We start from the raw sequence: 56,113 nt of genomic DNA, 5'->3' as shown, positions 1-56,113 counted from the left end.
GACCGGGCAGATTGCCCGAGCTGCGGGTATAGGCTTTGCCGTTATTAGTATTGTCGCGGCTATTTACCTGTTTATTTGTTTTCGTCTTAATGCTCGCGGGATCGATGATCGGATCGACAAACTTTTATCAGAGCGAGCGCGGCCGAATATCCGCTACCATCACGATCGTTAGACCTTAAACGTTGAGCGCGGCGAGGCGTGCTCGGAACATTCGCTTTTTTGGGGTATAGCAGTCGTTTATCAAGCATTATACGCTACCCAGAATCGAAATTGCGGGGATAAGCAAATGATAGACCGTATTACTGATACTGCACTAAGGATCGCGCTTTTGCTGGCGAGCATAGGATCACTCCTTTCCCTTACCGAAATGACGATCGAGCACTTTACCCCGATCAGATATTATTGGTGGGCAGCAGTCGCGTTTTTTGGCGCTACGATCGCACTGGCGGCGGCAATCCGCATCAGAGGCGACCAATTAGCACCGCGGTCGGAGTGAAGTGAAGGCAACGCTACGCTGGCCGACGCTAACTATATAATCCCGCATAGCCGATTTCGGATCGATTACCTTCATTTTTTGAAGGTGGGAGCAAAGGGACATCAAGTAACGAGCGGTCGCTGGCTTCGTTGCCGGTCGCATTCGGATGCGTGTTAGTGATCGTCTTACCGCTAGTCGGCCTAGCGGTTGGCTGCTCATTGGGCGGCGGCGAAGGTATTGGATGGGCTGCGGTCGCTAGTCAGCTAGTCAATCGCAGAGTGCGGAGCGTTGGCGCGCCTATTAAATACAAACCTCGTTGCTGTCGATGTTTTGACTCAATCTTTATAAATGCTGGCAAGGGTTAGCCTGTAAATGGCCGGCCTGTAGGCAGGAATGGGCATGGCAAACTTCATCGAGTATTGGACCATACAGGTCGTTGCTATTACATATCTTGCGATATTGGGCTGGGGCTGTGCGGTCGTTCAACACGACATTCGTGCACGCGTGCTTTTGACCCCCATCGTGGTTGCTGGGCCGATGATGTACGGCCTCTGGTACTATCCAGTGGTCGGACTTTTCATCGGATCAGGTGTCCCACTTGTCTTTATGTCGTTGTTAGCAATTCGCAATTTGTACTTTTATCGTGATCGTCCTCTTGTGTAAGGCTCATACTCACGAATTACGTGTTCGAAACCGACTATGTCGGTCGACCTTGCTCGCGTTTGCTGCAATAATTTCGTCGTGCCAACATACCGGCATGAATAGGCCAGTCGAGCGAGAGGCGGGGGCCATCAAGGCACGCCTTCATATTGGTGAACGGCTTGAAGTGGCCATGTCGATTTTGATGCAGAATGGCTTCGCTTGTGAGGTGCTCGACAAAAAAATTGCTGACCCTCGCCAACTTTCCCTGCTCTGCCGAAAAATGTTCGTAGATAATAGATGGTGGGGATTAACGGAGTACCATGACATCCGTGTGCTTGTTGATGTTAACGCAAAAAATATCGTCACATCTGTCGATGTGAGTATTATTTGGGGCGGCTTAAGGGGCTTGTAGTCCAAGCTAATTCAAAAATTGGACGAAGTTATGTTGGCTTGAAGCTGCCATCGGCAACCGACCGATGTCTCGCCAAACGGCATCGGACGGACACCCACGCACCGCTAACGTCCAGTTGCGGCGGGGGACCATATGGCGATCGAGCGGCTGTGGCTTCCGCTCCAATCAAGCGCCTTGCGAATCGTTCTTCCTTTGTTCCATATCCAATCGGCGAGGAACGGGAGTCGAGACGATGCGCCACGATATGCAGCTACGCGCCGCCGCTAGGGCGATTTATGACGAGTGCTATCCAAGCGAGGAATGGAGTGCGCTGCCGTTCGAGGATGCCGAGCGGTTTGGCACTGTCCATTACAGGCAGGCCGTAGGAGCCGCGCAGAGGGCGAAGGCCGTGCTGTCGACGGACGAAGTGCAGTTGCTACTAGCTGCCGTCCTGTGACGCCGTATGGCAGCCGATGCCGCATACGATCATATTAACAGGAAGCTGCGCAACCTCGAACATTGCGCGCTGCATCGGCGAACCATCACGGTCACCTGCCGCTGCTGCAAACGAGTCCGACGCTTCGACGCTGTGGCCCTTTGGTGGCTTTTCCAGCTTCGCGGATGGGATGATGGGCTACCGGACGCTGCCAAACGGTTTCGCTGCTCTAGCTGCCCTGTAGCGCGCCCTAAAGGCACGATAGACTGCCAGATTACCCGCGACCGCCCTGATGACGAACAGCCGCCGTACCCCGATGACAAGACGTGGAAGAGGCTAGTGTCGCGATATCGTTCGTAATGTCCGCTTCTGGGCGAAAGCGGAATGTCCGCTTCTGGTGGAGGCTGTGTGGAAACGGCTGTGCGCATTGGTTGAGTCGATGCGCGCGGGTTGGCCGTTCAGGCCTGCATTGCTGCGATGAGCCTTGGCACGCCGAGGAGGGCGATGGCGCGCTTGATGTTGTAAGCGAGGATGTGGAGGCTGGCCTCGGTCGCGACGTTCCCGAGCCTTCGTGTCTTGAAGTGGCTTCGGCCCATCCAGTCTTTCAGAGTGCCGAAAACGTGTTCCACCGTTCGTCGTCGCACGCGCATGGCATCGGGCCAGCGGTCGAGCCGGGCCTGCATGGCCTCGACCACCTCTTCATGCTCCCATCTCTTGATACGCCGTTCGATGCCGGCGGTGCAGTTCGCCTTTACAGCGCAGCGGAAGCGACAGGCGGGCGTCGCATAGCCATGGAGCGTCAGCCCATGTTCCAGACTGGAGAAGCGCCTGGTCAGGGTTTCGCCGGCAGGGCAGCGATAGGTATCGGTATCGGGTTGGTAGACGAAATCCTGCTTGCCGAAGCGCCCCTTTCCCTTGGCGCCCGAGGTCAGTGGCTTGGGGCAGATCGCCACGACGCTGGCCTTCTCGCAGGCCAGCACCTCCGGGCCCGAGAAGTACCCGCGATCGGCCAGTACGGTGAGCGTATCGACGCCGGTCGCGTCGCGCGCCTGCTGCCCCATGCTCGCCAGCGACGTGCGGTCGTGACCAAGATTGATCACTTCGTGCGCCACGACGATGTGAGTGTCCGCGTCGACCGCTGCCTGGAGGTTGTAGCCGACAAGGCCTGTGCCACCTCCCGCCGATGCCATTGCGCGCGCGTCCGGGTCGGTCAGCGAGATCTGCCGGTCGGGCGCGGCCACGACTGCCTGCTCCATGGCTTCCAGGTCGCGCATCTGCCGGCGCAAGGCATCCAGCCGCGTCGTCAGCCGCGCGGTGCGCAACCCGGACGCCTCGCCCTCCTGCCGGTCGGCGGTGTCGAGCATGCCGAGATAACGCTGGATGCTGGCATCGACCTGTTCCATCCGGCGCCGGATCGTGACAGGCGTGAAGTTCCGGTCGCGCGCATTCACCGCCCGCAGCCGACTGCCATCCACCGCCACCGTACCGCCCGCGATGAGACCCAGGTTGCGGCAGACCAGGACAAAGCGCCGGCATGCCGCCTGTATCGCTGCACCATGATCGCGGCGGAAGTCGGCGATGGTTTTGAAGTCAGGCGCGAGCTTGCCTGTGAGCCACATGCATTCGACGTTGCGACCCGCCTCGCGCTCCAGCCGCCGGCTCGAATGCACCTGGTTGAGGTAACCGTAGACGTAGAGCTTGAGCATGGTCGCCGGATGATAACCCGGTCGCCCCGTCGCGGCTGCTGCGCCAAAGCCCAGCTCGCTCAAGTCCAACTCGTCCACGAACATGTCGACCACCCGAACCGGGCTGTCCGCGCCTACATAATCGTCAATGCAGTCCGGCAGCAGCAGCCTTTCCCGCCGGTCGCTCCCCTCGATGAAACGGCTCATCCCAGCACCTCCATCAGCGCCAGAACTCTACCACATCAGCACGTTTTCACACAGCCTCGGTGGAAAGCGGACGTTGGCAACCTACAAGCCGAGACCCGAAACATCCTTCGGCTTTGACTTGCTGTAGGTGGCTCCCTCCGTCCAGCTGCCAGCAGCATCGCGAGACAGATAGTCCTCGTTGCGCCAGTTGTTGTGAGGCCCGGATCGGGGCCGCGATGAGCCGCGCGCGGCGAAGAACGCAACCAAGGCGACGATCACCACACCGCCGAAAAGCAAGACGAGGCTCATAGGATCTATATGGCTGATCCGCTGAATGTCCGCTACTGGGCGAAAGCGGAAGGTCCGCTTTTTGGGCGGAAGCGGTCATTGGCATCGCGAACGGTAAATGGCACCCTAGCCCCATGTGCAACCTCTACAATCTGAAGGCCTCGCCCCATGACATTGCGGCTGCCTTCGTTGCCGTGGAGGCGCTAGGAGTCGCCCTAGCGAAGGATTATGTGTCGCCGGGTCGGTCGGGCCTTGTCGTCACAGGTTCGGCGGCGGACAGGCAGCTACAGGCTATGCGGTGGGGCTTTCCCCCGCCCCAAGGCGTCCGCAACCCCGTCGTCAACGTCCGCAACTACGTGAGCCCGTTTTGGCGCTCGGCACTAGCCAATCCCGATCGGCGTTGCATTGTACCCGTAACCAGCTTTCAAGAGTGGAGCGTCGATCCCGATCCAACTACGGGCAAGAAGAGGCCCTATTGGTTCTCTGTGCCATCGCGTCCGATTTTTGCATTCGCAGGAGTGTGGCGACCTACAGGGGATGCTCCCGCCTATGCCTTCCTCACCACCGGCTATGAGGACGACCCTTCAACCCACTTGGTCGGCGCAATCCATCCGAAGGCCATGCCTGTCGTCTTGCATGAAGAGGATTACGACAGGTGGCTACAGGCACCGGTTGAGGACGCTTTGACGTTGGCGACGCCTTACCCATCGCAGCTTATGGCGGTCCTATGACAAAGCCGTTTGCATTGCCCGCCGTGATCGATGCCGACTACGTTAAGCGCCTGATGCTCGCGCCGAAAGCGGAGGCCGTAAAGACGTCCAGAGCAGCCCTACAGCGACGATGACGCCTTCTTCGGCTCTGATACTAGCAAACGCGATCCTCATACTGCTGGCGAGCGTCCTAGAGCGGTCTAGCGCCTGTTCTACCCCGCAAGGAATGCGCAAGGCTGGCGAGGCGGAGATCCGTAAGCCGCGTCCCAACCTTAAACAGCAGCATGCTAGGGGTTGGCGATGTTTCGCCTATGCGAAGCTTCCGACGATTATCGGCCTTGCCTAAATCGATAGTCCATACGACACCGAGTTTATGCCACGGGAACCGCTGCGCTCTCTAACTTCGCGCCTCCCCGAGCCGCAGCAAGCGGAAGAAATGATGCTCACCCTGCATAGGGAGAGTGATAGAACAGCGGCTATCGTTGGGGCGTCTATGGTCGAGTCAGCCTTGGAGGAGCTAATAACATCATCGCTGAAAAGCGAGGCAACCGATATTGCAGAGAAGCTCTTCGAAAATCGGGGGCCGCTGTCGGATTTTAACTCTAAGATCGTCGTAGCACAGGCCTTCTCCGTAATAACTGATAGAATGGCTGACGACCTACAACGGATCAGGAAGGTTAGAAACTGCTTTGCCCACGCTAGGCTTCTTATTGACTTCGAGAACCCCCTAATAGCTCGCGAGGTATCGGAGCTAGCTGCCGTAGTCGCAGTGCGATCAACAGAGCATAACTATCCTGTGGGAAGCAAATTTCCTTACAATAGCCACAAGACGTCGTTTGGGCTAAGTTGTTATACCTTTGTCAAGCTGCTGGCTGCACCTAATCGGATGACGGATCCCCGGGGCTTAACGGATGAAGGTTTGCGCCATGCATATGCAGCATCCGGTGGGGAAGCCGGTGATCCGTTCGCCGATGCCCTTGCTGGCGAGATCGAGCGGCGCAATTTGGACATTTAATTTGCACACTTATCTTACTCTTCCGAATGTGCAGAAACTTACAGCTCCGAAGTCCTAGAAAGGCATTGTCGTCGCCGTACCGGTCCGTCCAGGATGTCGGCTCTGATTTTCCGCCATCCTCACACTTGAAAATCGCTAGCCGATGATCGCGCAACCCAACTACGGCAAGCGCGCAAATAAGGCCCGTGTGAGCGAGATGGCATGGGTTGGCTACTCCTGTAGCATCTTCACCCCTTTCGGCGCTCTAAGGGGCCTTAGCGTCCGTTTTTAAGCTATATCATACCACCGGGCTTACGCTTTGGTCCGATAATGCTTCAAGAATTGCGCCCATATCGCATCCTACTGCGTTATCCCCGCCGGTGTGACCCTGTATGGCGTTGGCGTAGCGTATGGACGACACGGACGAACTAATTGCCCTTGTTTACGGACAAGGGTTCAAAACCGGTGTCGATCCCGAAGGTACGCGCCTTGACTGTCCGTTCTGCAATGACCGGTTGGAGCTATGCCGTGCTTGGCTCGCGGGATTCAGCACCGGACGCATGACGCGGAAGGCGAATGGCTGAATCAGTGTCGGCGGGCTACATGCTGCGGTCTGGTCCTCGGTGAACGGACTGATGGTTGCTGCGCCGGTATGTGGGGTGGGGCCATTGCACTATTGACGTATGGGGGCGTCGGTAACAACCCGCGATGATGCCTATAAGCCGCGTGGAGAGGGCCTTTGCCTAATTAAGCTACCCACGTAGCCCGTACGCTCACTTCGCCATCCTGCGGCCATCCTGGGGCGATTTAGCCGATATGCGCGGTTATCGTGCGCATTCGAGGCGCTTGTTATCGCCGAAGCGCGAAATGTTTTAGGCAATCTTACCGCGTGGCAAGCTTACGTTTCTTCGCTCCTACCATTCTCTAGACGACGTTACGTTATTTCCCCCTTCACCCCTTTCCTTTACTAACCTCTACCCGTATGAGGAGAGAAGGAGGAGGGGGGAGAAGAGAGAGATAAGAAAGGAAATATAGGAAAAAAAAAGAAATAATCCTTTAATAATATTTTTTTTCTAGATAATATATTAGGCTACGATGGGCATTAAGCCCGTGTAATGCGAGAAAGACTCTCTTAAAACCTCTTTAGCTAACACGACCTGTTTGACGGGTACGCGGACCGCGTCATGAATCGGCAAGCAAGGAACGTTATACTCGAAAGCAAGGCGTTCGATCGTACGGATGACGATCTGACTTTCGATAAAAAATAGGTCCGCCCATGTGTAGATGCTCTCTACCCATTCTCCTACAATTGGGATATTGGTTAGGACCTCTTCTTTGACGCTTGCTATGGGATGTGTCTTTCTAACATTGTTGTGACCCTTTTCTTCTAACCTATCGATTGCCTCTTGCGGCCAGCGGGTATGATACTGTCCGTAGCCGATGGTGAGGTTAACCCACGCTTTTACGATGTCCCGGTGAATAGACGGGCCGGCATAAGGATCGTTCTTGCCAGAGAAGGGGCGCTTTAGGAGGTAATGAACGATGGTAAGAAAGCAGGCAGAGATATCGACCTCGATAGTTGATAGGCCATTTATCGTTATATGATCCCGATCAGCTCTTTCGAAGCTTTGATAGGCAGCGTAAACTCTACCACCTTTTGTATAGTTGTGGCCCGGCGCGTCGCCAAGATTGAATCCCCGGTATAGCGCGATATCCAGCCTATCTTGCTTGGGTCCGATCACTGTTTGGCGATGCACATACTCATTAATCCGCCTAATTTGATTTACGTGGCCAGCGACCACGGGATTCGCCGTGTCGACTTTGAGTTTCTTACCGCGACGAGGCTTGCCCCTATCCTTATCTAAAGTCGCTCGAAGCTGGACAGGCGGAATGTCGTCCATAGCAGGCTTGTATTGGAAGTGCTTTTCCCTGTCGGCAACGGTGATCCCATGCACCGATAGGTAATCGGTGAGCTTAGGGGTGACGTAGATGCGCGTGACCGATCCTAGGCGCTCCCTCCAAGCAGATTCACCTCCCCCGGTGGTAACGTACCCGTGGCGGATCATATCGTTGAGGGCGCGATTGAAGGGCCTGTAGCCGATACCTCCGCTAGGAAAATCGCTGGCGCGAAGCGGCCGATAGCATCCGAGCGGTGGGCTATGCGAGGCAGCGCGAGCAAGCTCGGCCACCATGGCTCCGAGGGCCAAGTGGTATTCGGCGCTAGCCGTCTTCCGATTCCCCCTTAAGTCAGTGATGTCGTTAGCGAGGCCTGTGATGGTGGATACCGCCACGGCGCTTTTAGTCCGCGAGCTAAGGTACATGCGGGCGGTAGGCGCATCCCGATCAAACGGACTATTGGCAGACGGCGCCACAAGCGAAAGTGAGGTGGCGGGTAGGGTAGTTGCGGTTTTCATTTTAGCTCCAAATGCGGCGGAATGCCGCAGGAGCCAGGCTAAATGACAGGAAAATCGGGGTGGGCAACAGCTAGTGATCTACAATTCACACGCTTTTATGTTGCCACATGTTAAGTAAACTTTATGGTATGTTAAGAAAGATTAGTTTAGTATCGTGTTAATATGCACGCATGACCGACGATACTTAACTTGATTAGTGGTGACGATACTAATGTCCTTTTGGTGGGGGCTTTTCATCTAATAGTTAGACCGGCTTGTTAGCTACGGATGCGGGGGATAAATACGATCCTCACAGATCATCCTTGCGATGTCTAGTGAGGGGTTCGAGCCCCCGCACTCCTTAGTATTTACGAAGCTCGTAAATCGAGTGCGCGAACCTACAGCCCTGGCAGGGTGGCTCCGGTCGCCGCAGACGGCGCTGCACCAACCTTGCGGCGCTTTCTGCGCCTTCTGCGGGCACGCGGAAACGAGGGGGCTTTCCTTATGACCGAGCCGTGCCGCAGGTAGCCCGCATGAAACAACCAGTACGGCCCTACCTCATAGATAAGCCAGCTTCGCGCTTGCGCCTCTTTGATAACGCGAGCGGGTGACGAGTTCTTTTTGATGCTGGCCAGACTCCTACGAACCGGTCCGCCGTTTTTGGCTACCACGGAGGAGTCGAAGATATCGGATACCCAAGTTCTGCTCGGCTTTCGCCTTAGTAAACTCATTTACAGTACCCCCTGACGAATAAAGGCGTCGAGGTCAGCAAGCCAGTAAAAGCAGCGACCGGCAACCTTAACGGGTCGGGGGCCAAAGCCTTTTAGCTTCCAATTGGCTAAGGTGGCAGGGCTAAGCCCCAGGTAGCGCGCAGCATCGGCGCGACTTAGACGCCCGTCGGGCGTCGCGCAAGTGTTGACTCCAGTCAAAATTGATACTCATAGTTGCGGCGCGGTCGATTCCGGCCGACGATTCGCGCTCTAAGTGAGCCAAAGTTTCGGCACAACAGCTTGTAAGCGTAGTTATTGATGCGTAGTCTTTAAGTGGGTTTCTTAAGGCGCGATAGTAGCGACTAATTTGCTGATAGATTTGTTTGGGTGTATCTTATGGCGCGTTCTTTCCCAAAATTAAGTCGTAGAAATATTAGCGCTCTGACCGCCGGCCAAAGGCTGACCGAGGGCGGAATAACGGTAGAGCGTACCGCGAGCGGCGACCTCGTCTACCGGGTGGCTGCAATGGTGGACGGGCAGCGCATACACCGCACCGTGGGAAGGGAGAGCGAGGGGGTTACCCGCGAGCAGGCGGAGCGATTGATCGAAACGCTTCGTACCCGGGCGCGCGAGGATCGCCTCGACCTACCTACGGGGCGTAAAATGGCTCCGTCCTTCGTATCCGGTGCGGCGGCCTACATCGGAAGGTTATCCGCAGAAGGCGGTAAGGGGATTGAGCGCAAATCCCGGCATATCGAAATGCGTTTGCAACCGTTCTTCGGATCGTTCCGTATCGATTCGGTAAGCGAGTCGAGCGTACGCGAGTTTGTACAGCTTCGGCGACGCGGCGGTGCCAAGGCTGGCACGATCAACCGGGAGTTGGCCACCCTATCTCACATGCTGCGCAAGCTCGCTCGGTGGGGAGTAATCGCTAAAGATAAGGTCCCTACTATCGAGCGACTTCGTGAAGGCGCTGGGCGGATCGTTGCGCTGTCTGATGGCGAATGCACCGCTTTATTGAAGGCGGCTAGGGAAGACCAGGACGGTGACGTTTGGCTTTTCGTATTGATATGCCTCCAAACGTCAATGCGGCATGGAGAAGCGCGACGCCTCCGGTGGGAGCACTACGACGCGAATCGCAGGCGCTTGTTTATTCCAGAAGCTAAAGCAGGAGAGCGCGATCAGCCAATCCCGCCTCAACTAGCTGCGGTGCTAGATGATGAACTGCGACGTAGAGGGGTTTTAGGGGGGTATATTTTCGCGGGCGGGACAGGAAGCACAACAGGCTACCGGCATACATTTCGAAAAGCATTCCAACGCTCGGTAGTGCGCGCTGGTTTGGATCCGATGAAGGTCACGCCCCACGTAATGCGTCACACAGCGATAACCAGATTAGTGAAAGCGGGTATCGACTTGCCAACCATTCAGCGGGTTAGCGGCCATAAAACGTTATCGATGGTGCTGCGATATGCCCACGTAGATGGGGTGCATATCGATAGCGCGATCAATCATCTGGGCATCGCGATGCCATCGTCAGGCTAGCCCTAACAGCCCGCGCCTAATTACACAGGAATTACAGACGGCCCGTGGGGCAGCGGCATTATGTCCGCTAAGTCATTGAAAAGGTGGTGCCCGGGGACGGATTCGAACCGCCGACACTGCGATTTTCAGTCGCATGCTCTACCAACTGAGCTACCCGGGCAGGGTGGAAAGCGAGCGTGCTCGCGTTCGGAAGCGCGGCCTTTAGTCAGGTCGATCGGTGCTGTCCAGCCCGTCTTGCTCGTCATCGCGCACCGGAACGCGATATCCTTCGCGCAGCCATTGCAACAGGTCGCGGTCGCGGCACCCGCGCGAACAGAAGGGGGCGTGTTCGGGGGTCGCCGCTCTGGCGCAGATCGGGCATCGGCTGGTGGTCATGCGCAGTCCAACTGGTGGGTAACGCCGGTACGGCGGGCGAGCTCCGCCAGCCAGTCGGGCCGGGCGGAGAGCCGGGCATGGACGGCGGGCGACAGGCGGTGGCGGAGCGGGCTGCCCGGCGGATCGCGTTCGAGGCGACGCAGCATCGCCAGCGCCGCCGCACCGGCCGGGTCGGCGCGCAGCAGTTCGGGCAGCGACGCACGGGGGCGCGGGCGGACGATCTGGAGAAACCCGAAGCCGTTGACGGCTGTGCGCTCGAACGGCGGCGGCAGGGCGGCATCGACCGCATCGGCGATCGCCTGGCGCGCGGCCTTGCCGGTCAGCGTCGGAAAGTCGACGCCGATCGATCCGCCGATGCCGTGGCGGCGGATCGCGGCGGCGACCGCGCGCGCGGCGGCGATGGCGAGGGGTTCGAGCGGCGGGGGGCCGTCGACGTCGAACAACGTCATCGCCGGGGTCGGCGACAGCCGCAGGCTCCCGAGCGCGAAGGCGATTTCGCCCCCGGTCGCTTCCTCCAGCAGCTCGGACCAGCCCGCCGCCTCGAGCGCATCGGGCTCGTGCGCGCGGATCGTGCGGACGGGATGCGGGCCCGCCGACAGCCGCGCGAGCAGGTCCGGACCGGGGCGGGGCGGGGCGTCGGTCGCTACCGCCCGCGCCGGCTTGGGCCTGCCGGGTTCGGGGATCGATTCGCGGACGACCTCGACCGTCAGCGTCGCGCCCTTGGTCGCGCCGGCGGGAATGCGCGCGATCACCGCGTCGGCGCCGCCCACGTCCAGCCGGCCCATGCCGCCCGCGGTCAGTTCGACGAGACGTGCCGGCGCGACGGTGCCGAGGCGGAGCGCGGCGGGGCGCTCGATCGCGGCTTCGACGATGACGCCATCGTCGACGAGAGCGGCACGCGCTTCGCCGATCCCGGCCTCGTACAGCCACTCAGGCAAGCGGCAGGCCGGCGGCGCGCAACAGGGCGCGGGTTTCGGTGAGGGGCAGGCCGATCACGCCCGAATGACTGCCGTGGATGAAGCGGACGAACGCCTCGGCGCGGCCCTGGATGGCATAGCCGCCTGCCTTGCCCAATCCTTCGCCGCAGGCGACATAGGCGTCGATCTCCGCCGTGGAGAGCGGGCGGAAGGCGACGATCGTGGCGGACAGGCGGGTGCGCTCGGTGCCGTCGGGCGCGATCACGCAGACCGCGGACAGCGCATGGTGGCGCCGTCCCGACAGCAGGCCGAGCAGGTGGCGCTGCACCCCCTCGGTCTCGGCCGGGGGCAGGATCCGGTTGCCCAGTGCGATCGTGGTGTCGCCCGCGATCACCACCTCGCCCGGTGCACGCGCGACCGCGCGCGCCTTTTCGATCGCGAGCCGCAGCGCATAGGCGCGGGGCCGCTCGCCCCGGTGCGGGCTTTCGTCGATCGCCGGCGCGGCGATGCGATCGGGCACGCAGCCAAGGCGCGCCAGCAGGTCGCGCCGGCGCGGCGAGGAGGAAGCGAGGACGAGCTGCAAGGGAACCAGCGGCATGGACGCCGCCCGGCTGCTTATTGCGGGCCGGGGCCGCCGCGGCCGGGCATGAAGCGATAGGTGATCCGCCCCTTGGTCAGGTCGTACGGGGTGAGTTCGACCAGCACCTCGTCGCCCACCAGCACGCGGATGCGGTTCTTGCGCATCTTGCCCGCGGTGTGCCCGAGGATCTCGTGATCGTTTTCGAGCTGGACACGGAACATCGCGTTGGGGAGCAATTCCACCACGCGGCCGCGCATCTCGAGCAGTTCTTCCTTGGCCAAAAATCAACCTCTGTTCGCGTCTGTCGGGCGCGCCCATAGCGCAGGCGGCCGAAAAAGGGAAGCAATCCGGGCGGAACGGACGGGCGACGTCCCGGCCGCGTCGCGCATGGCTGCCGTACCGATCGGATATGGGCATGTTGGCCTTGGCGCGCAATCCGGCGGTCGTGTCCGATCACGTCCGGCCGGCGGGGGACAGGGCATCGCGGGATGGCCGCGCGCGTGCGATATGCGATAGCGCGGCGCCATGATCGTCGCGCTCCTTTTCGTCGCCGCCTTCCTCGCCTTCGTCGTCAGCGCGGTCGCCGGCGGCGGTGCCGGGCTGGTCCTGGTGCCGCTGCTGCGGCTGATCCTGCCCGTCGTATCGATCCCCGGCGCGCTGTCGATCGGCACCGCGGCCAGCGCGATATCGCGCATCTGGCTGTTCCGCCGCCATATCCGCTGGGACGTCGTCCGTCGCTTCGTGCCGACCGCGCTGCCCGCCGCCGCGATCGGCGCGTGGCTGCTGACCCGATTCGAGCCGGCCTATGTCGAATTCCTGCTCGGCTGCTTCCTGTTGCTCAACCTGCCGGCGCTGTTCCGGCGCGGTCCGGATGCGACGCCGGAACCGCCGCTGCCGCTCGCGCGCCTGCCCTGGCTCGGCGCCGCGGCCGGCCTGCTGTCGGGCTTCACCGGCGCGGTCGGCGTCGTCTTCAACCGATCCTATTACCGGATGGGCCTCGGCAAGGACGAGATCGTGGCGACGCGCGCGACGAACGAGGTGCTGCTGCACCTGCTCAAGATCGCGCTCTACGCCGGCTTCGGCCTGCTGCCCCGCTCGGCGCTGGTCGCGGGCGCCCTCGTCGCCACCGCCGCTCTGCTGGCGTCGCTGGCCGCGCGACATGTCCTGTCGTGGCTGCGCGAGAGCGTCTTCCGGCGCGCCGGCCTGATCGCGATGGTCGTGTCGGGGGTCGCGATGTTCAGCCTGTCGGGCACCCGCATCATGACGATCCACCGCGCATGGGTCGCCTATGTGGCCCCCGGCGACGAACGCGAGGTCCAGCTGTATTGGGGCGGGCTGCGCCAGGCCGCGATCGAGCGCGAGGAAGACGGTCGGCTCGTCGTCGAACGTGTCGTGCCCGTCTCCGGACTGCCGCCGGCGGTCCGCGCTGCGCTCCCCGCGATCGCCGCACCCCGCGACATCGTCATGATCGAGGAGGTCCGCGGACAGGGGCGTTATTTCGAGGTCTACTGGCGGCGCGGCGGCATCGTCCGCAAGGCGGAGGTGACGCCCGACGGCCTGCCCCGCCATCGCGCCCTGCGCTGACGCCCGTCGCCCCGATCGTCGTCGGGCCGCCTTACGCCTACAGCAGCGACCCCTGTCGCCCCGTATCCTCGCGCGCGGCGCGGCGGAAGGCGGCGGTGGGGTCGGGGTAGGGCAGGTCGGGGCGTTTGCCGGCGAACAGGTCGGCGACGGTCAGGATCTGGAGCCGGGCATAGGTGCGGCCGAAGCCGTCCTCGAACCGGCCGACTGCGGTCGCTTCGCGCAGCATCGGGCGGGTCGGCGGCACGCGGGTGACGAACACGCCGATCGGCGCGCCCTCGCGCGTCATCGCGGAATGCAGGTCGCGGATCATCGTGACCCCGACATTGTCGCCGCCCTTCACCGACACGATCGCCTTGTCGGTCCGCCTGCCGTCGGGCTTGAAGTAGATGAGGCCGTCGATGCCGCCGTCGGCGCCCTTCTTGCGACCGCCATAGGGGACCGCGTCGATCATCGACACCGCCCACCATTGGAACTGGTATTTGTCGCGACGGGCGAGATCCTCGGCGGATGCAATGTCCTTGGGCGTGCCCTCGACGGTGAAGGCGGCGTCGGGGAAGGCGGCCTGCATCCGCTTCTCGATCAGCGATATGGCAAGGTGGGTGACGTCGATGCCGATCCAGTGGCGCCCGAGTTTCTGCGCGGCATGGATCGCGGTGCCGCAGCCGCAGAAGGGGTCGAGCACGACGTCGCCCTCGTTGGACGAGGCGGCGACGATCCGTTCGAGCAGGGCCACCGGTTTCTGGGTCGGATACCCGAGACGTTCATGCGACGACGCGTTGATGATCGGCAGGTCCCACCAGTCGCCGAGGCGAACGCCCTCCGACAGGTAGATCCTGTACGGTTCCTGATCCCGACGCTTCTGCCACCGGAACCATCGGCCGTCCTCATCCTGCTTGTAATGCGAATCGCGCTGGCCGGACGATTCGCCATACGGCACCCGGACGTCGTTGAACGTGCGGGTGTCCGACTTGCTGTAGAAGAGCAACGTATCGTGCAGGCGCTGATAGCGATTGCTCGCGGCGGTATAGCGTCGATAGCACCAGACGATCTCGTTCGCGAATTGGCGTTTGCCGAAAACGCCGTCCAGCAGCAGTTTCAGGTAGTGGCTCGCGGTCGGGTCGCAGTGCAGATACAGGCTGCCGCTGTCCTTGAGGACGCGGTGCAGTTCCAGCAATCGCACGGCCATCATCGTCAGATACGCCATCATGTCGTTCTCGCCGAGAAACCGGCGCATGGCGTTGAGCAGGTCGAACGTCGCGACGTGGCCGCTCCTGCCGACCTGGTCGAAGGCGTCTTCCGCACTGTCGTTCCAATGCCAGGTGTCCTGGAACGCCTCGATCTGCGCGTCCGAGCCGGTGCCGGCGGGGGATTTGAAGAGGATGTTGTAGCTCGCGTTCGAATTGAACGGCGGGTCGAGGTAGATCAGGTCGACGCTGGCATCGGCGACATGCTCGCGCAGGACGCGGAGGTTGTCGCCGTAATAGAGGTGGTTGTCGGGTCGGTTGCGCATGCGGCCATTGTGCCGGGGGGCGCGACGGCGTGGGCGAAGGGCTGCTCCGTTCCGGCGGCTTCGCGGGCACAGATGGCGCGGAAACGGATGCGCCCGCCGGCCCGCGTCAGGCCGGGTTGTGCTGTGCCAGGAACGCCCCCATCGCCTTCAGGAATTCCAGCCGGTCCTCGCTGCGGGTGAAATGATGGTCGCCGAGCGGCTGTTCGATATAGCGATAGGGCGCTCGTCTCCCCGGGGGCGACCGTCCCCACGGCCGCCGGCGGTTCAGGCTAGCAAAGCCGCAGCGCGCTGCAAGGGCCCCGATCCGGTCCCGCCGCGGGACACGGAGCGGGGCCGCGCGCCGGTCAGCCGGTGCCGCCGCTCGCGGCGAGCGCGGCGAGCAGGAGCAACGCGACGATATTGGTGATCTTTATCATCGGATTGACCGCGGGACCTGCGGTGTCCTTGTACGGATCGCCGACGGTGTCGCCGGTCACCGCAGCCTTGTGCGCTTCCGATCCCTTGCCGCCGTAATTGCCGTCCTCGATATATTTCTTGGCATTGTCCCAGGCGCCGCCGCCGCTGGTCATCGAGATCGCGACGAACAGGCCGGAGACGATGACGCCGAGCAGCATCGCGCCGAGCGAGGCGAAGCCCTGCGCCTGGCCGGCGACCGCGGTGATGATGAAGTACAGGGCGATCGGGCTGACCACCGGCAACAGGCTGGGAACGATCATCTCCTTGATCGCCGCGCGGGTGACGAGGTCGACGGTGCGGCCGTAATTGGGGCGGCTGGTGCCTTCCATGATGCCGGGATTGTCGCGGAACTGGCTGCGCACCTCCTCGACCACCGCGCCCGCCGCGCGGCCGACCGCGGTCATGCCGAACGCGCCGAACAGATAGGGCAGCAGCGCGCCGAGCAGCAGCCCGACGATGACATAGGGGTTGGACAGGCTGAAATCGACGGTGACGTCGGGGAAATAGGTCTTGAGGTCCGTCGTGTAGGCGCCGAACAGCACCAGCGCGGCGAGCCCCGCGGATCCGATCGCATAGCCCTTGGTCACCGCCTTGGTCGTGTTGCCGACCGCGTCGAGCGCGTCGGTGCGCTGGCGGACGTCGTCGGGCAGGCCCGCCATCTCGGCGATGCCGCCCGCATTGTCGGTGACCGGGCCATAGGCGTCGAGCGCCACCACCATCCCGGCGAGCGCCAGCATCGCCGTCGCGGCGAAGGCGATGCCGATGATGCCGGCGAGCTGATAGGTGGCGATCACCGCGACGACGATCACCAGCGTCGGCAGCGCGGTCGATTCGAGGCTGATCGCAAGGCCCTGGATGACGTTGGTGCCGTGGCCGGTCTGGCTGGCAGCGGCGATCGACTTCACCGGGCGATAGTTGGTGCCGGTGTAATATTCGGTGATCCAGACGATCAGCCCGGTGACGGCGAGGCCGATGACCATGCACCAGAACAGGTCCATGCCGGTGAAGCTCGCGACCGTTTCCACCGTGCCCGCGGGCGTGTCGACCCCGGTCGTCAGGTCGTCCGACACGGCATCGAGGAAGCCGGCGCTGCCGATCGTGCGATTGAGATCGCCGAGCACATATTGCGTCGCCAGATAGATCGCCGGGATCGACAGCAGCGCCGACGTCCAGAACCCCTTGTACAGCGCCCCCATGATGCTGCCCTTGCCGAGCCGCACCATGTAGGTGCCGATGATCGAGGTGATGATGCACACCCCGCCGACGAGCAGCGGCAGCGTCATCAGCCGCATCAGTTCGGCCGCGTCCGCGCGGATCAGCAGCGCGATCGAGATCATCGTGACGCCCAGCGTGACGACATAGGTTTCGAACAGGTCGGCGGCCATGCCCGCGCAATCGCCGACATTGTCGCCGACGTTGTCGGCGATCACCGCGGGGTTGCGGGGATCGTCCTCCGGAATGCCCGCCTCGACCTTGCCGACGAGGTCGGCGCCGACGTCGGCGGCCTTGGTGAAGATGCCGCCGCCGAGCCGCGCGAAGATCGAGATCAGCGACGCGCCGAACGCGAGCGCGGTCAGCGCCTCGACGATGATCCGGTCGTTGGGGGCGTGGCCGGCGGGGCCGGTCAGGTACCAGAAGAAGCTGCTGATCGCGAGCAGGCCCAGCCCGGCGACGAGCATGCCGGTGACCGCGCCCGATCGGAACGCCATCGTCAGCCCGCCCTGCAGCGAGGTGCGCGCGGCCTCCGCGGTGCGGACGTTGGCGCGGACCGAGATGTTCATGCCGACATAGCCGGCGACCCCGGAGAGCACCGCGCCGATGACGAAGCCGATCGTCGATATCGCGCCCAGCGCGAAGAACAGGATCACGGCGACGATGACGCCGACGATCGCGATGGTGGTATATTGGCGGCCCAGATAGGCCTTGGCGCCTTCCTGGATGGCGGCTGCGATGTCCTGCATCCGGGCGTCCCCGGGCGAGGCCCGCAAGACCTGTTGGCTGGTGACGAAGCCATAGACCACGGCGATGACGCCGCAGAGGATGGCGATGGCGACCGTGGTCATTCGCGCAAATCCCTTCTCCTGTTGACGCCCCGGACCGGTGTGACCCCGATCTCCTCGCGCTTGGGCGGGAGGCTATGGCGGCGATGCGGGGAGCGCAAGCGGTCGTTGGAACGAGGCTGCGCGGCATGCGGGGCGGCGCCCGCGCGGCGTCAGTGCTCGAAGCCGAGTCGGGCGGGCAGGTCGATCGCTTCGGGACCGTCGACCAGCCGCAGCCCCGTGCCGCGCAGGAAGCGGCCGATCCGCGTCGCGGCCACCGGCGGCACGGTGTTCGCCGGCATCGCGAACAGCAGTTCGTAATCGTCGCCCGCGCTCGCCGCGGCGAGCCGCGCCGCGCGGTCGTCGCCCGCATGCGCGCGACAGGCGTCGGACAGCGGGATCGCGGCGATGTCGATCTCCGCCGCCAGCCCGCTCGCCGCCGCCATCCGCGCCGCATCGATCAGCAGCCCGTCGCTGACGTCCATCATCGCATGCGCGATGCGGCTGAGCACGCGGCCTTCCGCGAGGCGCGGCATCGGCCGGCGATAGCGCGCGGCGAGCGCCGCCGGGCCGGGTTCGCCGCGCGCGATGGCAAGGCCCGCGCCCGCATCGCCGATCGTGCCCGTCACCCACAAGGCGTCGTTCTCGCCCGCGCCGCCGCGTGGCGGTGCGGGGGTGTCGCAGCCGAAGGCGGTGACGGTCAGGATGCGCGGCGCCCCCGGCGGCAGCGTTACCGTGTCGCCGCCGAGCAGCGCGGTGCCGCAGGCGGCGAGCACTTCGCCGAGGCCGGCGAGGAAGCCGCGATCCCAGTCGGCGTCGCGCAGCGGATAGTTGAGCAGGATGCCATCGGGGCGCGCGCCCTTGCCCGCGATGTCGGACAGGTTGGTCGCGACAAGCTTCCACGCGACGTCCGCCGGCGCGTCGCCGGGCAGGAAATGGACGCCCTCGACCAGCGTGTCGGTGGTGACCACCAGCGGCGCATGCGTCAGCCGCGCGGCATCGTCGCGCAGCCCGCGTGCCCCCGGATGGAGCGGCAGGGCGCGCAGTGCGACGAGGAATTCGGATTCGGTCATGGCAATCGAGGACGCACTAGCAGGTGCGGTGGCGACGCCAAGGTGCGTCGGGTCGGAAATGGACCTGGGGCGGAACGCCGTCGTCCGGTTCAGCCCGCGCGCACGTCCCGGGCGATGCCGTCGAGCAGGCCGTTGACGAAGCCCGCCTCGCGCCGTTCGTAGAAGGCATGGGCGACGTCGACATATTCGCTGATCGTCGCTCCGACCGGCACGTCGGCCCGCGCCATCAGTTCGTAGGTGCCGGCGCGCAGGATCGCCTTCATCGGCTTGTCGAGCCGGGCGAGCGTCCAGCCCTTGGCGAGCTTCTGTTCGATCGCGAGGTCGATCTCGCCGGCCCGCGCGGTGGTACCGGAAACGAGGTCGTCGAAGAACGCGACGTCGGCGTCGGCATATTCCGCGCCCTCGATCGTCGCGCCGAGCCGGTGATTGTGGAATTCGTGGAGCAGCGCCGGGAGGGCGGTGCCCTCCATCTCCTGCTGGTAGAGCGCCTGGACGGCGGCGAGGCGGGCGGCGGCGCGCGCCTGGGTGCGGTTCGGGGTTCGGGACATCGGGCGGGCATGTAGTCCTGCGCGGCGCGTTCGTCACCCCTCTGCCTGTCGCGGCGGCGGGCGGATGTCCCCTTCCCGTGGAGCGGGAAGGGGACGCCGCGAGAGGGTGGCGGACCTCGCGGATCGCCGGCGCCGACCGGATGGTGCGGCGACCGGCAATCGGGTTCAGGGCATTAGCACGGTGTCGACGACGTGGATGACGCCGTTCGACTGCATGACGTCCTTGATCGTGACGTGGCTCGTGCCGCCCTTTGCGTCGGTGAGCATGATCGTGTTGCCCATCCGCGACGCGGTCAGCGGCTCGCCCTGGACCGTGGTCAGCGTCGCCTTGCCGCCGCCGGTCTTGATCGCGTCGAGCAGCTGCTTCGACGTCATCGTGCCCGATACGACGTGATAGGTGAGGATGTTGGTCAGCGTCGCCTTGTTCTCGGGCTTCACCAGCGTGTCGACGGTGCCGGCGGGCAGCTTGGCGAAGGCGGCGTTGGTCGGCGCGAAGACGGTGAACGGACCCGGGCCCGACAGCGTGTCGACGAGGCCGGCGGCCTTCACCGCGGCGACGAGCGTGGTGTGATCCTTGGAATTGACCGCATTCTCGACGATCGTCTTGGTCGGGTACATCGCGGCACCGCCGACCATCGGGTTCTTGGCGGCGGACATCGCCGGACCGGCGGCGAGCAGGGCAACCGCGGCGATCGCGCTGCGGAAATGGATCTTGGACATGCGTGCATCCTTCTCGTGTCGCACCCGTGACAGGGTTGCTGGCGGAAGGTACGTCGCAGCCCCGGTCCGGGATGCGTCCGGGGGCCGATTGATTCACGCAAAGGTTCGACCGCGCGAAGGGGGTCGTGACGCGCCGACCGCCCGGTGTCGCCACGACGCGGATGCGACGCGCGCGCGCCGATCGACCTCACCGACCGGGGGCGAGACATCTTCGCGGCTTCGTGTCCCGGCGTGAGTCGCGGCCTACCGGTTGAGGCGCAGCCGCAGCGCGACGGAGCGCGCGTGCGCCGGCAGTCCTTCCGCATGCGCCAGCGCGACCGTTGCCGGGCCGAGCTGCGCCAGCGCCGCCTCGTCGAGGCCCAGGAAGCTGGTGCGCTTCATGAAGTCGAGTACCGACAGGCCGCTGGCGAACCGCGCACGGCGGCCGGTGGGCAGGACGTGGTTGGGGCCGGCGACATAATCGCCGATCGCCTCCGGCGTGTGGCGGCCGAGGAACACGCTGCCGGCGTGGCGCACGCGGTCGAACAGCGCCTGCGGATCGTCGACCGCGAGCTGGAGATGTTCGGGAGCGAGGCGGTCGATGAGCGGGCACGCCTCGTCGAGGTCGCGCACCACGACGATCGCGCCGTTGGCCTCCCATGCCACGCGTGCGACCGCGGCGGTGGGCAGGATCGCGAGTTCGTCCTCGACCGCCTGCGCGACGCGGTCGGCATAGGCGGCGTCGTCGGTGAACAGGATCGACTGGGTGGTGACGTCGTGTTCGGCCTGGCTGAGCAGGTCGGCGGCGGTCCATGTCGGATCGTTGCGCGCATCGGCGACGACGACGATCTCGCTGGGGCCGGCGACCATGTCGATGCCCACGACGCCATAGACCTGGCGCTTCGCCTCGGCGACCCAGGCGTTGCCGGGGCCGGTGACGACGTCGACGGGGGCGATGCGGCCGGCGCCATAGGCGAGCGCGGCGATCGCCTGGGCGCCGCCGATCCGCCACACCTCGTCGATCCCGGCGAGGTGCGCGGCGGCGAGGACGAGGGGGTTGATCTCGCCATCCGGGGTCGGCGTGACCATCACCAGCCGCTCGACCCCGGCGACGCGGGCGGGGATCGCGTTCATCAGCAGCGACGACGGATAGGCGGCGCGGCCACCGGGGACGTAGATGCCCGCCGCGTCGACGGCGCGCCAGCGCGCGCCGAGGCGGACCCCGGCGGCGTCGACGTAATCGGTGTCGGCGGGCGTCTGGCGCTCGTGATAGGCGCGGATGCGGGCGGCGGCGAGGTCGAGCGCCGCGCGCAGGGCGGGGTCGAGCGCGTCATAGGCCGCGGCGCAGGCGGCAGGTTCGATCCGCCAGCCGGTGTCGGCGAGATCGTGGCGGTCGAGCTTGCGCGTGAAGGCGGCGACCGCGGCCTCGCCATCGTCGCGGACCGCGCGGACGATGGTGGCGACGTCGCGCGCGACGTCCGCGGACGCTTCGCGCCGGCCCTCGACCAGCGCGGCGAAGGCGCCGGCGAAGCCGGCGTCGGTGGTGTCGAGGCGGATCATGCGGCTTGCTCGCTGGCGGTGGCGACGGCGCGACGGAACGCCTCGACGAGGGGGACGACGGCGGGGCGGGTCTTCATCGCGGCGCGGTTGACGATCAGCCGGCTGGTGACCTCCGCGATCACCTCGACCTCGACCAGCCCGTTTTCCTTCAGCGTCCGTCCCGACGAGACGAGGTCGACGATCCGCGGGGCGAGGCCCAGCGTCGGCGCCAGTTCCATCGCACCGTTCAGCTTGACGCATTCGGCCTGCACGCCGCGCGCGGCGAAATGCGCGGCGGTGATATGCGGGTATTTGGTGGCGACGCGGACGTGGCTCCACCCGCGCGGATCGTCGTGCGCGGCCATCGCGGCGGGCTCGGCGACCGAGATGCGGCAATGGCCGATGCCGAGATCGACGGGCGCGTAGAGTTCGGAATAATCGAATTCCGCCAGCACGTCCGACCCGACGATGCCGAGCTGCGCGGCGCCGTGCGCGACGAAGGTCGCGACGTCGAACGCGCGGACGCGGATCAGCGCGATGTCCGGCACGTCGGTCGCGAACCGCAGCGCGCGGCTGTCGGGATCGCCGAACGCGGCCTCGGGATGCACGCCGGCGCGGGCGAGCAGGGGAAGCGCCTCGGCGAGGATGCGGCCTTTCGGCACGGCGATGACTAGGGGGCTGGACACGCGCCGGGCTTTACGGGCGGGGGCGCGCAGGCGCAACATGATGCCGCAAGGAGGCAGGCATGGCGGGCGAGGCGGAAAACCGGGCGGCGTTCGGGATCCAGGCGGAATATTGCGCGGCGATGGCGGCGCCGGTCACGGCGCGTCTGTGCGCCGGCCTCGCCACCGCGCTCGACCGCGACAGCGCCACCGGGCGGCGCGCGCTCGACTGGCCGGGGGAGCCGGTGGCGGACGCGCTGGCGCTGCGGCTGGTCGGCGGGCTGCACGCGCTGCACCGCGCCGGCGTGGACCCGGCGCTGAGCCGGCTCTTCGCCGGCGACGACGCCGATATCGACGCGGTCCTGCGTGTAGCGCTCGTCCGGCACGACGCGACGCTGCTGCCGTGGCTCGACGGACCGCCGCAGACGAACGAGGCGGCGCGATCGGCGGGGCTGATGACCGGCCTGCTGCATCTGGCGCGCCGTTACGGTCCGCGGATCGAGGTGCTGGAAATCGGATCGAGCGCGGGACTGAACCTGATGATCGGGCGCTACCGGTTCGATCTGGGCGGTGTCGGGGTCGGTCCCCCGGATGCGGCGGTGCGGATCGCACCGGCGTGGCGCGGCGTCGCGCCGCCCGCCGCGAAGGTCGCGATCGTCGGCGCGCGCGGCGTCGATATCGCCCCGGTCGACGTCGCCGATCCCGCGCAGGCCGCGCGGCTCGCGGCCTATGTCTGGGTCGACGCGCAGGATCGGCTGGCGCGGCTGGCGGCGGCGATCGGCGAGGCGCGCGCGCAGGGCGTCGACCTGGCGCAGGGCGACGCCGCCGACTGGGTCGAGGCCCGGCTCGCCGAACCGCAGGCGGCGGGCGTCACGCGCGTGCTGATGCATTCGGTGGTGTGGCAGTATCTGACCGACGACGCCCGCATGCGGATCGTCGCGGCGATGGCGGCAGCGGCGGCCAGCGCGAGCACCGACCGGCCGCTCGGCTGGGTGATGATGGAGCCCAACCGCGATCTCCACCGCCATGAGGTGCGGGTCCGCGGCTGGCCGGCCGAAACGCCGATGGAGCTGGTCGCGCTGACCCATGCGCACGGTGCGTGGGTCGAGGGGCTGGCCCCGCCATATGCCACGCGCGACTATGTCATGCGGCGTGGCGCGTACGAGGCGGATTGAGGACCGACGACAGCGACACGGGGAGGGCGCGACCCCTCCCCGGCGGCATCAGTAGAAGAAGCGGTTGTACACCTGCACGGCGCGGCCCGAGCGGGTGTCGACGAGCACCACGTCGTTGCCGTAGCGGACCCAGCGCTGGTAGCCGTAGCCCGGCCGCGGCAGGCGATAGGTGTTGTAGTCGTTGATCCAATAGTTCCGCCCGTAATATTCGGGCGCGAAGCGATAGCCGACGTTGACCGGGCGATAGCGATAGCCGCGCGGGCCGGCATAGGCGCCGCGGGTGTAGACGTTGCGATGGTCGCGGCGATAGTCGCGCCAGTCCTCGCGCAGTTCGCGACGGTCCTCGCGCACCTCGCGGCGCGCCTCGCGGACGTCGCCGCGGTCGCCGTAGCGGCGTGCCTCGGCCAGTTCGCGCTCGCTCTGGCGAACCTCGCGCGCGCTCTGGCGCACTTCGCGGGCACTCTGCGCGCTCGCGGCGCCGGCCGGCAGGATGGTCGCGGCGGCGAGCGCGGCGATGATGATCTTACGCATTGGATACTCTCCCAGTTTGCGGTGCGCTTTGCGCGACAGCGAAAACGCATGAACCGCTTTTGGGTCCATGCGCCTGAACCGCCCGGGAATGCGCCGGTCAGCAACCGGACAGCTTCAGATCGACCAGCGCCGCATCGCCGCGACGACCGCCTCCGGCTTTTCCCAAGGGACGAAATGCCCCGCGTCGATCTTTTCGACGGTCAGCCGCGGCACGTACGGCCCCAGGTCGTCGACCAGCACCGGCAGCAGCGCCGCGTCGCGCATGCCCCAGATCACCAGCGTGTCCTGCGTCACCGGCGGGAACGGCCGGTCGAGGAACGCGGGCCGCGGCGGATCCTCGTCCATCGCCGGCACGATCACGGCCGAGGCGCGATACCAGTTAAGCATCGCGGTCATCGCCCCCGGCTGCGACCATTCGTCGAGATAGGCCGCCTTGTCCTCGCCCGCGATTCCGCCGGTGATATGGTGGGCGAAGGTCGATCCCAGGAACCGTTCCAACCCGGCGCCGACCAGACCCCGGTCGAGGCCGGTGTCGCGGAAGCGGGTGATGTACTGGCTCGCCTTGCGCTGCGCGGGCTCGTCGAACAGCGCGCGCTGGAAGAGGAAGGGATGCGGCGCGTTGACGATGACCAGCCGCGCGACGCGATCGGGCCGCGCGAGCGCCGCCATCCACGCGATCGCGCCGCCCCAGTCGTGGCCGACCAGCGTGAAGCGGTCGATCCCCAGCGCGTCGGCGAGCGCGATCAGGTCGGCGAGGATGCGGTCGGCGGCATAGGATTCGACGCCCGCGGGCTTGGACGAGCGGGCGAAGCCGCGCTGGTCGGGGGCGACGACATAATGGTCGCGCGCCAGATCGGGGATCACGCCCCGCCATGTCCGGTGCGATTCGGGAAAGCCGTGCAGCAGGATCACCGGCGGATGCGCGGGGTCGCCGGCGATCGCGACGTCCAGCTCGACGCCGGTGGACAGCGCGATGCGGCGCAGCGGGGGTATCGTCATGGGGCCTCTCCTGTTCGTAACCGTCGCCGTCCGGTCCGCGCCGCCCCCGCGCTTCGGCGGTGGACGGCGGGCCGCAGGGCTTACGGGTAGCTTACCGTATTGGGGACCTGCGGGATCGGGATCCATTCCTTGTCGTCGCCCGGCACGGTCGGGAATTCGCCCGCCTTCCATGCCCGCTTCGCCTCGTCGATACGCTCGCGGCGGGAGGAGACGAAATTCCACCAGACGTGACGCGGCGTCGCGAAGGCATCGCCGCCCGCGAGCATCGCGCGCCCTCCGCGCGCCGAGCGCAGCGTCGCGGCGATGCCCGGCCGCAGGACGTAGAGCTTCATCGGTTCGAGCGGCACGCCCTCCAGCGTCGCCTCGCCCATCGCGAGGTACACCGCGCGTTCCTCCGCCGCGGCGTCGATCGGGATGCTGGCGCCCGGATCGAGGACGATGTCGGCATAGACCGTGCCGGCATAGGTGGTGGTCGGCGCAGCCTGTCCCCACAGCGCGCCCATGATGATTCGCGCCCGCGCGCCGTGCGCGGCGATCGTCGGCAGCTGCGCCTTGGCGACGTGTTCGAACGCGGGCGCGATCTCTTCCTGCGCCTCGGGCAGCGCCAGCCAGGTCTGGATACCGGACAGCTGCGGGCCGTGCGCGCGCTCGTCCCCGGGCGAGCGTTCGGAATGGACGATGCCGTGGCCCGCGGTCATCAGGTTGACCGCGCCCGGCTCGATCCGTGCCGCGGTGCCCAGCGAATCGCGATGGTCGATCGCGCCGTCGAACAGATAGGTGACCGTCGCCAGGTTGATATGGGGGTGCGGGCGCACGTCGATGCCGTTGCCGACCTCCAGATGCGCCGGCCCCATCTGGTCGAAGAACAGGAAGGGGCCGACCATCGTGCGTTCGCGATTGGGGAGGGTGCGGTGCACCTTGAACCCGCCCAGATCGTGGGTGACGGGCGTGATGGTCTGGAGGACGAAATCATCGAACATGGTGCGGCTCCGTCGCGGCGAGCAGATCGGCCAGATCGGCAGGGTAGATGGTTTCGGGCCAGTCGGCCAGTTCGTGCACGGCGAACCAGCGCGATCCGGCGAGCAGGCGCCGCTCCAGCGCGGTGAGCGCGCCCGCCCGCACCGCAAGGGTGTCGACGTCGACGCGGAAATAGCGCTCGTCCGCGATCACCTCGACGCCCTCGAAGGTCAGGAATTCGGCGGTGCGTTGCGCGACCTGCGGCCCGCAATTGGTGTCGAGGCCGACCTCTTCCCACAATTCGCGGCGGGCGGCGGCCTCGTAGCTTTCGCCGGGATCGACGGCGCCGCCCGGCGTGCACCACAGCGGCGGGCGGTCGTCGGGGGTGAAGCGCATCAGCAGGACGCGCCGGGCGGCGTCGACGAGCAGGATGCGGGCGGCGGGGCGGGGAATGCGGGTCACGTCCGCCGTCTAGCCGTCCCCGCCGCCCGGGCGAAGGTGGCAATCTGGAAACGCTGCCGTGCCGAACGCGCCGGTCAGGCGGTGTCGAGTTCGGGATAGTGGCGGAAGATGCCTTCGGTGCTGAAGCCCAGCCGGCGGTCTTCCTGCAGATAGTCGCGCACCCCCGGCACGTGCGCCACCGCGTCGTGGAGCCGCGCCAGCGCGGGATAGTCGGGCGCGAGCGTCGCCATGCGCAGCGGGAACATGTAGCGCAGGCCCTCGATCAGCTGGAACAGCGACGTGTCGGCGCAGGTCCAGCGTTCGCCGAGCAGGAACGGCCCGTCGCCCGCATCGGCGGCATCCTCGAAATGGTTGAGGAACTTGGGCATGCGTTCGGCGCGGAACTGCGCCGCGGCGCGCGCCGCCTCCGGCTTCTGGTCATCGTAATAGTCCATCGTGCCGACCGGATGGTGGACGTCGTGCACCTCGGCGACGCAATCGGCGATGGTCAGCTGCAGCTGGTGGAGCCACCGGCGCTCGGCGACCGGTGCCAGATCGTGGCGCTCGGTCAGATAGTCGAGGATGTTGGCGACCTGCGCGATCGCGTCGCCGCCGTCCGCGTCGGGCAGGACCAGATAGGGCGGGGCGAAGGGGCCGCGGCCGTTCTTGGTCCGCGCCTCCAGATCCTCCATCATCGCGCCCGCACCCACCGCGCGGGCGCGATCCTCATAGGCGATGCCGGCCGCTTCCATCGCGAGGCGGACGAATTCGCCGCGGCCCTGGATCGTCGGCCAGTACCAGAGCCGATAGGTCATCGCGTCACTCCCCCGGCGCGCGGGCCCTGATGGCGAGCGCATGGATGCGTGTCGACAACAGATCGGCGAGCGCTTGGTTCACCGCGCGCTGCCGCGCGACGCGGCTGGCGCCGGCGAACGCGGGGCTCTCCACGATCACGGTGAAGTGCGATTCGCCGGTGCCGTCGTCGCCCATGTGGCCGGCGTGGTGGTGGCTGTCGTTGACGACCTCCAGATGCGTCGGTTCGAGCGCGCGGGTCAGCCGGTCGGCAATGATGTCGGCGAGCGGCGCAGCGGCCGGGAGCGGCGTGGTGGCGGTGTCGGTCATCGAACCTATATAGCCGGATTGCGCCAATTAGGGAGCGTTCGTGACGCGCGCGAGTGAGAAGAAGGAGCGGCCGCAGACGCGGTTCCACGGCCGGATGGAGTCGCAGGGCAGGGTGTGTGCCGAGCCGGGCTGCGCGGAGCCGGGCGAGTTCCGCGCGCCCCCGCTGGAGGGGGCGTCGGACGGCGGCGGGCCGGGCGCGTTCCGCTGGATGTGCCTCGATCACGTCCGCGCGTTCAACAGTCGCTACAATTATTTCGACGGCATGACCGCGGACGAGATCCATCATGCCCAGCGGCCGCTGGCCGGCTGGGAGCGCGAGACGCGCGCCTTCGCCCGCGCCGGCAGCGGCGACCAGGGGCCGCGCTGGGCCGATTTCAGCGATCCGCTCGACGCGATCGCGGCCCGCTACCGGCGCGAGGCGGCACCGGACCGGCCCGACGGCAAGCCCTTGTCGGGGCAGGACCGCGCCAGCCTGAAGGTGCTCGGCCTCGGCGCGGACGCCGACCGTTCGGCGCTGCGCAAACGGTATTCGGAACTGGTGCGCCGCTATCATCCCGACCGCAACGGCGGCGACCGTAGCCACGAGGCGATGCTGCAACAGGTGATCGCCGCCTATCAGCAATTGCGGCAGGCGCCCGCGTTCGTGTGAACGGCGCGCGGTGCGGAGCGGCGCGACGGGATCTTGCCGCTCCGCATCGCCCCCCCCCCCCGGCGAAAGTTGCCGGCCCAGTCGGGGGGGCGCGTGATAGGGTGCCGCCGCTTCGCCCTTTTCAACGTCATTGACCTTGCGGACCGCTTCCACATCGGCCGCACCCCGGCGAAGGCCGGGGCCCAGTTGGGGGACGATCATGGCAGGCGAAGCGTGCCTCGCTCCGCCTGCCCAACTGGACCCCGGCCTTCGCCGGGGAGGCGCGTCAGTGGGTACGGCGGCTTCGCCGTTTCCAACGTCTTCGGTTGTGCGAGCCGTTCCACATCGTCGGCACCCCGGCGCAGGCCGGGGCCCAGTCGGGGGGCGATCATGGCGAAGGCGAAGTGCGCCTCGCTCCGCCTGTCCGACTGGACCCCGGCCTTCGCCGGGGAGGCGCGTCAGTGGGTACTGCGGCTTCGCCATTTCCAACGTCTTCGGTTGTGCAAGCCGCTCCACATCGTCGGCACCCCGGCGCAGGCCGGGGCCCAGTTGGGGGACGATCATGGCAGGCGAAGCGTGCCTCGCTCCGCGTTGCCCAACTGGGTCCCGGCCTGCGCCGGGGAGGCGCATAAATGGGTTCCGCAGCTGCCCCGATCGCCGACCGCTCCGGTCCGCGAGGTGCAGCCCCGGTTCACCGACCCCGTCCGACCCCGTGGCCCGCGTCAGCGCCCGGCGAGGCGCAGCGCGATGGCTTCCAGCTGGTCGGTCGCGGCGTTCCAGCCGCCCTCGAACCCCATGGCGGCATGATTGTCCTTCGCCTCCGCGGTCCAGTGGCGCGCGGTCGCGGTGTAGCGGGTCTTGCCGTCCTCCTCGGCGAAGGCGTCGATGCGCACCATGAACGGTCCCGCCGGCACCCAGTCAACGGTGAAGGCGTCGGTCGAGACGATCCGCGCGCCCGGCACGACCTCCAGATACACGCCCTCCAGCCGGTTTTCCTCGCCGTTCGGTCCGCGCATCACGATCTCCGACCGGCCGCCCGCCACCAGGTCCTGCGTCACGAATTCCGCGGTCCAGGGTGCAGGGCAGAACCATGCGCCGGTATTCTCGGTCCAGGCACGCCATACCGCGTCGACCGGCGCGTCGATCAGGCGGGTGATGCTGAGTTCGTAACGGTCGCTCATGCTGCGTCTCCCCGGACGGCCGCCTCGATCGCGGCGATATCGATGTTGCCCATGCCCATCATCGCGGTGAAGGCGCGCGAGCGGGCGCCGGGATCGGGATGCGACAGCGCCGCTATCAGCGCGCGCGGCACGATCTGCCAGCTGATCCCCCAGCGATCGGTGCACCAGCTGCACTGGCTGGGCTTGCCGCCGTTGCCGACGATCGTGTTCCACAGCCGGTCGGTTTCCGCCTGCGTGTCGGTGAAGATCTGGAACGAGATCGCCATGCCGTGCGCCACCCCGCCGCCGCCGTTGAGGCCGACGAACGGCGTGCCGCAGACGGTAAAGTCGACGGTCAGCGCATCGCCCTTCCGCCCCGCGGGATAGTCGCCGGGCGCGCGGTGGACCGCATCGACGCGCGAATCGGGGAAGGTCGCGGCGTAAAAGTTCGCCGCCTCCTCCGCTGCGCCGTCGAACCACAGGCAGATCGCCATCGGCCGGGTCATGCCGCCGTTCCCGGACGCGGGCCGACCAGCCCGACCTGATGGCCGTGGCAATCGACGATATTGGCGGAATGGTCGCCGCCGGGGATCGGGTCGGGGCCCTGGATCAGCTTGCCGCCGCGTGCCGTCGCCGCGGCGATCGCGGCATCGATGTCGGCGACCAGGACATAGCTGTTCCAGTGTGCCGGCGCGCGGGTGAGCGTGCTCGACATGATCGCCCCCGGCCGCTGGTCGCCCGCGCCGATGAAGGCGTAATCGCCCATCTCGCCCATCGGCATGCCGCCTTCGCGCGTCCAGCCGAACAAGCCGCCGTAAAAGGCGAAGGCGCCGTCGGGATCGGGCGTGGCGAGTTCGATCCACACCGCATGACCGCGTGCGTCCGGCCCCTGCCGGAACGGGCGCGCGGGGTCCGGCGCATCGGGCTGCATCAGCGACAGCGGGATGCCCTGTGGATCGAGCAGGACGGCGAACCGGCCGACATGGGGAATCTGCATCGGCCCGAACACCACCCTGCCGCCGAGATCGGCCGCGCGGACCAGCGACGCGGACAGGTCGGTGGCGAGGAAATAGACCGACCAGCCGCCCGCCGCGGGCGCCCCCGGCGGCGGCGTCATCAGCCCGGCGATGGCGTCGCCGTCCGGCGCGGACGCGATCAGGTAACCGCCGTGTTCGGCGACCGGCGAGGCCCGGGTGCTCCACGCGAACACCGCCTCGTAGAATGCCGCGGCGGCATGGTGATCGGGCGTGCTCAGTTCGAACCAGATCGGATGACCATCGGCCAGGGACATGTCCGTCACTCCTGTCAGGCTTGGAAGAGTTTGGCGAAACCGCCATAGACCATGCGCTTGCCATCGAACGGCAGCGCATCGGGCGGGGTCTGCATGCGCGCATCCGCCATCGTCGCGGGCATGCCCGCATCGCGCGCCGCCTTCGACGGCCATTCGACCCAGGAGAAGACGACGCTCTCTCCGTCTTGCAGCTGCGTCGCCTGCGGGAAGCCGGTGACCTCGCCCGGCGCGACGTCGCTGCCCCAGGCCTCGACGACGCGCGTCGCGCCATGGTCGCGGAACGCGCCTTCCGCCCGCTGCGCCATCGTGACATAGGCGTCGCGATCCCGCACCGCCATCAGGAAGCCGTCGACATAGCCGTCCGCGCCCGACGGGGTGCCGGCGTCGACCAGCGCCTCGAACCCGCCATGGATCATCCGCGCGGCGTCGAACGGCATCGCCGCCGCCAGTTCACCCATCGCGGGGTCGGTCATGATCCGGGCGGCGACGGCGTCGCGGGTCGCCTTGTCGGGATATTCGATCCAGCTGAACACCACCGTCTCGTCGTCGCCCGCCTGTACCGCGCGATGGAAGTCGGTGCGCGTGCCGTGCGGCACGTCGTCGCCCCATGTCTCGCACATCCGCGTCGCGCCGGCGGCGTGCAGCATGGCCCACCCGCGCACGGCATGGTCGCGATAGGCGTCGCGGCGGGCGGTCGGCACCGCCACGACGAAGCCGTCGATATAGGTCATCGTGCGGCCTCCCCGTCGGCGGACCCGTCGAGGCCCTGCGCCCTGAGCCACGCCTCGATCGCCGGCGGCGGCGTGCCGGTGAACCCCGCGAGCTGCGCATCGAGCGCGCGGCGGAAGGCGGGCCGGGCGGTGCCGCGGGCGACATAGGCGACGAGGTTCGGGTGGCCGTCCAGCAGCCCGTCCTCGGCAACGATCCGCAATACGGTGACCATCAGCAGGTCGCCGGCCGTGAAGGCGTCGCCGTCCAGCCACGTCCGCTCGCCGAGCCGCTGCGACAGGTCGCGCAGGCGATCGTCGATCCGTTGCAGCACCGCGGGCAGGCGCTCGGCCGACCACGGCCGGTCGCGCTCGAACAGCGTGCAGATCGCATGATCCATGATCGGCGGTTCGACCGTGTTGAGCGCGGCGAACATCCATTCGATCGCCCGCGCGCGCGCCGCACCGTCCACGGGCAGCAGCGTGCCGGGATGACGTTCGGCGACATGCAGCACGATCGCGCCCGATTCGAACAGGACGACGCCATCCTGTTCGTAGGTCGGCACCTGGCCGAACGGCTGACGTGCACGATGGTCGGGGCGCTTCTGGTCGCCCTGCGCCAGGTAGCGAACGGTATAGGGCTCGCCGACCTCCTCCAGCGCCCAGCGCACGCGCAGGTCGCGGACCTGTCCGCGCGCAAAGCCGGGCACCCAGTCGAAGGCGGTGACGACCGGCTGCGTCGGGGCGGCGGTCATGCCGGCGCCTGCGTGTCCGCCGGCTGGCCCATCGCCTGTTCGGCGGCGGCCATGTCCATGTAGAACGGCCCCCAGCCGTGGCCGTCGAGATCCTCGAACGCGCGGCTGTACATGAAGCCGTGATCTTCCGGTTCGTGCAGCTCGCGTCCGCCCGCCACAACCGCGGCGTCGGTGATCGTATCCACCGCCGCGCGATCATCGAAGGACAGCGCGAGCAGCGCGCCGCTTTGCGTGCGCGCGTCGATGATCGCCTTGTCGGTGAAGGTCGCATAGAAAGCGTGGTCGAGCAGCATGACCGAGATCGTGTCCGACCATCGCATCGCCGACGCCTGTGGATTGGAAAACGTCGGGTTTCTTTCGAAACCCAGCGCCTCGTAGAAGGTCGTGGCGGCGGCGACGTCCGTCACCGCCAGGTTCACGAAGATCATCTTTGCCATGGCAAGCCATTCCTCTCCCGAATCGCGTCTGGTAATGGATGCGCCCGATGGTTACATAAAGCAACCATGGAGTCAGAAAAAGTAACTGAAGGGCGCGATGCGCGCCGCAAGCGCTGGTACGACGATGCCTGCGGAACCGCGCTGGCACTGGAATTCGTCGGCGAGCGCTGGTCGCTGCTGATCCTGCGCGAACTGATGTTCGGGCCGCGGCGGTTCGGCGAATTGCGTGCGCAGCTGACCGGGATCAGCGCCAACGTGCTGACGCAGCGGCTCGACAGCCTGGAGGGCGTCGGGCTGCTGGTGCGGCAGAAGCTGCCGCCGCCCGCGTCGGTGCAGGCCTATGCCCTGACGCCCTGGGGGTATGAGGTCGAACCGGTGCTCCAGACGATGGGGCGCTGGGCGACGCGCTCGCCGCTGCATGATCCGACGCTGCCCTTCTCGCCCGCCTCGGCGATGCTGTCGATGCGCACGATGATCGACCGCGACAGGGCGCGCGGGCTGGCGATGACGATCGGCTTCCGCACCGGCGGCGACCGCTTCCTCGCGCGGCTGGCGGACGGCGCGCTGACGATCGTGCGCGACGACCCGGCGGGCGCGGACGTGGTGATCGAGGCGGATCCGACGCCGCTGGTCGTCTGGATCTACCTCAAGCGTCCGATCGCGGCGGCGGAGGCGGACGGCACGATGCGCGTCGTCGGCGACCGGGACGCGGCGGCTCGCTTCGCCGACCTGTTTTCGCTGCCGGAGCGGATCGACCCCGCGGCGGCTTGACGGCGGCGCAATCCGTTTCCACTGATCGTCCGTTGCGCCGTTCGCTCGCCTCGCGCGTTCAGGAGGGCCGCCCCTTCGATTGCCAGCCCCGGAACGGTACCCCGACGCGATGAACGACATCCCCAACATCCAGCCCGACAGCCGCGAGACGACGATCATGGACGCGCCCGACCGGATGGTCGGCGTGCGCGACCTGTTCGGGATCGACAGCGACATGCAGGTGCCCGCCTTCAGCGAGGCGGACGAGCGCGTCCCCGACCTCGACCCCGCCTATGTCTTCGACGCCGATACGACGCTGGCGGTGCTGGCGGGCTTCGCGCACAACCGCCGCGTGATGGTGCAGGGCTATCACGGCACCGGCAAGTCGAGCCACATCGAACAGGTCGCGGCGCGGCTCAACTGGCCGTGCATCCGCATCAACCTGGACGCGCACATCAGCCGTATCGACCTGATCGGCCGCGACGCGATCGTGCTGCGCGACGGCCAGCAGGTGACGGAGTTCCGCGAGGGGCTGCTCCCCTGGGCGTTGCAGACGCCGACCGCGCTCGTCTTCGACGAATATGACGCCGGGCGCCCGGACGTGATGTTCGTGATCCAGCGCGTGCTCGAGACGGAGGGCAAGCTGACCCTGCTCGACCAGAACCGCGTCATCCGCCCGAACCCCTGGTTCCGCCTGTTCGCGACCGCGAACACCGTCGGCCTCGGCGATACCAGCGGGCTGTACCACGGCACGCAGCAGATCAACCAGGGCCAGATGGACCGGTGGAACATCGTCGTCACGCTCAACTATTTGCCCGCCGCGGTCGAATCGCAGATCGTGCTGGCCAAATCAGGCGAATACGACAAGCCGGAGGGCAAAAAGACCGTCGACAACATGGTCCGCGTCGCCGACATGACGCGCAAGGGCTTCGTCAACGGCGACATCTCGACCGTCATGAGCCCGCGCACCGTCATCACCTGGGCACAGAACACGCTGATCTTCGGCGACGTCGGCTTCGCCTTCCGCCTGTCGTTCCTCAACAAGTGCGACGAGAACGAACGGCCGCTGGTCGCGGAATATTACCAGCGTGTATTCGGCAAGGACCTGCCCGAAAGCGTGGTGGGGAAGGTGTAAGGCCATGACGCGGGCCGAAGCTCTTGCGCGTCTCCGCTCACGCGAAGAGGATTTGCGGAAGCTGGGGATCACGCATCTGGCGATCTTCGGTTCGACGGCGCGTGACGAGGCGCGGCCGGACTCGGACGTCGATCTGGTTGCGTCGGTCGATTACGACGCAGTGCGTGGGCTGGGTTCGTTCGGCTTCTTCGGTATCGGGGGCAAGATCGAGGAAATGATCGGGGCGAAGGTCGATTTCATGACCGAGCCCAGCCGCAACGAACGGCTGCGCGCCGAAATCGACCGGGACCGCGTCCATGTCTTCTAAGGATGTTTCCCGTCGCCTCGGCGATGTCGTCGTCAACGCGGATCGGATCGAGCGTTATATCGCCGGGCAGGATGCGGCTGCATTTGCAGATAGCGACATCGTGCTGGATGCCACACAGCGGTGTCTGGAACGGATCACCGAAGCGGTCGTGAAGATCGGGCCGGTCGAAATGGCGGCAATCCTGCCGGACTTGCCTTTCGAGCGCGTGCGTGGACTGGGCAATATGTTGCGGCACGCTTATGACGATATCGACGTGGCAGTTCTGTACGGTATCTTGAAGAACGAAGTTCCGGCATTGCGTTTCGCCGCGCTTCGCGCGCTGGAAGACTGATGGCCAACGAAACCCCCCTCGACCGGTTCAAGGCGGTGCTTGCCGGCACCGCGCGTGCAATCGCGGAGGAGCCGGAGGTCGAACTGGCCTATACCGCCGATGCGCCGACGCAATCGGGCAAGCATATCAAGGTGCCGATGCCCGCGCGCGCGCTGCCGCCCGAGCAGGTCGCCGAGGCGCGTGGGTTCGCGGACGGCTTCGCCCTGCGGCTGAAGCATCACGACACCGCGATGCACCTGAAGGGCGCGCCGGCCGAGGCGGTGGCGCGCGCGGTGTTCGACGCCGTGGAGACCGCGCGGGTCGAGGCCTTGGGCAGCCGCGGCTATGCCGGCATCGCGGACAATCTGTCCCATTCGCTCGACGTCCGCCTGCGCGCGGATCCGATCACGCGCGCCCGCACCCGCGAGGAGGTGCCGCTGTCGACCGCGCTGTCGCTGCTGGTTCGCGAAAAGCTGACCGGGCAGGAGGCACCTGCCGCCGCGGCGCCCGGCCTCGCGCTGGTGCGCGAATGGATCGATTCGCGCACCGACCTGTCCGCGCTCAACCTCGCGCTCGACGACCAGCGCGCCTTCCAGAGCCTGGCGATGAAGATGCTCGAGGATCTGGAGCTGGTCGAGGGCGAGGTGCTGCCCGAGGATGCCGACGACGGCGGATCGGAGGACGAGGGCACCGACGACCAGCAGCAGGACGAGGGCGAGGACGGCGACGACGAGCAGGGCGGTCAGGGCGAGGGCGAGGTCGATGCCCGCGGCGAGGCGCAGGAATCCGACAGCGAGGACGGCGAGGGCCAGGAATTCGGCAACGAATCGATGGACGACCTCGACGGCGAGCCCGGCGACGACGGCGACGAGGGGATGCAGCCGGTGCGTCCCAACCGGCCGAACAGCGACTTCATGCCGCAGTTCGAATACAAGCCGTGGACGACGCAGTTCGACGAGGTCGTCGCCGCGACCGATCTGTGCGACGCCGAGGAACTGGCGCGGCTGCGCGGCTATCTCGACCAGCAGCTCGCACACCCGCAATCGGCGGTGTCGAAGCTCGCCAACCGGCTGCAGCGGCGGCTGATGGCGCAGCAGTCGCGGTCGTGGGACTTCGACCAGGACGAAGGCATGCTCGATGCCGCGCGCCTCGCCCGCGTCGTCGTCACGCCGGGCCAGTCGCTGAGCTACAAGATCGAGCGCGAAACCGATTTCCGCGACACGGTGGTGACGCTGCTGATTGACAATTCGGGGTCGATGCGCGGGCGCCCGATCGGCATCGCGGCGATCAGCGCCGACATCCTCGCGCGCACGCTGGAACGGTGCGGCGTGAAGACTGAGATCCTGGGCTTCACCACCCGAGCGTGGAAGGGCGGGCAGGCGCGCGAGACGTGGCTCGCCGCCGGGCGTCCGCCGCAGCCGGGGCGGCTGAACGACGTCCGCCACATCGTGTACAAGAAGGCGGACGAGCCGTGGCGGCGCGCGCGCACCAACCTCGGCCTGATGATGCGCGAGGGGTTACTGAAGGAGAATATCGACGGCGAGGCGCTGCTCTGGGCGCATGCGCGGCTGATGGCGCGGCCCGAGGAACGCCGCATCCTGATGGTCATCAGCGACGGCGCGCCGGTCGACGATTCGACGCTGTCGGTCAATTCGGGCAGCTATCTGGAACGCCATCTGCGACAGGTCATAGGCTGGATCGAGGGCAAGTCGCCGGTGGAACTCGTCGCGATCGGCATCGGTCACGACGTGACGCGATATTATGCGCGCGCGGTGACGATCATGGATGCCGAGCAACTGGGCGGCACGATCATCGAGCAGCTCGCCGCGCTGTTCGACACGCCCTGATCGCGCGATTCCGGCCGCGCCGTCCGCAGACGGCGCGGCCGGTCGCGGTCAGGCGTCGACGTCGGCGCGCAGCGTCCGGGCGGCGGCGACCATCGCCGCGATCGCCGGGCGCACCTCGTCCCAGCCGCGCGTCTTCAGCCCGCAATCGGGGTTCACCCACAATTGGTCGGGACGCAGGTGCAACTGGGCGAGTCGCATCAGCGCGACCATTTCGTCCTGCGTCGGCACGCGCGCGGAATGGATGTCGTAGACGCCCGGTCCGATCGCGGCGGGATAGCCGTGCTGCGCGAACGCCTCCAGCAACTCCATCTGCGATCGCGCCGTTTCGATCGAGATGACGTCGGCATCCATCGCCGCGATGTCGGCGAGGATCGCGTTGAATTCCGAATAGCACATGTGGGTGTGGACCTGCGTCGCATCGGCCACGCCCGCCGCAGACAGCCGGAAACAGGCGACCGCCCAGTCCAGATAGGCCTGCGCCGCGGCGGTGCGGAGCGGCAAACCTTCGCGCAGCGCGGCCTCGTCGATCTGGATCGCCCGGCATCCCGCCGCTTCGAGGTCGATCACCTCGTCGCGGATGGCGAGCGCGATCTGGCGGCACGACGCCGCGCGCGGCTGGTCGTCGCGCACGAAGGACCAGTTGAGGATCGTGACCGGACCGGTCAGCATGCCCTTTACCGGGCGATCGGTCAGTCCCTGCGCATGGCGCCACCAGTCGACCGTCATCGGCTCCGGCCGGGACACGTCGCCATAGAGGATCGGCGGCCGGACGCAGCGCGAGCCATAGCTCTGCACCCAGCCGTTGACGGTGAAGGCGAAGCCCGACAGCCGCTCCCCGAAATACTGGACCATGTCGTTGCGCTCGAATTCGCCGTGGACCAGCATGTCGAGCCCGACCTGTTCCTGCCAGCGGATCGCGCGTTCGGTTTCCTCGCGCAGGAACAGCTCGTATTCCGCCGTGTCGAGCCGGCCGCGATTGTGCTCGGCGCGCGCGTGGCGCACCGCCGCGGTCTGCGGGAACGAACCGATCGTGGTGGTCGGGAAGGCGGGCAGGGCGAGCGCGGCGCGTTGCGCCTCGACCCGCGCGCCATAGGGGGAGCGGCGGCGCTCCATCGCCGGGGTGACGGCGGCGATCCGTCCGGCGACGGCGGCGTCGTGGATACGCGGCGATACCCGGCGTGCGGCGGCGGCCTCGGCGGAGGCCGCCAGCGCATCGGCGACGCCGGCGCGTCCCGCGTTCAGCGCGCGCTTGAGGATGTCGAGTTCCCCGATCTTCTGCACCGCGAAGGCCAGCCACTGGCGCAGTTCGTCATCGAGCGCCGGTTCGAGCGCGAGGTCGTGCGGGACGTGCAGCAAGGAGCACGACGGCGCGAGCACGAGGTCGCGCCTCGCCGCGACCGGTTCGAGCCGGTCGAGCAGCGCGGGCAAATCGGCCCGCCAGACGTTGCGCCCGTCGACGACGCCGAGTGACAGCAGCCGGTCGGCGGGCCAGGCGGCGAGCACCGCGTCCAGCTGCTCGGGCGCGCGGACCAGATCGACGTGGAGCCCGGCGACCGGCAACGCCGCGGCCAGCGCGAGATTGTCGTCGAGCGCACCGAAATAGGTCGTCAGCATCAGCTTCGGCCCAGCCTCCGCCAGCCGTGCATAGGCGCGTGCGAACGCCTGTCCCTGCTCGGGCGACAGGTCGGTGACGAGGACCGGTTCGTCGATCTGCACCCACGCCGCGCCCGCATGGCGCAGGTGGCCCAGGATCACCGCATAGAGCGCCAGCACCTCGTCGAGCCGCGCGAACCGATCGGTGTCGCTCCCCTTGGCGAGGCTGAGCCAGGTGACCGGGCCGAGCAGCACCGGCCGCGTCTCATACCCCTGCGCCTTCGCCTCGCGATAGTCCTCGACGATCTTCAGGCGGCCGAGGGTCAGGCGCTGGCCGGCGGTGATCTCCGGCACGATGTAATGATAGTTGGTGTCGAACCATTTGGTCATCTCGCCCGCGGTGACGCCGTGCGCATGATCGCAATGTCCGTCGCCGGTCGATCCGCGCGCCATCGCGAAATAGGTCGCCAGCGTGGCCTCGCCGTCGGCGACGGCGTAGCGCCCCGGCACCGCACCGAGCATCACGCTGGTGTCGAGCACATGGTCGTACAGGGAAAAATCATTGGACGGCAGCCAGTCGGCGCCCAGCGCGTGCTGCCGCGCCCAGGCGGCGGTGCGCAACCCCGCGGCGGCGTCGAGCAGTTCGGCTTCGCCGGTCTTGCCGGACCAGAAGCGTTCCAGCGCGAACTTCAGTTCGCGGCGTGGACCGATGCGGGGGAACCCCAGTGTGGCGACGGTAACGGTCATGTCTTCATGCAACCCCGATGAAGGGCGGGGCAGACCGGACGGACGCACGCACCGGCCACGCGAACGAAGCAGTGCTCCGGCCACGGTTCGGCAAGCGGCCAGACCGGGCACCCCGCCGGTGGACGTATGGCGTCGAAGGCAGGTCTCCTGGCTCGCGGGTCGGTGCGAACGGTCTGGCCTTCCCGGCGGGTCGCCCCGCCAGTGACACGTCATGACCGCCGCTCGCCGCTTACAGTTGCGGGGGCAGCGCCGGCCTTGCCCGATAAGGGGGCGCACCGGCTTCCCGTCTTAGCTCCGGCACGGGCGAACCCGTGCCGGAGAACCTTGACGCCCCAAGCATCCCGATCGGGTGGGGCCGCGTCAAGCGGGATATAAAGAATTCTTTATATGAACGTCTCGGCGTGTGGGATCAGGCGACGGGGCCTGGCCCCGCCCGCATCAGCAGCGCCTCGCCGGGGGTATGGCCGAACCGCTCGCGATAGCGCCGGCCGAAATCGCTCATGTGGACGAAACCCCAGTCCGTCGCGATCTGGCGTACCGTCCGCCCCTCCGTCCCCAGCAGGTCGGCGTGCACCCGGTCGAGGCGGCGCGCGATCAGATATTGCACCGGGCTGTATCCCAGCCGGCGCTTGAAGGCGATCTGGAGCATGCGGACGCTGAGGCCGGACGCCGCGGCGATCTCCGCGATCGCGATCCGGTGGCGCAGGTTCGCCTCGATATAGTCGACCGCCATCCGTACCGGCCGGTCTGCCACGGCGGTGCCGCCGGTGCGACCGCCGGCCGGCGCCCCTGTCGCCGGCCATGCGCTGACGAACTGATAGACGAGCAGCTCCTCGAGCAGCGGCGTCATCAGATCCGCCTCGCTCCCCTTTTCGGGCAGGTGGTGCAGCAACAGGCCGACGGTATGCCGCAACGCCGCGAGCCCGAGGCTTCCCGTGTCGACCACCGGCGCGAATTGCGGCAGGACGGGACAGCCCGACCCGCCGAGCGTCTGGCAGGCGGTGACGATCGCGTCGCGTCCCACCGTCGCGGTGATCGCCGAAAAGCCGGGCGATGCCTGTTCGTAGCGCATGTCCTCGAAATTGCCGAACAGGGCCTGATCGAAGGCGACGGCGATGTCGTTGCCGCGGGTGCCGATGCGCGACATCGCGCCGCTGTGGACGAAGCGGATGGTGACGAGATCGGCGTCGATCTTGCGGGTGGTCCGGAAACCGGACTCGGTCCGCGTCGTCCAGACGCTGAGCTGTTCGGTCTGGCTGCCGCCGAACGCGATGTGCAGCGCCGTCTTGGGCAGCGCGGCGAACGCCACGGCGATGCCGCCGCCGGCGTTCAGCGGTTCGAGCGCGCGCACGTCGGTGACCGTGTGCGCGAACTGGGGCTGGGGCCGCCACAGCGCATGCGGGTGCCGGGACGGGCTGGTCACCGGTCGCCGCGACGAAAATGACCGCAGTTTTGCCTCCCCCTATCGCTCAAGGGCATGGATTATGCTTGACCAGTTGCAGATTTGCAACGCCCCGTCGCGACCGATAGGATCATTGCGTACGTCAACGGTCACGTCCGAAACATCTCTGATCGGTATCATGGCCAGATGCTAGTATTTTTGCGAAATCCCGCCATCTTTCGATGATACGGCAGCAATATTTCGCGAGCGGAAACAACGTCGTAGTCGGCAAATCATGTTTTTGGTCTGAATTTGGTGCTATGGCGCGGCACAGCACGACACGGTCGTCGTTCATACGGGAGTACCGCATCGAAAGGCTGCGGGTGTCGCCGGCTATGGTGGGAGGAACTGATCGCAATGGAATCGTCGAACCAGGCTCTGTGTCTCATGATGAGGGCGATGGCCATTCTGGAACGGGGCCCGACCAGCGCCGCCGTCTGTCATCTGCAGAATGCGATCGACCTGCTGCGGGACGACGATGCGGCGATCGACGACGCGTCAGGGGCGGGGGATCGGGCAGATGCGCCGGCGGGCGCGGGCGTGGGTCGTTCGCTGGCCGCGACCTGACGGGCGCCCGCGGTCGCGCGCCGACGGTCGGCAGCCGGTGCGCGGCGGCGCCGGCCGCCCGCGCAGAAGTTGCGGGTGACTCTCAATAGCGTTGACGTTGATAATCATTCGCATTAGTCGGCTCCTCGTCAAAGGGGATCATCATGCCGACTTCGCACTTCCTCGCGCTTTCCTGCGTGGGCTTCATCGCTTCGGCCCCGGCCATGGCCGCGCCGGCGCCCGCCCCGGCGCCTGCGTCGTCGGAGACGCCCGCGGAGCGCGCGAAGGCGATCGCCGAGGATCAGGACGGTCGGCGCGCGGTCGGGCGTGACGATATCGTCGTCAACGGCAAGGCGGCGATCGAGCCGACCGTCGTCGAGAGCCCCAAGGCGACGAGCACGCTGATCGATACGCCGCAGACGATCACCGTCATCTCCGACCAGGTCATCCGCAAGCAGAATCTGCAGACGCTGCGCGACGCGCTCCAGACGATTCCCGGCATCACCTTCGGCGCGGGCGAGGGCGGCGGCGGCTATGGCGACAGCATCAACCTGCGCGGCTATTCGGCGAACAACGACATCACCGTCGACGGCATCCGCGACAGTGCGCAATACAGCCGCACCGACCCGTTCAACATCCAGCAGATCGAGGTCTATAACGGCGCCAATTCGGTGTTCAACGGATCGGGCAGCGTCGGCGGCACGATCAACCTCGTCACCAAGGAGCCGCGGCCGGAGGATCTGACCATCGTGCAGGGGTCGGTCGGCAGCGACGATTACCGGCGTGGTGCGGTCGATGCCAACCGCCGGATCGGCGACGACGTGGCGATACGGCTGAACGGCGCCTATCACCACAACGACGTGCCGGGCCGCGACGTCGAGCGGTACCGGCGCTGGGGGCTGGCGCCGTCGGTGACGATCGGCATCGACGGCCCGACCAGCCTGACGCTCGCCTATGTCCATCAGGAGGACCGCAACACGCCGATCTATGGCGTCCCCTATTTCAGGAACGGCCTGTACGACGGTGCGCTGCCCGGCGTCGGCCGCAGCGACTATTTCGGCATCGCCAACCTCGATCGCCAGGATACGACGGTGGACCGCTTCACCGCGACCGTCCGTCACCGGGTCAGCGATGCGCTGTCGGTCCGCAACCTGACGCGCTGGCAGCGGGTCGGCCAGGATAGCGTGACGAGCGCACCGCAGGGGACCTTTTGCCTCGCCGCGACCAGTCGCACGCCGACCGGCGGCGCGTGCACCGCGACCTTCTCGAACGTCGTCGATGCCGCCGGCGTCTATCGTCCGGGCACCAATTCGGTGACGATCCCGGTCGCGGCGGGGTTCTTCCAGCCGAACGGCCCGCGCGGGCTGGTGCGCGATCAGGAGAACCAGCTCTTGGTCAACCAGACCGACATCCGGCTGGAAACGGGCGCCAAGGGCGGTATCCGCAACGTCGCCAATACGGGCATGGCGGCATCGGTGGAGGATTATGCGATCACGTCCGCCTCGCTGATCCGCAATGCCGCGGGACAGGCGCTGATCCTGCCGCCGATCGCCATCGGCAAGCCGGACACCGCCTATACCGGCCCGGTCAACCGCACGATCACCGCGCAGTCGAAGTCGCGGACGACGAACGTCGCGGTCTACCTGTTCGATACGCTCGAGCTCGGCCGCTATCTCGAACTCAACGGCGGCGTGCGCTGGGAACAGCAGGACGCCACGTTCCGCAACCTGCCGCTGGCCGTCGTGCCGCCGGGGACGGCGCCGCTCGCCGGCGCGCTCGCGCTGCCGCAGTCGAACCACGAACGGCTCTTCTCGTACCGGTTCGGCGCGGTCGTCCATCCCGTCCGCGACGTCAGCGTCTATGCCAGCTACGCCAACGCCAGGACGCCGTCGTCGGCGACGGTACGTCTGGGCTGCGTCGGCACGACCAATTCCGTGGTCGTCGACACCTGCGCCGTCGCGCCCGAAACGGCACGCAATTACGAGGCGGGCGTCAAGGCGGGGCTGTTCGGGCGCCGGCTGGAACTGACCGCGGCGGTGTTCCGCAACGAACGCAGCAACTATCGTGTCGCCTCGAACGACCCGGCGCTGCCCGCCGCGACGCAGGTGCTCGATGGCCGCGCCCGCGTCGACGGCGCGGCGCTCGGCGTGTCGGGCAACGTGACGCGCAACTGGACGATGTTCGCCAACTACACCTATCTCGACGGCCGCATCGTCCAGTCGGTGTCCGACGCCTGTCTCGCCAGGCCGAGCGCGGCGTGCGGCAACAGCGCCGCCGTGCCCGATCCGCAGCGCGACACGCCGTTCGTCCAGACCCCCGACCATTCGGGCAGCCTCTTCACCACCTACAAGCTGCCGTTCGGGCTGGAGGTCGGTTACGGCCTGACCTATCAGGGCAGCTTCGCACTGAACGCCGCGACGCTCGCCGCCCCGACGCAATATCGATCGGACGACTATCTGATCCACCGCGCCTATCTGGCCTACAGCTTCGCCGGCGGCCTGACCGCGCAGTTGAACGTGCAGAACTTTACGAACGAGCGGTATTTCACCGCGATCCGCAACAACGGCTGGGCGGCGCCCGGCGAAGGACGCTCGGCGGTGCTCAGCCTGTTCTACAGCTTCTGACCTTGCTAACGCCGCGCCGTCGCCTGCGGCGGGAAGGACCTCGACGAGCCATGCCATGCTGACCGCGATCCCCGATGTGCTCGACGCCGACGGCGTGGCGCGGCTGCGCGCGCTGATCGACGGCGCGACGTGGGTGGACGGCAACGTCACCTCGGGCCCGCAGGCCGCGCTCGCCAAGCGCAACCAGCAATTGCCCGAGGAGTCGGCACAGGCGCAGGAGGCGGGCGCGCTGGTGCTGGAGGCGCTCGGCCGCTCGCCGCTGTTCTTCGCCGCGGCGCTGCCGCTGAAGGTGTTCCCGCCGCTGTTCAACCGCTATGCGGGTGGCCAGGATTTCGGGTTGCACGTCGACAATGCGATCCGCATCCGGCGCGGCACCGATTTCCGCATCCGCGCCGACCTGTCGGCGACGTTGTTCCTCGAGGATCCCGACGCCTATGACGGCGGCGAGCTGGTGATCGAGGATCGCTTCGGACCCCAGACGGTGAAGCTGCCCGCGGGGCACATGATCCTCTACCCCGCGTCCAGCCTGCATCGGGTGACCCCGGTGACGCGCGGGGTGCGCACCGCCTGCTTCTTCTGGCTGCAATCCATGGTCCGCGACGACGGCGAGCGGCGGACGCTGTTCGAACTGGACGATGCGATCCAGTCGGTCGCGGCAGCGCAGGGGCAGGGCGACGCCGCCGTGGTCCGGCTGACCGGCATCTATCACAACCTGTTGCGGCGGTGGGCGGATGCCTGATTCCCGTCCCCCCGAAACGCGCGCCCCCGAGACGCGCGCCCCCGAAACGCGCACCGTCGCGGCCCCGGCGTTCGGCTTCGAAGGTCCGGTCAAGCGGTCGATCACGATCGCCGGACACCAGACCTCGATCAGCCTCGAGCCCGCCTATTGGCGCGCGCTGGAGCTGGCGGCGGTGGCGCATGCGCTGCCGCTGTCGGTGCTGGTGGCGCAGATCGACGTGCTGCGGATCGCGGCGGACGACCCGCCGAACCTCGCCAGCGCGCTGCGCAGCTGGCTTTTTGCGGCACGATTGACCGAACAGGGGCTGCATGCGACCCCGACCGGGGACGGGAGCGACGAATGAACAAGCTGGCGTGGCGCAGGACGTGGTTCCAGGTCCACAAATGGATCGGGCTGATCCTCGCGATCCTGATCGTGCCGCTCTCGCTGTCGGGCGCGGCGCTCGTCTGGCACGACGGGCTCGACCGGATCGTCAATCCGGCGCGCTATGCGACCACCGGCCGCACGTTGCTCGCGCCAGATGCCTATCTGGACGCGGCACGCGCCGCGCTCAAGCCGGGGGACCGGATCGCGCAGCTGACGATGACCGCGGACGGCGACCCGGTGGTGGTCGCCGCACAACCCGCGCAGGCGGCGGACGGCGGGGCGCCGGGGGCGAGGCGCGGCCCGCCGGTGCGCACGATGGTCTACCTCGACCCGCCCAGCGCACGCGTGCTGCAGGTGGCGGCGAGCAACGCCGGCCTCGTCCGCTTCCTCCACGTCCTCCACGGCAGCCTTCAGGTGCCGGGCGTCGGGCGACAGATCGTCGGCTGGATCGGCGTCGCGATGATGATCTCGTCGTTCACCGGCCTGTGGCTGTGGTGGCCGACCGTCGGCCGCTGGTTGAAGGGCCTGCGCTGGCGCCGGCATCGCAACACCGACAGCAACCTCCATTACCTGATGGGGTTCTGGGTCGCGCTGCCGCTGTTCGTGCTGTCGCTGACGGGGGCGTGGATCAGCTTCCCCGCGTTCTTCGCCGCGTTGAGCGGCGGCGCCCCGGCGCAGCGCGGGCCGGACCGCGCCACGCTGATGCGGGCGCAGGCGCTCGCGGCGCCCGCGCAGCCGCTCGCCATCGTCGTCGAGCGGGCGAAGGCGGTCCGCCGCGGCACGATCCGCAGCATCGCCTGGCCGACCGACCGGACGCCGGACTGGACGGTGATCTACGCCGGGGGAGCGACGGTCAAGGTCGCCGACGACGGCGGCATCGCGGTCGCCGCGCCGTCGCGCACGCCGGGCGGGCCGGCGCTGCTGATGCGCCGCATCCATGACGGCGAGGGGATGGGGATCGTGTGGCAGGTCGTCATCTTTATCGGCGGCGTGTTGCCGGCCGCGCTGGCGGTGACGGGAATCATCATGTGGTGGCGCGCCCGCGGCTGGCGCGCGAAACTGGCGCGGCGCTGATCCGGGCGGGGGGCGACCCGACCTGCGGCGTCGGAACCGCGGATGCGGTCGATCCCCATCGCGCCCTCGACCGGTCGCCGGGCCGGATCGTCCGGGCCGACCTACACTCTCGGACCTGCACCGGAAGCCACCGCACGGCGAGGGGCGGGCTGGAGCGTCTGCCGGCCGGTCACCCCGGAACCGGTCCGGGGTGACGGTGGCCGGGACGGACCGGTCCGCTTCCGACCGTCGATCGTTCCCTAGCGTCCCAGCAGCACACGCGCCTGGCCGGCGATCTGCGCCAGCATTGCGGCGTTCGGCTGCGCCGCGTGGCGGGCGCGATCGATCACCGCCTTGAACTGGCCGACGCGCGCCGCATTGGCGGCGAGCCACGCATCGACCGCGCCGCGCGGATCGGCGGCGCCGTTGCGTGCGAGGAATTCCAGCCGCTGCTGCTGGAAATCGCGCGTCAGGCCGGCGAGCAGCAGCCGCTCCCACGGGTCGCTAGACACGATCCGCGCCGCGGTCGCCTGCGCCCAGTCGAGCCCCAGCGCCTGTCCCAGATGCGTGAACGCCCGGGTCAGTTCGATCTCGTCCAGGCCCAGCCGCTCGCCGAGCGCCGCCAGCCCCACCGCACCGTCGAGGTCGAACAGCCGCACGACACGCCGCGCGAGGTCGGCGGGCGCGCCCGCGGCTTCCAGTTCGGCGGCGATGCGCGCGCCCTGCGCGCTCGCTTCCTCGAGCAGCAGCGAATCGGTCTGCCGTTCGAGCTGCGCGATGCCCTTGCCGAGCCGGTCGATCATCGTCCCGGGCAATGTCCCCGGCGCACTCGCGCGGAGCAGGTCGGCGATGTGCGAGCGCGTCGCCACCGCCATCTCGTTGAACAGCGCGATGCGCGCGCCCTCGGCGATCTCGGCGCCCTCGATCTCCGCCCAGAGCGCGTCGAGGCCGAACAGGCGCTCGGCGACGACGAACATTGCGGCGATGTCGGCGATCGCCTCGCCCTCCTCCTCGGCCAGCTCGAACGGCGAACGGATGCCGAGGCGATTGACGATCCGGTTGGCGAGCTTGGTGGCGACGATCTGTCCGCGCAGACGGTGCGCGTCGATCGCGGCCGCGAAGTCGCGCTGCATCGCCGCGGGGAAGGCGGCGTGGAGATCGGGGGCGAGTTCCGGCGCCATCGCCAGCGGGGCGTGCTCGATGCCGTCCTGCAACGCGAGTTTCGCAGTCGCCAGCAGCACGGCGAGCTCCGGCCGGGTCAGGCCAAGGCCTTCCTGCCCGCGGCGCAGCAGGTCCTCGTTGCCCGCGAGCCCCTCGACCGCGCGGTCGAGCCGCCCTGCGCCCTCGAAGATCTCGATGACGCGGACGTAGCTCGGGATCGCGGACGCGCCGTCCGCTTCCGCGATCGACAGCGCCAGCGTCTGGAGGCGATTGTCCTCCAGCACCAGGTGCGCGACGTCGTCGGTCATGCTGGCGAGCAGCGCGTTGCGCTCCTCGAACCCCAGCCGGCCCTCGTTCATCTCGCGGTTCAGCGCGATCTTGATGTTGACCTCGTTGTCCGAGCAGTCGACGCCGGCCGAATTGTCGATGAAGTCGGTGTTGATCCGGCCGCCGCGGCTGGCGAAGGCGATACGCGCCGCCTGCGTGACGCCCAGGTTCGCGCCCTCGCCGATCGCCGTGACGCGCAGGTCCTCCGCATCCACCCGCAGGCGGTCGTTGGCGGGATCGCCGACCGCGACGTTGTTCTCCACCGCGGCCTTCACATAGGTGCCGATCCCGCCGAACCACAGCAGGTCGGCGGGCGCGGTCAGGATCGCGGAGATCAGGCTCGCCGGGTCCATCTCGGTCGCGGTGATGCCCAGCGCGGCGCGGGCCTCCGGCGACAGGCGGATCACCTTGTCGCTACGCGCGAACACGCCGCCGCCGGCGCTGATGAGCGCGGCGTCGTAATCCGCCCAGCTCGACCGCGGCAGCGCGAACATGCGCGCGCGTTCGGTCCAGCTGGCGGCGGGGTCGGGATCGGGATCGATGAAGATGTGGCGATGGTCGAACGCCGCGACGATCTTCAGCGCCTTCGACAGCAGCATACCGTTGCCGAAGACATCGCCCGACATGTCGCCGCAACCGACGACCGTGATCGGCTGGGTCTGCACATCGACGCCGCGCTCGGCGAAATGGCGCTGTACCGAGACCCAGGCGCCCTTGGCGGTGATGCCCATCGCCTTGTGGTCGTAGCCGACGCTGCCGCCGCTGGCGAAGGCGTCGCCCAGCCAGAAATCGCGCTCCAGAGCCAATGCGTTGGCGACGTCGCTGAACGTCGCGGTGCCCTTGTCGGCGGCGACGACGAAATAGGGGTCCTCGCCATCGAGCACGCGCACGCCATCCGGATGCACGACCGCGCCGTCGACGATATTGTCGGTGATCGACAGCAGCGAACGGATGAAGATGCGATAGCTTTCGGTCCCTTCCGCCAGCCATGCGTCGCGATCGACCGCGGGCGAGGGCAATTGCTTGGGATAGAAGCCGCCCTTCGCGCCGGTCGGCACGATCACCGCGTTCTTGACGCGCTGCGCCTTCATGAGGCCGAGGATCTCGGTACGGAAATCGTCGCGCCGGTCCGACCAGCGCAGGCCGCCGCGCGCGACCGGGCCGGCACGCAGGTGGATGCCCTCGATCCGCGGCGAATAGACCCAGATCTCGCGCCACGGCACGGGGGCGGGCAGGCCCGGGATCAGCTGGCTGTCGAGCTTGAACGCCAGCGCTTCCGCCGCGGCGGGGGCGAAGGCGTTGGTGCGCAGGCAGGCGGCGATCAGGTCGCGATAGGCGCGCAGGATGCGATCGTCGTCGATCGCCGACACCGCGTCGAGGCCGCGTTCGATCGTCTCGTCCGCGGCGGCGACGTCGCCGGGATGCGCGGGATCGTGCGCGGCGGCGAAGCGCGCGATCAGTGCCTTGGCGAGCGCGGGCGCGCGGCGCAGCGCGTCGACCACCGTCGTCAATCCGTAAGGCAGCCCGGCCTGGCGCAGATAGCGGAACCACGCGCGCAGCAGCACGACCGATTGCGGCGACAGGCCGACGTCGACGATCAGGCGGTTGAACGCGTCGTTTTCCGCCTTGCCCTCCAGCGCCGCGGCGATCGCGCCTTCCAGCACGGCGGCATCGTGACCGTCACCGCTCGCGTCGCTCTCGACGACGAAATCGTGGACGTAGCTGTCATTGTCCTCGCGCAGTCGGGTCGGCAGCTCGCCGATCACGCGAAAGCCGAAATTCTCGAGCACCGGCACCGCATCCGACAGGGCGAGCGCGCCGTGCGACTTGTAGATCTTGAGCTGGCGATCCTCGCCGGGAACGACCGGGAAGATGCGGACCGAACGGGCGTCGGCATCGTCCAGTCCCGCAAGACGCAGGATGTCCGCCGCCGCCTCCGCCGCGGTACTGACGTTGCGGTAGTTGGGCGGGAACGCCTGCGCCCAGCGTAGCCCCAGCCGTGCGGCGCGTGCCGCGGGCACCCGTTCGGCGAGCGCCGCCTCGACGTCCGACACCCAGCCGCGCACCATCCGGCGCAGTCGCTCGGCGAGGGGTTCGGTGTCCGGCATCCGGCCCGATCCGCGCAGGTCGATCGTGTAGCGCAGCAGCGCGACCACGCCGTCGTCGAGGCTGATCGACCAGTTGAGCACGCTGCCGTTCGACGCCTCGGTCAGCATCTGTGCGATGGCGACGCGGCGCGCGGTGGTAAGGTCGTCGCGCGGCAGCCAGGCGAAGGCGAACAGGTGCCGGCCGAGCGCCGACTGGACCAGCACCAGCGCAGGCCGCGGCCGGTCGGCGAGGCTCATCGCGGTCAGGACCACCTCCTCCAGCGCGGGGGCGGGGAAGGCGACGACGAGGTCATGGGGCAGGGCGGTCAGCGCATGCGTCAGCGCCTTGCCCGCATGGCCCCTGGGATCGAACCCGAACTTGGCCTCGAGCGCCGACAGGCGGGCGCGCAGCACGGGTATGTCGCGCGGGCGCGCGCTCAGCGCCGCGCTGGTCCACAGTCCGGCGTGGATCGACAGGCCGGTGACCTCTCCCGCCTCGACGATCGGCACCAGCACCAGGTCGAGCGGTACCGCCCGGTGCACGGTCGAGATCAGGCTGGACTTGAGGAGCAGCGGCGCCTCGCCGCCATCCTCGAACCACTGGATCGCGAGCGCACGGCTCGCCTCCGCCAGCACCGGCGTGTCGTGCGGGTTGCGCGCCAGGCCCAGCGCCTCGCCGGCGCTGCCGTCGCGCCGCCACACCTGATGGCCGAGCAGCGTGAATTGCCCGTCGAGGAACCATTGCAGCAGCGCCGCGCCCTCGCCCTGCGGCAGGGTCGCCTCGTCGCGCGCCATCGCCTTCTGCAACTGGGGCCAGTCGGTGACGGCGGCACGCACGTCGGCCAGCACCGCGCTCAGCCCCTCGATCAGGTCGCGGCGGTCGCGCGCGTCGGCACGCTCCAGCTCGATGTAGATCATCGATTCGGGCTGGCCGGCGCCGCCGATGTCGGCGAGTGCGCCCTCCGCATCGCGGCGGACGCGAACGACGGGATGGATCACGCGGTCGATGTCGAGATCCTGCTCGCCGATCGCCGCGGCGATCGAATCGACCAGGAACGGCATGTCGTCGTTGACGATCGCGAGCCGCATCCGCCGCCGCATGTCGTCCGACGCCAGCGCCTCCAGCGCGATCGCGGGCCGTCCGTCTTCTCGCCTGCCCGCGGTCTGCGCGACGAAGGCGGCCGCTGCGGCCCGCTCCACCGCACCGAAGCCGGTCAGCTCCCCCGGTAGCGCGCCCTTGGTCAGCCGGGCGGCGAGCGCCTCGGCCATGGTCTGGTTATGGTCGGCCATGGCGCGCCTATGCGCCTGTGAACAGCGGACCTCAAGCTTTGCTGCGCTGCGAAAATTACGTTGCGGCGCAATTTTCTATAGGGCGCGCTGCGACATCGGCCGGGTCAGGCAGCGGACTTGCGGACGATGCTTTCGATCAGCCCCTTGCCCTCGACGCGCTTGATGACGTCCACCGTTCCGTCGCGTCCCGCGCGGCCGAGCAGCACGACGAACTCGTCGCCGTCGAGGCCCATCGCGACGCTGCCGAGTGTCGGCAGCGCGCGCAGTTCCGCGGCGGCGCGGTCGAAGACGTCGGGCTTGCCCGCGGGCCGGCGTGCCAGCCGCTCGGCGGCGACGACCGCCTTGATGCCGCCCTCCGTCGCGTCGAGGAACGGTGCCAGCCCGCCTGCCGGCACGGCGTGGCGGCGGGCATGGCCCAGCACCGCGGCATATTCGGCAAGGCGGGTCTTGTCGTATTCGGCGCCGAAGACGAGCTTCACCACCGGCGTCATCGGTGCGCGTGGTTGCAACTTTATCCCGGCGCTGGCGAGCAGCTCAGCATAGCCGTCGGCATCGCCATCGCAGGCGAGCGCGAAATCGTGCGCGCGCCCGAGCGCGCGGTACAGGGCGGATCGCCCGCGGGTGTCGGCGGCACGCACCGCCGCGGCGCTTTCGCGCGCCATCGTCAACCGGTCGCCGAGCGACCCGCCGGACACCGCCTCGACCGGCTCGTCCGACGCCTCGAATCCGCCACTCGGGCCATCCGCCCAGACGTGCGAATCGGCGGGCGGCTTGGGCCCGGTGCGGACCGCGGCGTCGAGTTCGGCGTCCAGCGTCGCCTGCGTCGCGGCGTCGACCATCTCCTTCCAGTTGATGACGCCGTAGATGAAGTCGATCGACGTGCCCTCGGACGAGAAGGGCATCAGGATGCCGCGGTACAGCGTCGTGCGGCCGCGGGTGCCGACGAATTCGGCCTCGAAGCCGATCGGCGCGCGGTTCGCGATGATCTGGAGGTAATGGTCGGTCAGCCGCGACAGCAGCGACCGGCCCGGCACCTCGGCGATGCGCGTGATGCTGGTTTCCAGCCCGCATTCCTCGCGCAGCGTGCGGCCGAGATAGGCGATCGTCGGATCCTCGATCCCGCCGGTGAAGTCGAGCAGCACGCTGTGCGGCCCGAAATCGGCGATGCTGGCGGGGTCGAGATCGTCGATGCCCGGATAGGCGCGCCCCTTCAGCAGCGACACCCAGTGATTGTAGGCGCGCACATGCATGCGCCGCTCGTCGCCGCCGAGGTCGAACACGGCATCCTCGACGCCGCCCTCGTCGACGTCGCCCCGGTCGACGGCCGTGTCGACCGCGTCGTCGAGCCCCATCCGCTCGTCCTCGAAGCCGCGCGCGCTATCCATGCCCAAACCCTTCTTACGCGGGACCCGACGGTCCCGGTTCGTCCTGCTTGTGCACGCGCCGTGGTAAACGGGACGTAAAGACGGGCACAGAGAAAGGGACGCTTGTCAGCCCCGATCTTAGCTGTTAGGCGCACCACCCGAACGGCCGACAGGCCGCTTCGCCCGTGCCGCTTTAGCTCAGCTGGTAGAGCATCGCATTCGTAATGCGGGGGTCACAGGTTCGAGTCCTGTAAGCGGCACCATCTTTCCAGACGCACTCTCAGTAGGTTAGCGGCGCTCACGAAGGCGGAAGGCCGTTCGCGTGGGAGACCCACTTGGGTCCTACGTGGGGCGTCGTTGCGCTTGTCAAACTGTCCCGTAGAGCGTTCCCCTACAACGCTTCAGTAGGCTATGCAGAGTGCATGGCTCACGAAATTGGATTTCATCCCGGAACCGTTTGGCATCGCATCGATGCGCAGTGCCATACGCCACGCGACCGTAGTTGGGTTGGTGGACCCGGCTTGGCCGGTGGAACTCAAGAACAAGAAGCGGCGCGTCAGAAGTGGGCGGAGGAATTCGTGCATGCGGCCCTCGCCCGACAATTGTCTATAATCGCGGTGACCGATCATCATGATGTGGCTATGATCCCGTATGTGATGCAGGCGGCTCACGCCTTAGCGACTCCCCGTGAACTCATTGTGCTGCCGGGTATAGAGATTACCTGCTCGGACGGAGTGCAATGTCTTGCGCTGTTCGGCCCAGAAACTACGCAGCAGGAATGGACGCGAGTTCTAGCGAAATTGCCAGCAGTAGAAGCGGCGAGCTTAGAAGACGAGAAGACGTGCGAAACGGCTCACTGCGGATTAACCGTCGCTGACCTGATGAATTCCGTTCAGACGGACGATGTCCTTCGCGACCGGGTCATACTCATACCACATTTCGGCAACGAGGGCGCTCACAAGTCTCTGAACGCTCCTAGTCAAGCGCCGCGCGCCAAAGCACTACTGTCAGATGGAGTATATATTGAGACAGCTTTCCCGTCGCTAGACGCTACCACGCTCGACAAGATACAAGGTCGGATCGAGGAATGGGGAACTCGCCGCCGAGCAGTCCTCGCGACAGGCGATAACAAGAGGGCAAGCTGGGACCGCCTAGGGGCGCATGAATGCTGGATCAAGCTCGGTGAGCCCAATATGGAGGGGTTTCGCCAGGCCTTTTTGGCAGATGAGGCTCGCCTCGCCTATGCAGAGCCAGACAGGCCGTCCGCACGAATTTTGTCGATTGAGGTCTCTTCAAGTCTCACGGGCGCGAACCCTCTCAGCTGCATATTCAATGACGGGTTCAACAGCGTTATTGGAGGCCGCGGTTCGGGTAAGAGTTCTCTTCTGGAATACCTACGGTTCGGGTTGGGACGGGCGGAGCTGGACATTTATGGGGAGGACGGCGAGCGTCGGACACTTCGTGAGCGGGAAGCACAGTTAGTCGAACAAACCCTCAACGGGGGCTTCGTTAAGGTGGTTCTTGACCGTGAAGGCGTCATCGAGACATGGCGGAGATCGGGCAATCAGCCAGACCAAATCGAAGTACGGGTTGGGAAGAATGATCCGGAGACGGTCACGATCGCTGAGGCGCAACGAAGATTTCCGGCACGTGCCTTCCATCAAAAAGAACTTTCTACGACCATGGTCGATGCCGCTGCTGCGGCCGACAACATTACCGGCATTGCAGCAGCTGAAGTTATCGGCGAGCGCCGGCGGATTGATCAGGAAATAGCGAATGCTCGGCGGGAGATGGCAACGGCATTGCAAGGCGCAGCAGCTCGTTGGCAGTTTCAGTTCGAGCTAGACGAGGCCTCTCGACGCGTCGCCGATATTCGCAGGCGACTTGAGGCCCTCACTCAGCGTCTTCACGACGGAGGGGTCCAAAAGCAGGATTTAGATACGCTAGCAGAAGCTCCTCGCTATGGCAGCGCTCGCAACTACTTGGACGAGGTCGGTCGCCGCATCGTCGTTGATCGTGAGGCGCTGGGGGAACTCGTTAAATCGCATCTCGCCATTGATTTGGGGCGGCATGGCGACGCCATAGGCTTCCCTCATCTTTCTTCTCTGTGCGGCGCGATAGCCGACGCCCGTGCCGAGGCTTTAAGTGCCGTAAGAGGCATTCTAACCGGCTTGGAGGCCGTCGAGGTAAAGCGTCAGCGGGCCATCGAAGCCTTCGACGTAGATTTTGGCGATTTCCAAGCGCGGTATGATGCCGCTAAGGGACGTCAGAACGAACACAAATTTTTGATTGCGGATGCTGAGCGGCTCACAGCTGAGCTGCGTGAAGCCACTGCCCTTGAAGACGTAGCCTCCGAAAAGGCGAAGCGTGCCGAGCCGAACATTGCGCGGCTGGGGCTAACGCGAAAGAAGCTTGCCGACCTGCTCGTAACGCGGAGCGACTTGCTGGCGCGAACCGCTGCCGAGGTAGTGGATAAGTCCGAAGGCTCCCTGAAGGCGAGAGTTAAACGCGATCGGCTGCCGTCAGAAGCGGTGGAAGCCCTGTGTGCCGTGTTGGAGGGCAGTCGATTTCGCGACCCCGAGCAACATTGCTCCGACTGGGTCGGCGCAATTATGCACGCGGGTGGACCGGGGTGGTCTCAGGCTGCTGAGGGCATGCTCGACATCTACCGAACGAAAATCCTAGCGGGTAGCCCCGTATTGCCTGGAAAGGACGCGATCGCTGCATTATCAGCCGCAATGTTCGACGGTAAAAATAAGCTTACTGACTTGCAAGCAGTTCGGGTTTATCAAAACCTATCTGATCATGCTGTAGCCGCAATTCTTTCGGCCACGCCTAGAGACACCATAGCTCTTACGTACGTGAGCGATGGTCGAGACATACCATTCAACATGGCGTCTCCCGGTCAGCAGGCATCTGCGTTACTCCGTCTTTTACTACGACAGAGCGCTGGGACTCTCATCATAGATCAGCCAGAAGACGACCTCGATAACCGTGTGATGATGAGCATTGTACGCCTAATAAGAACCTCAAAATCCCGCCGGCAGATAATTTTTGCTACCCATAATTCAAACCTCGTCGTGAATGGGGATGCAGACAAAGTTATTGTGATGTCAGCCAATCGGACGGAAGGCCGGCTAAAGATTGGCACTGCGACGATTAGTATAATCTGCGACGGCGCAATAGAAACTCCCGCTGTGCGAGATGCAATAACGCACGTCATGGAGGGCGGACTAGAAGCCTTTAATCTCAGGGCAAGAAAGTACAAGTTCCAGCAAAGCATAGGGTGACCTGTATCGGGGCCGCTGCCATTTTTTTTTTGGGTAACAGAGCTACTGTATTATAAGCAGGATGGTGGGCTGGACGATCATTGCTGCCGCCAGCGGTTTCAATACCAAAACCGACGGTTTGCGAGTGCCCGATTCAGATCACCGATGCAGCTGCGCGTCGTCGAGCCTCAAACAACAGTTCCTAATTCGATGCGGTAAGGCCTATCAGCTTTCGCTAGCGATGCACGTTATCGCCCAGAAGATGCACGATACTTATGCGCAAAAAACGGCATCTTATATGGAAGGGTGGCAAACACGCCGCGGCGGATCGCAATGGTCTATTGCGATCTGCCCGCCGGCCTTCCATGATCGCCGTACCTCCTGTGAAAGCCAGGAGGTGGGGCGTGAGAACCTCAATCGATGAACTCGGTCGCTGATTCAGGGGCCGGGTGGCATGCGCGCATGTCCAGTCGGTTTCGATCGATAAAGGCGCATGCGCCTGCTCATCGATCAGGTTCTC

At 66.7% G+C, this 56,113-nt stretch carries 50 protein-coding genes, 2 tRNA genes, 2 pseudogenes and 1 riboswitch; of the genes and pseudogenes, 22 read left to right on the top strand and 32 right to left on the bottom strand.

Going from position 1 to position 56,113, the window contains the following annotated elements:
* Window positions 1-874 precede the first annotated feature (874 nt).
* The 3 genes from LPN01_RS07870 to LPN01_RS07860 all read left to right on the top strand — a co-directional run bounded on the left by LPN01_RS07870 (window position 875) and on the right by LPN01_RS07860 (window position 1,965).
* Entirely contained in the window at window positions 875-1,138 is a 264-nt protein-coding gene (locus LPN01_RS07870; protein WP_262827825.1) for a hypothetical protein, read from the top strand.
* Window positions 1,139-1,232: 94 nt separating this feature from the next.
* Window positions 1,233-1,529: a hypothetical protein gene (locus tag LPN01_RS07865; protein WP_262827824.1), complete on the top strand. Its 297-nt coding sequence runs from the start codon at window positions 1,233-1,235 to the stop codon at window positions 1,527-1,529.
* A gap of 232 nt (window positions 1,530-1,761) precedes the next feature.
* Window positions 1,762-1,965, top strand: a complete 204-nt coding sequence (locus tag LPN01_RS07860; RefSeq protein ID WP_262827822.1) for a hypothetical protein — start codon at window positions 1,762-1,764, stop codon at window positions 1,963-1,965.
* 437 nt (window positions 1,966-2,402) lie between these two features.
* On the opposite strand, the gene LPN01_RS07855 is transcribed toward LPN01_RS07860, so the two are convergent.
* Complete coding sequence (locus tag LPN01_RS07855; RefSeq protein WP_262827821.1) at window positions 2,403-3,836, bottom strand: IS1182 family transposase; 1,434 nt, start codon at window positions 3,834-3,836, stop codon at window positions 2,403-2,405.
* 81 nt (window positions 3,837-3,917) lie between these two features.
* Complete coding sequence (locus tag LPN01_RS07850; protein WP_262827820.1) at window positions 3,918-4,124, bottom strand: hypothetical protein; 207 nt, start codon at window positions 4,122-4,124, stop codon at window positions 3,918-3,920.
* Window positions 4,125-4,237: 113 nt separating this feature from the next.
* Here LPN01_RS07850 and LPN01_RS07845 point away from each other — a divergent pair, with 113 nt between their 5' ends.
* A complete protein-coding gene (locus LPN01_RS07845) occupies window positions 4,238-4,834 on the top strand; it encodes an SOS response-associated peptidase (RefSeq protein ID WP_262827819.1) in 597 nt (198 codons plus the stop codon).
* 415 nt (window positions 4,835-5,249) lie between these two features.
* A complete protein-coding gene (locus LPN01_RS07840; protein WP_262827818.1) occupies window positions 5,250-5,828 on the top strand; it encodes a hypothetical protein in 579 nt (192 codons plus the stop codon).
* A gap of 1,064 nt (window positions 5,829-6,892) precedes the next feature.
* On the opposite strand, the gene LPN01_RS07835 is transcribed toward LPN01_RS07840, so the two are convergent.
* Entirely contained in the window at window positions 6,893-8,221 is a 1,329-nt protein-coding gene (locus tag LPN01_RS07835; protein ID WP_262827817.1) for a hypothetical protein, read from the bottom strand.
* Window positions 8,222-9,306: 1,085 nt separating this feature from the next.
* Here LPN01_RS07835 and LPN01_RS07830 point away from each other — a divergent pair.
* Complete coding sequence (locus LPN01_RS07830; protein WP_262827816.1) at window positions 9,307-10,452, top strand: tyrosine-type recombinase/integrase; 1,146 nt, start codon at window positions 9,307-9,309, stop codon at window positions 10,450-10,452.
* A gap of 84 nt (window positions 10,453-10,536) precedes the next feature.
* Here LPN01_RS07830 and LPN01_RS07825 read toward each other — a convergent pair.
* The 5 genes from LPN01_RS07825 to infA all read right to left on the bottom strand — a co-directional run bounded on the left by LPN01_RS07825 (window position 10,537) and on the right by infA (window position 12,605).
* Window positions 10,537-10,612: transfer RNA gene (locus LPN01_RS07825), tRNA-Phe, on the bottom strand.
* Between the two features lie 41 nt (window positions 10,613-10,653).
* A complete protein-coding gene (locus tag LPN01_RS07820) occupies window positions 10,654-10,827 on the bottom strand; it encodes a DNA gyrase inhibitor YacG (protein ID WP_262827815.1) in 174 nt (57 codons plus the stop codon).
* Window positions 10,824-11,765, bottom strand: coding sequence for a ribonuclease (locus LPN01_RS07815; protein ID WP_262827814.1), 942 nt, complete (start codon window positions 11,763-11,765; stop codon window positions 10,824-10,826). Before LPN01_RS07815 ends, LPN01_RS07820 begins: the two co-directional genes overlap by 4 nt.
* Complete coding sequence (locus LPN01_RS07810) at window positions 11,758-12,327, bottom strand: Maf family protein (RefSeq protein ID WP_262827898.1); 570 nt, start codon at window positions 12,325-12,327, stop codon at window positions 11,758-11,760. The genes LPN01_RS07815 and LPN01_RS07810 overlap by 8 nt, the downstream gene beginning before the upstream one ends.
* A 32-nt stretch (window positions 12,328-12,359) precedes the next feature.
* Window positions 12,360-12,605, bottom strand: coding sequence for a translation initiation factor IF-1 (gene infA / locus LPN01_RS07805; protein WP_017977808.1), 246 nt, complete (start codon window positions 12,603-12,605; stop codon window positions 12,360-12,362).
* Window positions 12,606-12,849: 244 nt separating this feature from the next.
* On the opposite strand from infA, the gene LPN01_RS07800 reads away from it, so the two are divergent.
* Window positions 12,850-13,908: a sulfite exporter TauE/SafE family protein gene (locus LPN01_RS07800; protein WP_262827813.1), complete on the top strand. Its 1,059-nt coding sequence runs from the start codon at window positions 12,850-12,852 to the stop codon at window positions 13,906-13,908.
* Window positions 13,909-13,945: 37 nt separating this feature from the next.
* Here LPN01_RS07800 and LPN01_RS07795 read toward each other — a convergent pair whose 3' ends face one another.
* The 7 genes from LPN01_RS07795 to hisG form a co-directional block, all read right to left on the bottom strand.
* A complete protein-coding gene (locus LPN01_RS07795) occupies window positions 13,946-15,418 on the bottom strand; it encodes a DNA methyltransferase (RefSeq protein ID WP_262827812.1) in 1,473 nt (490 codons plus the stop codon).
* A 344-nt stretch (window positions 15,419-15,762) separates the two neighbouring features.
* On the bottom strand, window positions 15,763-17,937 hold the full coding sequence (locus LPN01_RS07790; RefSeq protein ID WP_262827811.1) for a sodium-translocating pyrophosphatase: 2,175 nt from the start codon (window positions 17,935-17,937) through the stop codon (window positions 15,763-15,765).
* Window positions 17,938-18,086: 149 nt separating this feature from the next.
* Window positions 18,087-18,986 carry a thiamine-phosphate kinase gene (thiL, locus tag LPN01_RS07785; protein WP_262827810.1) on the bottom strand — a complete coding sequence of 300 codons (900 nt, stop codon included), beginning with the start codon at window positions 18,984-18,986 and terminating at the stop codon, window positions 18,087-18,089.
* A gap of 89 nt (window positions 18,987-19,075) precedes the next feature.
* Complete coding sequence (gene nusB, locus LPN01_RS07780) at window positions 19,076-19,534, bottom strand: transcription antitermination factor NusB (RefSeq protein ID WP_262827809.1); 459 nt, start codon at window positions 19,532-19,534, stop codon at window positions 19,076-19,078.
* Window positions 19,535-19,699: 165 nt separating this feature from the next.
* Window positions 19,700-20,254 carry a fasciclin domain-containing protein gene (locus tag LPN01_RS07775; RefSeq protein ID WP_262827808.1) on the bottom strand — a complete coding sequence of 185 codons (555 nt, stop codon included), beginning with the start codon at window positions 20,252-20,254 and terminating at the stop codon, window positions 19,700-19,702.
* A gap of 243 nt (window positions 20,255-20,497) precedes the next feature.
* Window positions 20,498-21,793 (bottom strand): histidinol dehydrogenase, encoded by a 1,296-nt coding sequence (hisD, locus tag LPN01_RS07770; RefSeq protein WP_262827807.1) that lies wholly within the window; start codon window positions 21,791-21,793, stop codon window positions 20,498-20,500.
* Window positions 21,790-22,497 (bottom strand): ATP phosphoribosyltransferase, encoded by a 708-nt coding sequence (gene hisG, locus LPN01_RS07765; protein WP_410482812.1) that lies wholly within the window; start codon window positions 22,495-22,497, stop codon window positions 21,790-21,792. The genes hisD and hisG overlap by 4 nt, the downstream gene beginning before the upstream one ends.
* A gap of 20 nt (window positions 22,498-22,517) precedes the next feature.
* Here hisG and LPN01_RS07760 point away from each other — a divergent pair, with 20 nt between their 5' ends.
* Window positions 22,518-23,609, top strand: a complete 1,092-nt coding sequence (locus tag LPN01_RS07760; protein WP_262827805.1) for a DUF2332 domain-containing protein — start codon at window positions 22,518-22,520, stop codon at window positions 23,607-23,609.
* A gap of 48 nt (window positions 23,610-23,657) precedes the next feature.
* Here the strand turns inward: LPN01_RS07760 and LPN01_RS07755 are convergent, their stop codons facing one another.
* The 6 genes from LPN01_RS07755 to LPN01_RS07730 all read right to left on the bottom strand — a co-directional run bounded on the left by LPN01_RS07755 (window position 23,658) and on the right by LPN01_RS07730 (window position 27,659).
* Window positions 23,658-24,140 carry an RcnB family protein gene (locus LPN01_RS07755; protein ID WP_262827804.1) on the bottom strand — a complete coding sequence of 161 codons (483 nt, stop codon included), beginning with the start codon at window positions 24,138-24,140 and terminating at the stop codon, window positions 23,658-23,660.
* Window positions 24,141-24,254: 114 nt separating this feature from the next.
* Window positions 24,255-25,139, bottom strand: coding sequence for an alpha/beta fold hydrolase (locus LPN01_RS07750; protein WP_262827803.1), 885 nt, complete (start codon window positions 25,137-25,139; stop codon window positions 24,255-24,257).
* 80 nt (window positions 25,140-25,219) lie between these two features.
* Window positions 25,220-26,119, bottom strand: coding sequence for a pirin family protein (locus LPN01_RS07745; protein WP_262827802.1), 900 nt, complete (start codon window positions 26,117-26,119; stop codon window positions 25,220-25,222).
* The gene (locus tag LPN01_RS07740) at window positions 26,109-26,558 is read right to left on the bottom strand and encodes an NUDIX hydrolase (protein WP_262827801.1); all 450 of its coding nucleotides are present in this window, start codon (window positions 26,556-26,558) and stop codon (window positions 26,109-26,111) included. Before LPN01_RS07740 ends, LPN01_RS07745 begins: the two co-directional genes overlap by 11 nt.
* A 74-nt stretch (window positions 26,559-26,632) precedes the next feature.
* Window positions 26,633-27,352: a glutathione S-transferase family protein gene (locus LPN01_RS07735; RefSeq protein WP_262827800.1), complete on the bottom strand. Its 720-nt coding sequence runs from the start codon at window positions 27,350-27,352 to the stop codon at window positions 26,633-26,635.
* Window positions 27,353-27,356: 4 nt separating this feature from the next.
* Window positions 27,357-27,659 carry a BolA family protein gene (locus tag LPN01_RS07730; protein ID WP_262827799.1) on the bottom strand — a complete coding sequence of 101 codons (303 nt, stop codon included), beginning with the start codon at window positions 27,657-27,659 and terminating at the stop codon, window positions 27,357-27,359.
* A 94-nt stretch (window positions 27,660-27,753) separates the two neighbouring features.
* On the opposite strand from LPN01_RS07730, the gene LPN01_RS07725 reads away from it, so the two are divergent.
* Window positions 27,754-28,308, top strand: coding sequence for a J domain-containing protein (locus tag LPN01_RS07725; RefSeq protein ID WP_262827897.1), 555 nt, complete (start codon window positions 27,754-27,756; stop codon window positions 28,306-28,308).
* Between the two features lie 701 nt (window positions 28,309-29,009).
* Here LPN01_RS07725 and LPN01_RS07720 read toward each other — a convergent pair.
* The 7 genes and pseudogenes from LPN01_RS07720 to LPN01_RS07695 all read right to left on the bottom strand — a co-directional run bounded on the left by LPN01_RS07720 (window position 29,010) and on the right by LPN01_RS07695 (window position 32,637).
* Window positions 29,010-29,468, bottom strand: coding sequence for an SRPBCC family protein (locus LPN01_RS07720; protein WP_262827798.1), 459 nt, complete (start codon window positions 29,466-29,468; stop codon window positions 29,010-29,012).
* Entirely contained in the window at window positions 29,465-29,953 is a 489-nt protein-coding gene (locus tag LPN01_RS07715) for a VOC family protein (protein WP_262827797.1), read from the bottom strand. Before LPN01_RS07715 ends, LPN01_RS07720 begins: the two co-directional genes overlap by 4 nt.
* Window positions 29,950-30,738: a VOC family protein gene (locus LPN01_RS07710; RefSeq protein ID WP_262827796.1), complete on the bottom strand. Its 789-nt coding sequence runs from the start codon at window positions 30,736-30,738 to the stop codon at window positions 29,950-29,952. Before LPN01_RS07710 ends, LPN01_RS07715 begins: the two co-directional genes overlap by 4 nt.
* 14 nt (window positions 30,739-30,752) lie before the next feature.
* Window positions 30,753-31,154, bottom strand: coding sequence for a DUF1428 domain-containing protein (locus LPN01_RS19080; RefSeq protein ID WP_316747182.1), 402 nt, complete (start codon window positions 31,152-31,154; stop codon window positions 30,753-30,755).
* A pseudogene (locus LPN01_RS19075) lies at window positions 31,137-31,469 on the bottom strand (DUF1428 domain-containing protein); the annotation flags it as partial. The pseudogene LPN01_RS19075 and the gene LPN01_RS19080, both read right to left, overlap by 18 nt.
* Entirely contained in the window at window positions 31,466-32,200 is a 735-nt protein-coding gene (locus LPN01_RS07700) for a glutathione S-transferase family protein (protein ID WP_262827794.1), read from the bottom strand. The pseudogene LPN01_RS19075 and the gene LPN01_RS07700, both read right to left, overlap by 4 nt.
* The gene (locus LPN01_RS07695) at window positions 32,197-32,637 is read right to left on the bottom strand and encodes a VOC family protein (protein ID WP_262827793.1); all 441 of its coding nucleotides are present in this window, start codon (window positions 32,635-32,637) and stop codon (window positions 32,197-32,199) included. Before LPN01_RS07695 ends, LPN01_RS07700 begins: the two co-directional genes overlap by 4 nt.
* 66 nt (window positions 32,638-32,703) lie before the next feature.
* Between LPN01_RS07695 and LPN01_RS07690 the strand changes: the two genes are divergently transcribed.
* From LPN01_RS07690 to cobT, 5 genes are all read left to right on the top strand, one after another.
* Window positions 32,704-33,408, top strand: a complete 705-nt coding sequence (locus LPN01_RS07690) for a winged helix-turn-helix transcriptional regulator (protein ID WP_262827792.1) — start codon at window positions 32,704-32,706, stop codon at window positions 33,406-33,408.
* Window positions 33,409-33,517: 109 nt separating this feature from the next.
* On the top strand, window positions 33,518-34,522 hold the full coding sequence (cobS, locus tag LPN01_RS07685) for a cobaltochelatase subunit CobS (RefSeq protein WP_262827791.1): 1,005 nt from the start codon (window positions 33,518-33,520) through the stop codon (window positions 34,520-34,522).
* Window positions 34,523-34,526: 4 nt separating this feature from the next.
* Window positions 34,527-34,829, top strand: coding sequence for a nucleotidyltransferase family protein (locus LPN01_RS07680; protein ID WP_262827790.1), 303 nt, complete (start codon window positions 34,527-34,529; stop codon window positions 34,827-34,829).
* The gene (locus LPN01_RS07675; RefSeq protein WP_262827789.1) at window positions 34,819-35,160 is read left to right on the top strand and encodes a DUF86 domain-containing protein; all 342 of its coding nucleotides are present in this window, start codon (window positions 34,819-34,821) and stop codon (window positions 35,158-35,160) included. Before LPN01_RS07680 ends, LPN01_RS07675 begins: the two co-directional genes overlap by 11 nt.
* Window positions 35,160-36,986 carry a cobaltochelatase subunit CobT gene (gene cobT / locus LPN01_RS07670; protein ID WP_262827788.1) on the top strand — a complete coding sequence of 609 codons (1,827 nt, stop codon included), beginning with the start codon at window positions 35,160-35,162 and terminating at the stop codon, window positions 36,984-36,986. Before LPN01_RS07675 ends, cobT begins: the two co-directional genes overlap by 1 nt.
* Window positions 36,987-37,034: 48 nt before the next feature.
* On the opposite strand, the gene metE is transcribed toward cobT, so the two are convergent.
* Together metE and LPN01_RS07660 are read right to left on the bottom strand one after the other, a co-directional pair.
* Window positions 37,035-39,326 carry a 5-methyltetrahydropteroyltriglutamate--homocysteine S-methyltransferase gene (metE, locus tag LPN01_RS07665; RefSeq protein WP_262827787.1) on the bottom strand — a complete coding sequence of 764 codons (2,292 nt, stop codon included), beginning with the start codon at window positions 39,324-39,326 and terminating at the stop codon, window positions 37,035-37,037.
* A gap of 119 nt (window positions 39,327-39,445) precedes the next feature.
* Window positions 39,446-39,654: riboswitch (cobalamin riboswitch) on the bottom strand.
* 81 nt (window positions 39,655-39,735) lie between these two features.
* Complete coding sequence (locus tag LPN01_RS07660) at window positions 39,736-40,749, bottom strand: helix-turn-helix domain-containing protein (RefSeq protein ID WP_262827786.1); 1,014 nt, start codon at window positions 40,747-40,749, stop codon at window positions 39,736-39,738.
* Window positions 40,750-41,166: 417 nt separating this feature from the next.
* Between LPN01_RS07660 and LPN01_RS07655 the strand changes: the two genes are divergently transcribed.
* From LPN01_RS07655 to LPN01_RS07635, 5 genes and pseudogenes are all read left to right on the top strand, one after another.
* Window positions 41,167-41,334, top strand: coding sequence for a hypothetical protein (locus LPN01_RS07655; RefSeq protein WP_262827785.1), 168 nt, complete (start codon window positions 41,167-41,169; stop codon window positions 41,332-41,334).
* Between the two features lie 143 nt (window positions 41,335-41,477).
* Window positions 41,478-43,937 carry a TonB-dependent receptor gene (locus LPN01_RS07650; RefSeq protein WP_262827784.1) on the top strand — a complete coding sequence of 820 codons (2,460 nt, stop codon included), beginning with the start codon at window positions 41,478-41,480 and terminating at the stop codon, window positions 43,935-43,937.
* Between the two features lie 55 nt (window positions 43,938-43,992).
* A complete protein-coding gene (locus LPN01_RS07645) occupies window positions 43,993-44,676 on the top strand; it encodes a Fe2+-dependent dioxygenase (protein WP_262827783.1) in 684 nt (227 codons plus the stop codon).
* Window positions 44,677-44,731: 55 nt separating this feature from the next.
* Window positions 44,732-45,019, top strand: a pseudogene (locus LPN01_RS07640) (ribbon-helix-helix domain-containing protein); the annotation flags it as partial.
* On the top strand, window positions 45,016-46,116 hold the full coding sequence (locus LPN01_RS07635) for a PepSY-associated TM helix domain-containing protein (RefSeq protein WP_262827782.1): 1,101 nt from the start codon (window positions 45,016-45,018) through the stop codon (window positions 46,114-46,116). The pseudogene LPN01_RS07640 and the gene LPN01_RS07635, both read left to right, overlap by 4 nt.
* A gap of 239 nt (window positions 46,117-46,355) precedes the next feature.
* Here the strand turns inward: LPN01_RS07635 and LPN01_RS07630 are convergent, their stop codons facing one another.
* Window positions 46,356-50,960: an NAD-glutamate dehydrogenase gene (locus LPN01_RS07630; protein ID WP_262827781.1), complete on the bottom strand. Its 4,605-nt coding sequence runs from the start codon at window positions 50,958-50,960 to the stop codon at window positions 46,356-46,358.
* Window positions 50,961-51,064: 104 nt separating this feature from the next.
* Window positions 51,065-52,345 (bottom strand): hypothetical protein, encoded by a 1,281-nt coding sequence (locus LPN01_RS07625; RefSeq protein WP_262827780.1) that lies wholly within the window; start codon window positions 52,343-52,345, stop codon window positions 51,065-51,067.
* A 166-nt stretch (window positions 52,346-52,511) separates the two neighbouring features.
* On the opposite strand from LPN01_RS07625, the gene LPN01_RS07620 reads away from it, so the two are divergent.
* The 3 genes from LPN01_RS07620 to LPN01_RS07610 all read left to right on the top strand — a co-directional run bounded on the left by LPN01_RS07620 (window position 52,512) and on the right by LPN01_RS07610 (window position 56,017).
* Window positions 52,512-52,587, top strand: a tRNA-Thr gene (locus LPN01_RS07620).
* A 159-nt stretch (window positions 52,588-52,746) separates the two neighbouring features.
* A complete protein-coding gene (locus tag LPN01_RS07615; protein WP_262827779.1) occupies window positions 52,747-55,614 on the top strand; it encodes a TrlF family AAA-like ATPase in 2,868 nt (955 codons plus the stop codon).
* A gap of 61 nt (window positions 55,615-55,675) precedes the next feature.
* Window positions 55,676-56,017 carry a hypothetical protein gene (locus tag LPN01_RS07610; RefSeq protein ID WP_262827778.1) on the top strand — a complete coding sequence of 114 codons (342 nt, stop codon included), beginning with the start codon at window positions 55,676-55,678 and terminating at the stop codon, window positions 56,015-56,017.
* Window positions 56,018-56,113 lie beyond the last annotated feature (96 nt).

The organism is Sphingomonas sp. A2-49, from assembly GCF_025548555.1.
In the GTDB taxonomy this organism is placed as follows: Bacteria; Pseudomonadota; Alphaproteobacteria; order Sphingomonadales; family Sphingomonadaceae; genus Sphingomonas.
Note: the sequence above shows the minus strand (reverse complement) of the source record. Positions and strands in the feature narration are given on the sequence as shown.

Coding starts and splice junctions, on each gene's coding strand:
- LPN01_RS19080 (WP_316747182.1), bottom strand. CDS start 31,154: ATGATCCATGGCGGGTTCGAGGCGCTGGTCGACGCCGGCACCCCGTCG.
- LPN01_RS07855 (WP_262827821.1), bottom strand. CDS start 3,836: ATGAGCCGTTTCATCGAGGGGAGCGACCGGCGGGAAAGGCTGCTGCTG.
- LPN01_RS07725 (WP_262827897.1), top strand. CDS start 27,754: ATGGAGTCGCAGGGCAGGGTGTGTGCCGAGCCGGGCTGCGCGGAGCCG.
- LPN01_RS07720 (WP_262827798.1), bottom strand. CDS start 29,468: ATGAGCGACCGTTACGAACTCAGCATCACCCGCCTGATCGACGCGCCG.
- LPN01_RS07840 (WP_262827818.1), top strand. CDS start 5,250: ATGATGCTCACCCTGCATAGGGAGAGTGATAGAACAGCGGCTATCGTT.
- LPN01_RS07715 (WP_262827797.1), bottom strand. CDS start 29,953: ATGACCCGGCCGATGGCGATCTGCCTGTGGTTCGACGGCGCAGCGGAG.
- LPN01_RS07870 (WP_262827825.1), top strand. CDS start 875: ATGGCAAACTTCATCGAGTATTGGACCATACAGGTCGTTGCTATTACA.
- hisG (WP_410482812.1), bottom strand. CDS start 22,497: ATGTTGCGCCTGCGCGCCCCCGCCCGTAAAGCCCGGCGCGTGTCCAGC.
- LPN01_RS07830 (WP_262827816.1), top strand. CDS start 9,307: ATGGCGCGTTCTTTCCCAAAATTAAGTCGTAGAAATATTAGCGCTCTG.
- LPN01_RS07645 (WP_262827783.1), top strand. CDS start 43,993: ATGCTGACCGCGATCCCCGATGTGCTCGACGCCGACGGCGTGGCGCGG.
- LPN01_RS07615 (WP_262827779.1), top strand. CDS start 52,747: ATGGCTCACGAAATTGGATTTCATCCCGGAACCGTTTGGCATCGCATC.
- LPN01_RS07655 (WP_262827785.1), top strand. CDS start 41,167: ATGGCCATTCTGGAACGGGGCCCGACCAGCGCCGCCGTCTGTCATCTG.
- LPN01_RS07795 (WP_262827812.1), bottom strand. CDS start 15,418: ATGCGCAACCGACCCGACAACCACCTCTATTACGGCGACAACCTCCGC.
- LPN01_RS07635 (WP_262827782.1), top strand. CDS start 45,016: ATGAACAAGCTGGCGTGGCGCAGGACGTGGTTCCAGGTCCACAAATGG.
- LPN01_RS07610 (WP_262827778.1), top strand. CDS start 55,676: ATGGTGGGCTGGACGATCATTGCTGCCGCCAGCGGTTTCAATACCAAA.
- LPN01_RS07845 (WP_262827819.1), top strand. CDS start 4,238: ATGTGCAACCTCTACAATCTGAAGGCCTCGCCCCATGACATTGCGGCT.
- LPN01_RS07630 (WP_262827781.1), bottom strand. CDS start 50,960: ATGGCCGACCATAACCAGACCATGGCCGAGGCGCTCGCCGCCCGGCTG.
- LPN01_RS07760 (WP_262827805.1), top strand. CDS start 22,518: ATGGCGGGCGAGGCGGAAAACCGGGCGGCGTTCGGGATCCAGGCGGAA.
- LPN01_RS07820 (WP_262827815.1), bottom strand. CDS start 10,827: ATGACCACCAGCCGATGCCCGATCTGCGCCAGAGCGGCGACCCCCGAA.
- LPN01_RS07650 (WP_262827784.1), top strand. CDS start 41,478: ATGCCGACTTCGCACTTCCTCGCGCTTTCCTGCGTGGGCTTCATCGCT.
- LPN01_RS07625 (WP_262827780.1), bottom strand. CDS start 52,345: ATGGATAGCGCGCGCGGCTTCGAGGACGAGCGGATGGGGCTCGACGAC.
- cobT (WP_262827788.1), top strand. CDS start 35,160: ATGGCCAACGAAACCCCCCTCGACCGGTTCAAGGCGGTGCTTGCCGGC.
- LPN01_RS07690 (WP_262827792.1), top strand. CDS start 32,704: ATGGAGTCAGAAAAAGTAACTGAAGGGCGCGATGCGCGCCGCAAGCGC.
- LPN01_RS07750 (WP_262827803.1), bottom strand. CDS start 25,139: ATGACGATACCCCCGCTGCGCCGCATCGCGCTGTCCACCGGCGTCGAG.
- thiL (WP_262827810.1), bottom strand. CDS start 18,986: ATGACCGAATCCGAATTCCTCGTCGCACTGCGCGCCCTGCCGCTCCAT.
- LPN01_RS07675 (WP_262827789.1), top strand. CDS start 34,819: ATGTCTTCTAAGGATGTTTCCCGTCGCCTCGGCGATGTCGTCGTCAAC.
- LPN01_RS07775 (WP_262827808.1), bottom strand. CDS start 20,254: ATGTCCAAGATCCATTTCCGCAGCGCGATCGCCGCGGTTGCCCTGCTC.
- LPN01_RS07680 (WP_262827790.1), top strand. CDS start 34,527: ATGACGCGGGCCGAAGCTCTTGCGCGTCTCCGCTCACGCGAAGAGGAT.
- LPN01_RS07835 (WP_262827817.1), bottom strand. CDS start 8,221: ATGAAAACCGCAACTACCCTACCCGCCACCTCACTTTCGCTTGTGGCG.
- LPN01_RS07850 (WP_262827820.1), bottom strand. CDS start 4,124: ATGAGCCTCGTCTTGCTTTTCGGCGGTGTGGTGATCGTCGCCTTGGTT.
- nusB (WP_262827809.1), bottom strand. CDS start 19,534: ATGTCCCGAACCCCGAACCGCACCCAGGCGCGCGCCGCCGCCCGCCTC.
- LPN01_RS07790 (WP_262827811.1), bottom strand. CDS start 17,937: ATGACCACGGTCGCCATCGCCATCCTCTGCGGCGTCATCGCCGTGGTC.
- LPN01_RS07710 (WP_262827796.1), bottom strand. CDS start 30,738: ATGTCCCTGGCCGATGGTCATCCGATCTGGTTCGAACTGAGCACGCCC.
- LPN01_RS07735 (WP_262827800.1), bottom strand. CDS start 27,352: ATGACCTATCGGCTCTGGTACTGGCCGACGATCCAGGGCCGCGGCGAA.
- LPN01_RS07755 (WP_262827804.1), bottom strand. CDS start 24,140: ATGCGTAAGATCATCATCGCCGCGCTCGCCGCCGCGACCATCCTGCCG.
- hisD (WP_262827807.1), bottom strand. CDS start 21,793: ATGATCCGCCTCGACACCACCGACGCCGGCTTCGCCGGCGCCTTCGCC.
- LPN01_RS07695 (WP_262827793.1), bottom strand. CDS start 32,637: ATGGCAAAGATGATCTTCGTGAACCTGGCGGTGACGGACGTCGCCGCC.
- LPN01_RS07745 (WP_262827802.1), bottom strand. CDS start 26,119: ATGTTCGATGATTTCGTCCTCCAGACCATCACGCCCGTCACCCACGAT.
- metE (WP_262827787.1), bottom strand. CDS start 39,326: ATGACCGTTACCGTCGCCACACTGGGGTTCCCCCGCATCGGTCCACGC.
- LPN01_RS07860 (WP_262827822.1), top strand. CDS start 1,762: ATGCGCCACGATATGCAGCTACGCGCCGCCGCTAGGGCGATTTATGAC.
- LPN01_RS07800 (WP_262827813.1), top strand. CDS start 12,850: ATGATCGTCGCGCTCCTTTTCGTCGCCGCCTTCCTCGCCTTCGTCGTC.
- cobS (WP_262827791.1), top strand. CDS start 33,518: ATGAACGACATCCCCAACATCCAGCCCGACAGCCGCGAGACGACGATC.
- LPN01_RS07730 (WP_262827799.1), bottom strand. CDS start 27,659: ATGACCGACACCGCCACCACGCCGCTCCCGGCCGCTGCGCCGCTCGCC.
- LPN01_RS07865 (WP_262827824.1), top strand. CDS start 1,233: ATGAATAGGCCAGTCGAGCGAGAGGCGGGGGCCATCAAGGCACGCCTT.
- LPN01_RS07700 (WP_262827794.1), bottom strand. CDS start 32,200: ATGACCGCCGCCCCGACGCAGCCGGTCGTCACCGCCTTCGACTGGGTG.